Source organism: Streptomyces justiciae (assembly GCF_015163075.1).
In the GTDB taxonomy this organism is placed as follows: domain Bacteria; phylum Actinomycetota; class Actinomycetes; order Streptomycetales; family Streptomycetaceae; genus Streptomyces; species Streptomyces justiciae.
In genome coordinates this window covers 1-56,698 of sequence record NZ_JADDXU010000023.1, presented here as the reverse complement: position 1 = coordinate 56,698, position 56,698 = coordinate 1, and the positions used below count along the sequence as shown (strand labels likewise).

55 protein-coding genes (1 of these 55 cut by a window edge) are annotated in these 56,698 nt (G+C 69.3%); 23 read left to right on the top strand and 32 right to left on the bottom strand.

Features of this window, described 5'->3' with window-relative positions:
- Window positions 1–74 carry the 3' end of a metallophosphoesterase gene (locus IQ210_RS41090; protein ID WP_019068833.1) on the top strand. Its footprint begins 1,192 nt before the window's first position, so the window shows 74 of its 1,266 coding nt (coding positions 1,193–1,266); the start codon falls outside the window, past its left edge; its stop codon occupies window positions 72–74.
- Between the two features lie 34 nt (window positions 75–108).
- On the opposite strand, the gene IQ210_RS41085 is transcribed toward IQ210_RS41090, so the two are convergent.
- The 6 genes from IQ210_RS41085 to IQ210_RS41060 form a co-directional block, all read right to left on the bottom strand.
- Window positions 109–720: a hypothetical protein gene (locus IQ210_RS41085; protein WP_194084392.1), complete on the bottom strand. Its 612-nt coding sequence runs from the start codon at window positions 718–720 to the stop codon at window positions 109–111.
- Between the two features lie 63 nt (window positions 721–783).
- Entirely contained in the window at window positions 784–2,916 is a 2,133-nt protein-coding gene (locus tag IQ210_RS41080; RefSeq protein WP_194084391.1) for a xanthine dehydrogenase family protein molybdopterin-binding subunit, read from the bottom strand.
- Window positions 2,913–3,905 (bottom strand): FAD binding domain-containing protein, encoded by a 993-nt coding sequence (locus IQ210_RS41075; protein WP_019068830.1) that lies wholly within the window; start codon window positions 3,903–3,905, stop codon window positions 2,913–2,915. Before IQ210_RS41075 ends, IQ210_RS41080 begins: the two co-directional genes overlap by 4 nt.
- Window positions 3,902–4,468, bottom strand: coding sequence for a 2Fe-2S iron-sulfur cluster-binding protein (locus IQ210_RS41070; RefSeq protein ID WP_019068829.1), 567 nt, complete (start codon window positions 4,466–4,468; stop codon window positions 3,902–3,904). The genes IQ210_RS41075 and IQ210_RS41070 overlap by 4 nt, the downstream gene beginning before the upstream one ends.
- 128 nt (window positions 4,469–4,596) lie before the next feature.
- Window positions 4,597–5,082, bottom strand: a complete 486-nt coding sequence (locus tag IQ210_RS41065; RefSeq protein WP_194084390.1) for an FMN-binding protein — start codon at window positions 5,080–5,082, stop codon at window positions 4,597–4,599.
- Between the two features lie 7 nt (window positions 5,083–5,089).
- Window positions 5,090–6,442, bottom strand: coding sequence for a ferredoxin reductase family protein (locus IQ210_RS41060; protein ID WP_194084389.1), 1,353 nt, complete (start codon window positions 6,440–6,442; stop codon window positions 5,090–5,092).
- A gap of 194 nt (window positions 6,443–6,636) precedes the next feature.
- On the opposite strand from IQ210_RS41060, the gene IQ210_RS41055 reads away from it, so the two are divergent.
- The gene (locus IQ210_RS41055) at window positions 6,637–7,149 is read left to right on the top strand and encodes a MarR family winged helix-turn-helix transcriptional regulator (protein ID WP_228049389.1); all 513 of its coding nucleotides are present in this window, start codon (window positions 6,637–6,639) and stop codon (window positions 7,147–7,149) included.
- Window positions 7,150–7,298: 149 nt separating this feature from the next.
- A complete protein-coding gene (locus IQ210_RS41050) occupies window positions 7,299–8,057 on the top strand; it encodes a dienelactone hydrolase family protein (RefSeq protein ID WP_019068825.1) in 759 nt (252 codons plus the stop codon).
- Window positions 8,058–8,140: 83 nt separating this feature from the next.
- Here IQ210_RS41050 and IQ210_RS41045 read toward each other — a convergent pair whose 3' ends face one another.
- Together IQ210_RS41045 and IQ210_RS41040 are read right to left on the bottom strand one after the other, a co-directional pair.
- Window positions 8,141–8,968 carry an SDR family NAD(P)-dependent oxidoreductase gene (locus IQ210_RS41045; protein ID WP_322658021.1) on the bottom strand — a complete coding sequence of 276 codons (828 nt, stop codon included), beginning with the start codon at window positions 8,966–8,968 and terminating at the stop codon, window positions 8,141–8,143.
- 103 nt (window positions 8,969–9,071) lie between these two features.
- Window positions 9,072–10,346, bottom strand: a complete 1,275-nt coding sequence (locus tag IQ210_RS41040; RefSeq protein WP_019068823.1) for an amidohydrolase family protein — start codon at window positions 10,344–10,346, stop codon at window positions 9,072–9,074.
- Window positions 10,347–10,829: 483 nt separating this feature from the next.
- Here IQ210_RS41040 and IQ210_RS41035 point away from each other — a divergent pair, with 483 nt between their 5' ends.
- The 3 genes from IQ210_RS41035 (at window position 10,830) to IQ210_RS41025 (ending at window position 13,850) form a co-directional block, all read left to right on the top strand.
- The gene (locus tag IQ210_RS41035; protein ID WP_194084388.1) at window positions 10,830–11,456 is read left to right on the top strand and encodes an NAD(P)-dependent oxidoreductase; all 627 of its coding nucleotides are present in this window, start codon (window positions 10,830–10,832) and stop codon (window positions 11,454–11,456) included.
- Between the two features lie 75 nt (window positions 11,457–11,531).
- Window positions 11,532–12,395: an aldo/keto reductase gene (locus tag IQ210_RS41030; protein WP_019068821.1), complete on the top strand. Its 864-nt coding sequence runs from the start codon at window positions 11,532–11,534 to the stop codon at window positions 12,393–12,395.
- Between the two features lie 27 nt (window positions 12,396–12,422).
- Entirely contained in the window at window positions 12,423–13,850 is a 1,428-nt protein-coding gene (locus tag IQ210_RS41025; protein ID WP_245607894.1) for an FAD-binding oxidoreductase, read from the top strand.
- Between the two features lie 22 nt (window positions 13,851–13,872).
- Here the strand turns inward: IQ210_RS41025 and IQ210_RS41020 are convergent, their stop codons facing one another.
- Together IQ210_RS41020 and IQ210_RS41015 are read right to left on the bottom strand one after the other, a co-directional pair.
- On the bottom strand, window positions 13,873–14,499 hold the full coding sequence (locus tag IQ210_RS41020) for an NAD(P)-dependent oxidoreductase (RefSeq protein WP_019068819.1): 627 nt from the start codon (window positions 14,497–14,499) through the stop codon (window positions 13,873–13,875).
- 116 nt (window positions 14,500–14,615) lie between these two features.
- On the bottom strand, window positions 14,616–15,197 hold the full coding sequence (locus IQ210_RS41015; protein ID WP_194084387.1) for a TetR/AcrR family transcriptional regulator: 582 nt from the start codon (window positions 15,195–15,197) through the stop codon (window positions 14,616–14,618).
- A gap of 241 nt (window positions 15,198–15,438) precedes the next feature.
- On the opposite strand from IQ210_RS41015, the gene IQ210_RS41010 reads away from it, so the two are divergent.
- Both IQ210_RS41010 and IQ210_RS41005 read left to right on the top strand, forming a co-directional pair.
- Window positions 15,439–16,584, top strand: coding sequence for an XdhC family protein (locus IQ210_RS41010; RefSeq protein WP_194084386.1), 1,146 nt, complete (start codon window positions 15,439–15,441; stop codon window positions 16,582–16,584).
- A 45-nt stretch (window positions 16,585–16,629) separates the two neighbouring features.
- On the top strand, window positions 16,630–17,163 hold the full coding sequence (locus IQ210_RS41005) for a nuclear transport factor 2 family protein (RefSeq protein WP_019068816.1): 534 nt from the start codon (window positions 16,630–16,632) through the stop codon (window positions 17,161–17,163).
- A gap of 57 nt (window positions 17,164–17,220) precedes the next feature.
- Here IQ210_RS41005 and IQ210_RS41000 read toward each other — a convergent pair whose 3' ends face one another.
- From IQ210_RS41000 to IQ210_RS40970, 7 genes are all read right to left on the bottom strand, one after another.
- Window positions 17,221–17,889, bottom strand: coding sequence for a response regulator (locus IQ210_RS41000; protein ID WP_019068815.1), 669 nt, complete (start codon window positions 17,887–17,889; stop codon window positions 17,221–17,223).
- Window positions 17,886–19,175 carry a sensor histidine kinase gene (locus tag IQ210_RS40995; protein WP_194084385.1) on the bottom strand — a complete coding sequence of 430 codons (1,290 nt, stop codon included), beginning with the start codon at window positions 19,173–19,175 and terminating at the stop codon, window positions 17,886–17,888. The genes IQ210_RS41000 and IQ210_RS40995 overlap by 4 nt, the downstream gene beginning before the upstream one ends.
- 19 nt (window positions 19,176–19,194) lie before the next feature.
- Window positions 19,195–20,028, bottom strand: coding sequence for an ABC transporter permease (locus IQ210_RS40990; RefSeq protein ID WP_026178562.1), 834 nt, complete (start codon window positions 20,026–20,028; stop codon window positions 19,195–19,197).
- The gene (locus IQ210_RS40985) at window positions 20,025–20,963 is read right to left on the bottom strand and encodes an ABC transporter ATP-binding protein (protein WP_194084384.1); all 939 of its coding nucleotides are present in this window, start codon (window positions 20,961–20,963) and stop codon (window positions 20,025–20,027) included. Before IQ210_RS40985 ends, IQ210_RS40990 begins: the two co-directional genes overlap by 4 nt.
- Window positions 20,964–21,146: 183 nt before the next feature.
- Window positions 21,147–23,366 carry a xanthine dehydrogenase family protein molybdopterin-binding subunit gene (locus IQ210_RS40980; RefSeq protein WP_194084383.1) on the bottom strand — a complete coding sequence of 740 codons (2,220 nt, stop codon included), beginning with the start codon at window positions 23,364–23,366 and terminating at the stop codon, window positions 21,147–21,149.
- Window positions 23,363–24,358 carry an FAD binding domain-containing protein gene (locus IQ210_RS40975; protein WP_194084382.1) on the bottom strand — a complete coding sequence of 332 codons (996 nt, stop codon included), beginning with the start codon at window positions 24,356–24,358 and terminating at the stop codon, window positions 23,363–23,365. Before IQ210_RS40975 ends, IQ210_RS40980 begins: the two co-directional genes overlap by 4 nt.
- Window positions 24,358–24,867, bottom strand: a complete 510-nt coding sequence (locus IQ210_RS40970; RefSeq protein ID WP_194084381.1) for a 2Fe-2S iron-sulfur cluster-binding protein — start codon at window positions 24,865–24,867, stop codon at window positions 24,358–24,360. The genes IQ210_RS40975 and IQ210_RS40970 overlap by 1 nt, the downstream gene beginning before the upstream one ends.
- Before the next feature lie 165 nt (window positions 24,868–25,032).
- Here IQ210_RS40970 and IQ210_RS40965 point away from each other — a divergent pair, with 165 nt between their 5' ends.
- Entirely contained in the window at window positions 25,033–25,614 is a 582-nt protein-coding gene (locus IQ210_RS40965) for a TetR/AcrR family transcriptional regulator (protein WP_194084380.1), read from the top strand.
- A 371-nt stretch (window positions 25,615–25,985) separates the two neighbouring features.
- Here IQ210_RS40965 and IQ210_RS47635 read toward each other — a convergent pair whose 3' ends face one another.
- A complete protein-coding gene (locus IQ210_RS47635) occupies window positions 25,986–26,531 on the bottom strand; it encodes a hypothetical protein (protein ID WP_228049387.1) in 546 nt (181 codons plus the stop codon).
- Between the two features lie 632 nt (window positions 26,532–27,163).
- Here IQ210_RS47635 and IQ210_RS40955 point away from each other — a divergent pair.
- From IQ210_RS40955 to IQ210_RS40945, 4 genes are all read left to right on the top strand, one after another.
- A complete protein-coding gene (locus IQ210_RS40955; RefSeq protein ID WP_019068803.1) occupies window positions 27,164–27,427 on the top strand; it encodes a helix-turn-helix transcriptional regulator in 264 nt (87 codons plus the stop codon).
- 168 nt (window positions 27,428–27,595) lie between these two features.
- Complete coding sequence (locus IQ210_RS47630) at window positions 27,596–28,519, top strand: DUF6083 domain-containing protein (RefSeq protein ID WP_228049386.1); 924 nt, start codon at window positions 27,596–27,598, stop codon at window positions 28,517–28,519.
- On the top strand, window positions 28,516–29,985 hold the full coding sequence (locus IQ210_RS40950; RefSeq protein ID WP_194084378.1) for a UvrD-helicase domain-containing protein: 1,470 nt from the start codon (window positions 28,516–28,518) through the stop codon (window positions 29,983–29,985). Before IQ210_RS47630 ends, IQ210_RS40950 begins: the two co-directional genes overlap by 4 nt.
- Window positions 29,986–30,127: 142 nt before the next feature.
- Window positions 30,128–32,071: a TniQ family protein gene (locus IQ210_RS40945; RefSeq protein ID WP_102133353.1), complete on the top strand. Its 1,944-nt coding sequence runs from the start codon at window positions 30,128–30,130 to the stop codon at window positions 32,069–32,071.
- A 259-nt stretch (window positions 32,072–32,330) separates the two neighbouring features.
- Here the strand turns inward: IQ210_RS40945 and IQ210_RS40940 are convergent, their stop codons facing one another.
- The 3 genes from IQ210_RS40940 to IQ210_RS40930 all read right to left on the bottom strand — a co-directional run bounded on the left by IQ210_RS40940 (window position 32,331) and on the right by IQ210_RS40930 (window position 35,441).
- Complete coding sequence (locus IQ210_RS40940) at window positions 32,331–33,521, bottom strand: polyamine ABC transporter substrate-binding protein (protein WP_194084377.1); 1,191 nt, start codon at window positions 33,519–33,521, stop codon at window positions 32,331–32,333.
- An 82-nt stretch (window positions 33,522–33,603) separates the two neighbouring features.
- The gene (locus IQ210_RS40935; RefSeq protein WP_256781650.1) at window positions 33,604–34,770 is read right to left on the bottom strand and encodes a sensor histidine kinase; all 1,167 of its coding nucleotides are present in this window, start codon (window positions 34,768–34,770) and stop codon (window positions 33,604–33,606) included.
- A 14-nt stretch (window positions 34,771–34,784) separates the two neighbouring features.
- Window positions 34,785–35,441 (bottom strand): response regulator transcription factor, encoded by a 657-nt coding sequence (locus tag IQ210_RS40930; RefSeq protein WP_194084375.1) that lies wholly within the window; start codon window positions 35,439–35,441, stop codon window positions 34,785–34,787.
- Window positions 35,442–35,560: 119 nt separating this feature from the next.
- On the opposite strand from IQ210_RS40930, the gene IQ210_RS40925 reads away from it, so the two are divergent.
- Window positions 35,561–36,058: a hypothetical protein gene (locus tag IQ210_RS40925; protein ID WP_194084374.1), complete on the top strand. Its 498-nt coding sequence runs from the start codon at window positions 35,561–35,563 to the stop codon at window positions 36,056–36,058.
- A gap of 76 nt (window positions 36,059–36,134) precedes the next feature.
- Here the strand turns inward: IQ210_RS40925 and IQ210_RS40920 are convergent, their stop codons facing one another.
- A complete protein-coding gene (locus IQ210_RS40920; RefSeq protein WP_194084373.1) occupies window positions 36,135–37,574 on the bottom strand; it encodes a gamma-aminobutyraldehyde dehydrogenase in 1,440 nt (479 codons plus the stop codon).
- Window positions 37,575–37,744: 170 nt separating this feature from the next.
- Between IQ210_RS40920 and IQ210_RS40915 the strand changes: the two genes are divergently transcribed.
- From IQ210_RS40915 to IQ210_RS40885, 7 genes are all read left to right on the top strand, one after another.
- Window positions 37,745–38,260: an Lrp/AsnC family transcriptional regulator gene (locus IQ210_RS40915; RefSeq protein ID WP_194084372.1), complete on the top strand. Its 516-nt coding sequence runs from the start codon at window positions 37,745–37,747 to the stop codon at window positions 38,258–38,260.
- A gap of 20 nt (window positions 38,261–38,280) precedes the next feature.
- Window positions 38,281–39,645: an aspartate aminotransferase family protein gene (locus IQ210_RS40910; protein ID WP_194084371.1), complete on the top strand. Its 1,365-nt coding sequence runs from the start codon at window positions 38,281–38,283 to the stop codon at window positions 39,643–39,645.
- A 183-nt stretch (window positions 39,646–39,828) separates the two neighbouring features.
- Window positions 39,829–40,578 carry an ABC transporter ATP-binding protein gene (locus IQ210_RS40905; RefSeq protein WP_194084370.1) on the top strand — a complete coding sequence of 250 codons (750 nt, stop codon included), beginning with the start codon at window positions 39,829–39,831 and terminating at the stop codon, window positions 40,576–40,578.
- Window positions 40,560–41,948: a hypothetical protein gene (locus tag IQ210_RS40900; RefSeq protein ID WP_194084369.1), complete on the top strand. Its 1,389-nt coding sequence runs from the start codon at window positions 40,560–40,562 to the stop codon at window positions 41,946–41,948. The genes IQ210_RS40905 and IQ210_RS40900 overlap by 19 nt, the downstream gene beginning before the upstream one ends.
- 93 nt (window positions 41,949–42,041) lie before the next feature.
- Window positions 42,042–42,461: a VOC family protein gene (locus IQ210_RS40895; RefSeq protein ID WP_194084368.1), complete on the top strand. Its 420-nt coding sequence runs from the start codon at window positions 42,042–42,044 to the stop codon at window positions 42,459–42,461.
- A 36-nt stretch (window positions 42,462–42,497) separates the two neighbouring features.
- Complete coding sequence (locus tag IQ210_RS40890) at window positions 42,498–43,619, top strand: LOG family protein (RefSeq protein ID WP_194084367.1); 1,122 nt, start codon at window positions 42,498–42,500, stop codon at window positions 43,617–43,619.
- 162 nt (window positions 43,620–43,781) lie between these two features.
- Window positions 43,782–44,480 (top strand): LAETG motif-containing sortase-dependent surface protein, encoded by a 699-nt coding sequence (locus tag IQ210_RS40885; RefSeq protein WP_194084366.1) that lies wholly within the window; start codon window positions 43,782–43,784, stop codon window positions 44,478–44,480.
- A gap of 259 nt (window positions 44,481–44,739) precedes the next feature.
- On the opposite strand, the gene IQ210_RS40880 is transcribed toward IQ210_RS40885, so the two are convergent.
- The 4 genes from IQ210_RS40880 to rlmN all read right to left on the bottom strand — a co-directional run bounded on the left by IQ210_RS40880 (window position 44,740) and on the right by rlmN (window position 49,751).
- Entirely contained in the window at window positions 44,740–45,756 is a 1,017-nt protein-coding gene (locus IQ210_RS40880; protein ID WP_194084365.1) for an ABC transporter ATP-binding protein, read from the bottom strand.
- Window positions 45,756–47,357: an ABC transporter permease gene (locus tag IQ210_RS40875; RefSeq protein WP_228049383.1), complete on the bottom strand. Its 1,602-nt coding sequence runs from the start codon at window positions 47,355–47,357 to the stop codon at window positions 45,756–45,758. The genes IQ210_RS40880 and IQ210_RS40875 overlap by 1 nt, the downstream gene beginning before the upstream one ends.
- Window positions 47,358–47,404: 47 nt before the next feature.
- A complete protein-coding gene (locus IQ210_RS40870) occupies window positions 47,405–48,511 on the bottom strand; it encodes a thiamine ABC transporter substrate-binding protein (RefSeq protein ID WP_194084363.1) in 1,107 nt (368 codons plus the stop codon).
- Window positions 48,512–48,644: 133 nt separating this feature from the next.
- The gene (rlmN, locus tag IQ210_RS40865) at window positions 48,645–49,751 is read right to left on the bottom strand and encodes a 23S rRNA (adenine(2503)-C(2))-methyltransferase RlmN (RefSeq protein ID WP_079309720.1); all 1,107 of its coding nucleotides are present in this window, start codon (window positions 49,749–49,751) and stop codon (window positions 48,645–48,647) included.
- A gap of 129 nt (window positions 49,752–49,880) precedes the next feature.
- Between rlmN and IQ210_RS40860 the strand changes: the two genes are divergently transcribed.
- The gene (locus IQ210_RS40860; RefSeq protein WP_194084362.1) at window positions 49,881–50,651 is read left to right on the top strand and encodes an alpha/beta fold hydrolase; all 771 of its coding nucleotides are present in this window, start codon (window positions 49,881–49,883) and stop codon (window positions 50,649–50,651) included.
- Between the two features lie 18 nt (window positions 50,652–50,669).
- Here the strand turns inward: IQ210_RS40860 and IQ210_RS40855 are convergent, their stop codons facing one another.
- From IQ210_RS40855 to rpsB, 6 genes are all read right to left on the bottom strand, one after another.
- Entirely contained in the window at window positions 50,670–51,119 is a 450-nt protein-coding gene (locus IQ210_RS40855; RefSeq protein ID WP_194084361.1) for an SRPBCC family protein, read from the bottom strand.
- Window positions 51,120–51,242: 123 nt separating this feature from the next.
- Window positions 51,243–52,415 (bottom strand): phosphatidate cytidylyltransferase, encoded by a 1,173-nt coding sequence (locus IQ210_RS40850; RefSeq protein WP_194084360.1) that lies wholly within the window; start codon window positions 52,413–52,415, stop codon window positions 51,243–51,245.
- Complete coding sequence (gene frr / locus IQ210_RS40845; protein WP_046261972.1) at window positions 52,415–52,972, bottom strand: ribosome recycling factor; 558 nt, start codon at window positions 52,970–52,972, stop codon at window positions 52,415–52,417. Before frr ends, IQ210_RS40850 begins: the two co-directional genes overlap by 1 nt.
- Before the next feature lie 143 nt (window positions 52,973–53,115).
- Window positions 53,116–53,874, bottom strand: a complete 759-nt coding sequence (gene pyrH, locus IQ210_RS40840) for a UMP kinase (RefSeq protein ID WP_079309724.1) — start codon at window positions 53,872–53,874, stop codon at window positions 53,116–53,118.
- A 189-nt stretch (window positions 53,875–54,063) separates the two neighbouring features.
- Complete coding sequence (gene tsf / locus IQ210_RS40835) at window positions 54,064–54,900, bottom strand: translation elongation factor Ts (protein WP_194084359.1); 837 nt, start codon at window positions 54,898–54,900, stop codon at window positions 54,064–54,066.
- A gap of 94 nt (window positions 54,901–54,994) precedes the next feature.
- Window positions 54,995–55,891 carry a 30S ribosomal protein S2 gene (rpsB, locus tag IQ210_RS40830; RefSeq protein ID WP_194084358.1) on the bottom strand — a complete coding sequence of 299 codons (897 nt, stop codon included), beginning with the start codon at window positions 55,889–55,891 and terminating at the stop codon, window positions 54,995–54,997.
- A 265-nt stretch (window positions 55,892–56,156) separates the two neighbouring features.
- Here rpsB and IQ210_RS40825 point away from each other — a divergent pair.
- Window positions 56,157–56,698 (top strand): murein hydrolase activator EnvC family protein (locus IQ210_RS40825; RefSeq protein ID WP_194084357.1); only part of this gene is annotated, 542 nt, incomplete at its 3' end.

Genomic DNA, 56,698 nt, shown 5'->3' with positions numbered 1-56,698 from the left:
CCTGGGGCCCGCCGACCCGGGTCGGGGCGCCCTCAGACGTGACGGTGGTGGAACTGGCGTCGCTCCAGGCCTAAGACGGGTCCGGTCGGCGGGTTCGGTGCGACGACGCTATCTGCGCCATTCGGAAGCCAGGTGCGTCCCGGCCAACGCAACGACCAGTCCCCCACCCAGCGCCACCGCCAGCAGCGCCCCTCGCCCGGCACGCCACGGGATCACCTCCCCGTCGCGTCCGGGGCGGCGGCGCACTTCCGCGCCGATGAGGCGCGGAATGCGCCACACGTAAGCGAGGACATGCACCGTCATCACGGCGAGCCACGAAACGAAGCCAACTCTGTGCAGCATGAGCACGACATCCGAACCACTGCCGGGACCGAGCAGAGCCAACGCCACCCCGGTGCCCAGGACTACGACGCTCGTAATCACGACCAGCGGGCCCACGACCCGCAACAGCAGCGTCGGCGGCCCCTTGCGACGGTATGGGGACGATCCCGTGTAGTAGCGATAGAACCGGTAGCTGGTCGAACCGATCTTGAGGCAGACCGGGCCGATCAGCAGCAGCCCGACGAAGAAGTGCAGGGTGAGAAGTCGCCCAAGCAGGGGGATGGTGACGCCCTCGACGGCGAACAGCACCAGCAGCATCGCCCCGGTCGCGGCGGTCAGCCGCTCGTTCCCCTCCGGGCCGCCGGGCATCGCCCCCTGCCGATCGGCTCTGTCGTCCACCTGTATGTGGCGTCCGAGGGCGCGAGGTCTCATGGTTCTCTCCAACCCAACTCTCCCGAAGTATCAAGCACTTGGTGCTGCCAGGAGAACGCGGTCCGGTCGGATCGGCAGATGGCGGTGACGTACGCCGGTCGCGTGCCAGACCGCGTTGGCGATCGCCGCGGCGGCGCCCACGTTGCCGATCTCGCCGATGCCCTTGATCCCGACCGGGTCGCCCGGGTCCGGGTCGTCCACCCAGTCCGCCTCGACGGCCGGAACATCGGCGTGCGCGGAGATGTGATAGCCCGCGAAGTCCGCACCCACCAGGCTGCCCGTGGCCTCGTCCAGGGCCGCCTCCTCGTGCAGGGCCATGGAGATGCCCCAGGTCATGCCTCCGATGAGCTGGCTGCGGGCGGTGAGCGGGTTGATGATCTGGCCCGCCGCGAACATGCCGAGCATGCGCCGCACACGCACCTCGCCGGTGGCGGGGTCGACTGCCACCTCGGCGAACTGCGCACCGTACGTGTGCCGTTCCTTGTCGTCGTGGTGGAGAGCACCGGCCTCCGCGAAGGTGTTGGCCATCACCGTGACGCCTTCCGGTGGAACGGCGGCGCCCTGGGACAACTGCTCCCGGAGTTGGGCGACCGCCTTCCTGATGGCAAACACCCAGGAACGGGTGCCTGCCGAGGCGGCCGCGACCATCGCGAACCCGAAGGCGGTGTCCCCGATCTCGACACGGACACGCTCGGGCGCCACCTCGAGCGCGTCGGCGGCCGCGAGGGTGAGCGCGGTGCGTGCTCCGGTCCCGAGGTCCGACGCCGCGATCCGCACCGTGAAGGTTGCGTCCGCGTTCGCGGTCACGGAGGCCGAGGACGGCATGACGTGCATGGGGTACGTGGCCGCGGCCGTGCCGGTCCCCAGCAGCCAGCGGCCTTCGCGGCGTACGCCGGGACGCGGATCACGTTCGGCCCAGCCGAACCTGCGGGCGCCTTCACGGAAGCAGGCAACCACGTTGCGGGCGCTGTACTCCCTCCCGGAGATCGGCCCACGCTCGGGCTCGTTGCGCAAGCGCAGTTCGATCGGGTCGATGCCGCACTTCTCGGCGAGTTCGTCCATCGCGCACTCCAGCGCGAACGAGCCCGGCGCCTCTCCCGGCGCCCGCATGAACCCGGGCGTCGGCACGTCCAGCCGCACCGCCAGGTTGGCCGTGTGGTGCGCGTCGGCGTCGTACATCATCCGGGTCATCATCGTGCTCGCCTCGACGTACTCGTACGTGGTCGAGGTCTGGCACAGGGAGCGGTGCTCCACCGCCCGCAGCTTCCCCTCGGGATTCGCACCGAGCCGGATCCGCTGGATCGTGGCGCTGCGATAACCGGTGAGGGAGAACATCTGGCGCCGGGTCAGCACCACACGGACCGGCCGGTCCAGGATGCGCGCGGCCATCGCGGCGGCCACATGGTGCGTCCGGGCCTGCGACTTGCTGCCGAACGCGCCGCCCACGTGCTCGGTCCGCACCCGGACAGCGGTCGGTTCGAGCGAGAAGACCTGCGCGAGAGCACCGGCCACGAACGGGCTGCCCTGGTTCGAGTCGAGGACTTCGAGCCGCTCCCCCTCCCAACGGGCCGTCACCGCGTGGGGCTCCATGGGATTGTGGTGCCCCTGCCCAGTGGTGTACTCGGCCTCGACGACGACGTCGGACGCGGCCAGCTCGGCGGCCAGGTCCCCCTTCTCCTCCGTCGCCGGCCTCAGCGGGCCGACCAGCGGGTAGACGCCAGGGTGGTCGTAGGAGAGGTCTACGTCATGCGACTCCTGGTCGTAGTCGACCTTGAGTGCCTCGGCGGCCTCCCTGGCCTGCTCGGACGTCTCAGCGACGACCAGTGCCACCGGCCATCCCGCGTAGGGCACCCGGTCGTGCTGGAAGACACCGAGCGTCGCGTCCGGGGGGCCCAGCTGCGGATCGACCCAGCTGATGTCGACCGGAAGGGCGTTGCCGTGATGCAGGACGGCGAGCACACCCGGCATGTCTAGGACGGGAGCCGTGTCGAGGGAGCGGACGCGGCCCCGGGCGATGGTGGACAGCACCAGCCAGCCGTGGGCGAGGCCTGGGAAGGGAACCTCCCCGGCGTAGCGGGCGGCCCCGGTGACCTTGTCCCGGCCCTCCACCCGGACATACGGGAGTCCGATGACTTTGCCGTGCGCCCCTGTTGTCGTGCTCATCGGGCGACCTCCTGGACCATCTCAGTCAGCACAGCCGCCACGAGGTTGTGCATCAGCCTCACCTTGTAGGCGTTGTGCGCAAGCGGCCTGGCCGCCGCGAGTTCGGCGTCGGCGGCCGCAGCGAAACTCACCGCCTCGGCCGGCGCCCCGGTCAGCATCTGCTCGGCGACGCGGGCCCGCCACGGCCGGGACGCCACCGCCCCGAAGGCCAGACGCACATCCCGTACGACGCCGTCCTGGATGTCGAGCGCGGCGGCGATCGAGCCGATCGCGAAGGCGTACGAGGCCCGCTCACGCACCTTGCGGTAGCGGGAGTTGGCCGCGACTGGGGTGGGCGGCAGGGTGACGCCGGTGATCAGCGCACCCGGCGGCAGTGCGGTCTCCCGGTGTGGGGTGTCGCTTACCGGCAGATAGAAGTCGGCGAGCGGCAGCTCTCCCGGCCCGTCGACCGTTTCGTACGAGACGACGGCGTCGAAGGCGGTCAGCGCCACGCCCATGTCGGAGGGGTGGGTGGCCACGCAGTGCTGGGAGGTACCCAGGATCGCGTGGTTGTGGTGCTCACCCTCGATGGCGGGACAACCGCTCCCGGGGACACGCTTGTTGCAGGCTTTGGTCACGTCGGTGAAGTAGCCACAGCGGGTGCGCTGGAGGAGGTTGCCGCCGACGGTGGCCATGTTGCGCAGCTGTCCTGAGGCGCCGGCCAGCACAGCCTGGGCCAACGCCGGGTAGCGGCGCCGGACTTCGGGGTGGACGGCGAGGTCCGTGTTGGTGACGGTGGCGCCGATGCGCAGGCCGCCGTCCTCGGTCGTCTCGATCCGGTTCAGGGGCAGTTCGCGTACGTCGACGAGCCGCGCCGGCCGCTCGACACCCGTCTTCATCAGGTCGACAAGGTTGGTGCCGCCGCCGAGGAACCGCGCCTCAGGATCGGCGTCGAGCAGTGCCACTGCGACGGAGACATCTGCCGCCTTCTGGTAGCCGAACTCCCTCATGCCGCTGTCGCCTCCTCGGTCCCGGCCTGCTCCGCGACGGTCGCCGCGGCCTGGGCGACGGCTTCGACGATGGCCACGTAGGCACCGCAGCGGCACAGGTTGCCGCTCATCCGCTCCCGGATCTCCTCCGCGCTCAGCGGCGCCGGCTGGGCCTCGGGTCGCACGTCATCCGTGACCGCGCTGGGCCAGCCGGCCGCGTGTTCCTCAATCACCGCGACGGCCGAGCAGATCTGCCCGGGGGTGCAGTAGCCGCACTGGTAACCGTCCAGGTCGAGGAACGCCTGCTGCACGGGGTGCAGTCGGCCGTCCTCGGACAGACCTTCGATCGTGGTGATCTCGCGGCCCTCGGCGGCCACCGCGAGTTGGAGGCAGGACACCGCCCGACGGCCGTCAAGCAGCACGGTGCACGCACCGCACTGCCCCTGGTCACAGCCCTTCTTGCTGCCGGTCAGATCGAGTCGCTCGCGCAGTGCGTCCAGCAGGGTCGTGCGATGGTCCACGGACAGCGTGTGTTTCTCGCCGTTGATGTTCAGGGTGACGGAACTGGACGTCGCTGGGGCCATGATCAGCCTTCCTGTAGCGCGCTCACGCGCCTTCGTTCATCCGTCGTCAAGCTATCTGAACACCGTACTCTTAACAAGAGGACAGTGTTCACTTAACTCCGCACGGGCGAAGCCCGGCCCCCCCCGGGTCACTTCTTCGCGGCATCCAGCGCCGACTGGAGGGACTGCTGGTACCCCTGGCTCGTGTACGTGGCCCCGGACACCACGTCGATGTCCGCGCTCTGCGCGGAGAGCGCCTCCTGCTCCAGCTGCGCGACGGCGTAGTCGTTGAGCTGCTCCTCCAGCGGGTCGGCCTTGGGATACTCGACGGCCGCGACCTTGGTGATCTTGCCGTTCCGCAGCGTGACGCGGACCTGGACCGGACCGAACACTGTCTGAACCGAGTCACCGGTGACGGTCTTGGTCGCACGGGTGCCCATACCCGGGGACGCACTCGACCCGCCCGAATCGCCCGCCGCGCTGTCACTGCTGGACGGAGCGGGCGCGGGCGCGGCCACGGTGATCTCCGGGGACGAATGCGGCTTCAGCGACAGCAGCAGCACCATCCCGGACACGGTGACGGCACTCGCCAGCACGATCCGGCGCAGCGGGCTCTTCCTCTTCAACGGGTGCATGACGACCTCACAGCTCGAACGACTCGTGATGGATCCGACGGGCCGGAACCCCTGCCGCACACAGCACTTCGTACATGTCCTCGGCGAACCCGGACGGCCCGCACAGGTACACGTCGTGGTCGACAAGCTCGGGCACCATGTTGTGCAGCGCGCCGGGCGTGAGGCGGGGCCGTTTGCCGTCCGCGCCGTTGAGTGCGTAGAGCACCTTGGCGCCGCGCCACCGGGCTATGGACTCCAACTCCTGCGCAAGGGCCAGGTCCTCGGCCGAGTGCGCCCGGTACAGCAGCGTCACCTCACCCGGCAGCGTCTCGAACAGGGCGCGCAGCGGGGTGATGCCCACCCCGGCCCCGATCAGCAGCGTCATGCCGGAGGTCTGCCGGTCGGCGGTCAGCGCGCCGTATGGGCCCGCCGCCCATACCCGGGTGCCCGGTCGCAGACGTGACACGGACGCGCTGTGGTTTCCGAGCGCCTTGACCGTGATGCGCAGCCGGTCGTGGCGGGGTGGCGCGGACAGCGAATACGGCGTCGACGTCCACCACATGCCGCTCGCGAGGAACCGCCACCGGAAGAACTGCCCGGGCTCGACACCGAGCTTCTCCAGGCGCCGGCCCCGGACGACGACGGACCACACATCCGGCGTTTCCCGTTGCACCGACTCCACCCGCAGCGTGTGGCGCAGGTTGAGCCACACCGGGGTGAGGACCCGGAACCACACCACCAGCGCCAGGACACTCAGGTACAGAGCGAACCAGGCGGCCTTGGCGACCGGGCTCCCGATGAACTCAGCGCCGAGCTCGATCTGATGGCCGAAGGAGAGGAAGACCGACCCGTACGTCAGCAGATGCAGGTAGTACCAGAACTCGTAACTGACCCTGCGACGGACGGCGCGCGCCGAGACGACGCCGACGGCGAACAGGACGATCGTGCCGAGGGTGGCCGGGAGGACCCTAGGAAAGTGGAAGACGATGGTGGTCGTCTCACGCAGGAACGACGTCTGAGTGCGGGCCGCGTACCCGGCGATGATCAGCACGGCGTGCGCGACCAGCAGACAGATCGTGTACCGCCCGGCCATCGCGTGCCAACGGGCCACCCGGTCCGAACCGATCCGCCGCTCGAGCAGCGGCACCCGGGCCATCAAGCCGACGAGCACCGCGCAGGAGTAGCCGCACAGCAGCCCCGCGATCCGCCCAGCCTCGGTCAGCCAGCCCGCGGCACCCACCACCGAGGTGGCGCTCTGCCACCACAGGGCGACCACGGCAGCCGCGCCGGCCCACAGCACAACCAGCAGCGGGATCGCCGGGGAACGACGTCCGGCGACCGGCGAGAAAGGAGGCGCCTGCTCCTCGTACACCGTGGTCATGATCTTTTCCTTTCGGGCGCGTCGACGCCGGAACGCGCAGGCGCAACTTCCGAGGCGGATGAGTGGGGCTCTGCCGGCCGCGGCATCGATCGCGACCCGACGGTGACGGCTCACTGCCGGTTGCCGGCACGGCGCCACCCTTGAGATCATTGTGAACGTAACCTCGGAGATAGTATCAATTGGTAAGGAAACAGTTGTCAAGATCTACTCATGAGTCAGGAACGCCCGGCAGATCCGGCTCGTCCGCGACCGGCCACCAACTGCTCGCCGGATTCGCGGGCCTACGCAAGGGCCTGCGGCAGTGGATGCAGATGAACATGCCCGCGGCCACCGGCACGATGACGGTGCCCCGCGCCACCCTGCTCCTCGGCCTGACCCTCAAGAGCGAACCGGCCGGCATGAGCGAACTCGGCGAACCCCTGGGCTTGTCCCCCAGAAACATGACCGTCCTGGTCGACGGGCTGGAGAAGGAAGGGCTCGTCCGCCGGGTCGCCCACCCCGACGACCGCCGGATCAAGTTGGTCGAACTGACCCCGGCCGGAAAAGACGTGGTCGAGCAGGAACTCGCCCCCTCACAGGCGGCCGCCGCGGCTCTCTTCGACGACTTCACCCCCGAAGAGCGAGGTGAACTACTCAGACTGCTGACAAAGGTGGGCGACTCCCTGCGCGCACGCGGCATCGACATGCCCTCCCGCGACCAGGGCTGACGCCACCTTGCCAAGCGGACTGCTGTCCACTACGGTCGAATACTAGTGGACAGCTGTCCGCTTAGCCTGTATTGCCGCATCCCAGTTGTTCACCGTTCAGAGGTGACGGCGCCACGGCCAGGCTCCACTCCCTCTGAATGGAGATCCCCATGACTGGAGTCCACGCGACGACCCTGAATCTGCCCACCCAGGGCGGAGTCGCCGACGCGTACCTCGCGCGCCCCGACGACGACGCCCCGCACCCGGCCGTCCTCTTCTACACGGACATCATGGGCGTGCGCCCGAGCATGAAGGGGATGGCGGACCGCCTGGCGGCGGCCGGCTACACGGTCCTGGTACCCAACGTCTTCCACCGCAGCAGCCCGGCACCTGTCGTGGAGATGCCCGAGGCCGTCACCGAAGACATCCTCTGGGACGTCGTCGGCAAGGCCGTGCCGGTGGCACAGGCGCTGACCCCGAGCGATGCGATGCGCGACGCCCAGATCTGGCTCGACTGCCTCCAGGCCAGCGAGTTCACCACCGACGGCCCAGTGGGCATCACGGGGTACTGCAATGGGGGCATGCTGTCCCTGCGCACGGCAGGCTCCTACCCGGACCGGGTCGCCGCCGCGGCCATCATCCACGGCTCCCACCTGATCACCGACGCGCCGGACAGCCCCCACCTGGCTGCCGAGCACATCAAGGGCGAGGTCTTCTTCGCCAACGGCGACAAAGACACGATCAACCCACCCGAGGAGGTCGAGCGCTTCAACGCGATCCTCTCCGCCGCCGGCGTCCGCCACCGCAGCGAGATGTACGCCGATGCCCAGCACGGCTTCTCCGCGCCCGACCTCCTGCCCCTCTACGACAGGGCGGCGGACGAGCGTCACTGGGCGGGCCTGCTCGACCTGTTCGGCCGCACCCTCTGACAGGCACAGACACCGCATCGACAGCGACGCCGCGTCCCGCACAGTGCGGGACGCGGCGTCGACTGGTACTTGCCGTACGAATGTCAGCGACGGGTGAGTCCCCCGTCTACGGCGATGATCTGGCTCGTGATGAACGCCGCCTCGTCGGAGGCGAGGAACGCCACCGTGTTGGCCACGTCCTCGGGCGTCTCCTGCCGCTTCAGGGCTTGCAACTGCATGTGATGCTCGAACACCTGCTCAGGAAGCCTGGAGAGCGTGAAGGGGGTCCGGACCACACTGGGAGCCACCGCGTTGACCGTGATGTTGTACTGCGCGAGGTCCGCCGCCATCGAGTAGGTGAGCCCGTTGATGGCGCCCTTGGAGGAGAGGTACGAGATAAAGCGCGGAGTGTTCTCCCAGTAGGCCGTGGTCGTCATATTGATCACCCGGCCGGCGCTGGATTCCTTGAGCTGGTCGAGGAACGCCTTGCACGTCAGGAAAATGCCTCCGGCGTTCACCGTCATGATCTTGAGCCAGCTGTCGAAGGTCGCGTTGTCGAAGTCGACCAGTTCCACGAGGGCCGCGTTGTTCGAGACGATGTCGACCGAGCCCAGAGCGTCCCGCACCCGCCCGGCGAAGGCGTTCATCTGCGCTTCGTCGGTGATGTCGACCTGCGCGCTGAAGAACTTCTGCCCCGTTGCTTCGACGAGTTCCCTGGTCTCGTCCGCCGGGTTGATGTCGGCGACCGCGATGTCGGCGCCTTCGGACGCCAGCTTCTTCGCGATCGCCTGACCGATTCCACTGGCGCCGCCGGTCACCACGGCGATCCTGCCTGCCAACTTTCCAGCCATGATGCAACTCCTCGGATTGAGATGAATCAGAAAATGACCCTCCACTGCCTGTCGAGCGAGCAGCGCGATACCCGCGCGCACCAGGTCGGGTATGACAGCTGTCTTGGAGCGGAGGGCCAGTTGGCCCGGCTGGACCGGTCGGCATCGCCGACCGGTCGTCGGGTCGTTCTTGGACGGGCCGCGGTCAGCTGCCGTTGACGACGGCCGCCGCGGCCCGCAGGGCCCGGGCCGCCCGGGGGAGGTCACCGTTGACCAGCCGACCCTCGGACTTCACCACCTGTCCGGCGACGAGGACCGTGTCCACGTTCTGGGGGTGGGCGGCGGTGACCACGGCCGCGATCGGATCACGGTCGGCGGTGAGGAGGCTGAGGTCGTCCAGTCGGAGCAGGATGACGTCGGCCTGCTTGCCGGGACGCAGCGAGCCGATCCGGTCGGCCAGCCCGAGCGCGGTGGCACCGTCCAGTGTGGCCATCCGCAGCACGTCCTTGACGCTCAGCCGCTGGTCGGCGTCGTCGGCGAGCTGGCTGGCGATCAGCGCGGCCCGCATGACGGAGAACATGTCGCCGGGCGCGGAGGTCACAGCGTCGGCGCCGAGCCCGGTGGTGACGCCGGCGCGGCGGTAGCGGCCCGTGACAGGCCGGCCGATGCTCAGCATCGCCTCCGTGCTCGGCGTGACCGAGGCGGTACCACCGGAGTCGGCAATCAGCTTCAGCTCGTCGTCGTCGAGCGAGTTGCCGTGCACGTAGAGGGCCTTGACGTCCAGCAGACCCTGCTCGCGCAGAACGGAGACCGGTTGCGTGGCGACGGGACCGGCGCTGACGTGGAACGTGACCGGCAGACCCAGCTCGGCCGCCAGACGCCAGTCCTCGGCCACCACCTCGGCCGGCGTGTACGACGGCCCGAGCGGGGCGAGCGCCATGGTGACGAGCGCGTCGTCGTCACCCAGCCGCTCTGCACGGATCCGGCGGGCATCGGCGTAGTTCCCGGCTCCGGTGAGAGGGAAGCCATAGCCGAAGACGGCGCGCAGCCCTGCCGCCCGCAAGCTGTCGACAGCCGCGTCGGCATGCTCGGGGGTGTGCAGCGCGTGCGAGAAGTCCATCAGGGTGGTGATGCCGGAGTCGAGGCTCTCCAGCGCGCCGACCAGGGTCGCGGCGTGGATGTCCTGCGGCCCCAGTCGCGCACCGAGCTGCCCCATGACACCGAGGTAACCCATGAGGTCCATGTCCACGGCCGCGCTGCGGAGCGCCGACTGCCACACGTGCCGGTGGGTGTCGACGAACCCGGGGAGAACGATCCGGTCGGTGGCGTCGATGACGGTGGCGCCTTCCGCGGGCAGGTCAGGGCCTACGGCGGTGATCCGGCCGTTCTCGATCAGGACGTCCGTGTGGGAGTGGACGACCGGTTCGGGCTCCGTGTCGATGACGTGGCCGTTGCGGAGCACGATGCGGGGGTCGGTCATGGTGTTGCCAATCTCTTCGACTCGAGAACGGGGCTGAAAGGCAGCGGTGAGCCGCGCGCCTCGACTCGATGGACGGGGGGTGCCGGCGTCGGCGAGCGATCACCCGCCACACCGGGCCGGAGTGTCCGCCGTGGTGGCCGGGACGGCCTCACAAGGTGCTCGCCGGGGCCGAGGCCGCTGATGCGGCCAACCTAAGCGGACTATTGTCCGCTAGGGAGCAACGTAGCGGACAGGTGTCCGGTTGGCAAGCGGTCCGAACCTCATCGTTCGCCATGAAGCCATGCACAGCGCTTCGCGCTGGACCGTTGGAGTGACAGCAGAGCGGACGCGCGCCCCACCACTGAACCCCTGGAGCACACCCCGCGACAGCCGCCTCGACGCAGCGTGCGGTTGCTAACCGGATAGCTGTCCGGTACGTTTAGAAGGCGCAACGGACAGTTGTCCGCTTAGGCTCCGCACACACCTCACGAAAGGTTCCACGCCATGAATCTGCTCATCCTCGGAGCGACCGGGCCCACTGGCCGCCACGTCGTCGATCTGGCCCTCGCGGGTGGCGACACCGTCACCGTCCTCGCGCGCAGGCCGGAGGCGTTGGAGGACCTGGCGGGCCAGGTCACCGTCGTCGCCGGAGACGCCACCTCGCAGCGCGATGTCGCCAAGGCCATGGCCGGGCAGGATGTCGTCGTCTCGGCTCTCGGCCGGAGCACGTCCGTGCGCGCCGACGACCTGTTCACGCGTGCCGCGACGGCCGTGACAGGCGCGGCCAGGGAAATGGGCATTTCCCGCCTGGTGTGGCTGTCCTCGTTCGGCGTAGGTGACACCTACCGGTCGGCGAGCCCCATGCAGAAGGTCATGTACAGCACGTTCCTGCGGAACATCTACGCCAACAAGGAGCTCTCCGAGAAGGAGATCCGCTCCAGCGGCCTGGACTGGACACTGGTCTACCCGACCATGCTGACCAAGAACCCCGCCAAGGGCACCTACCTCGTCGGCGACCGTCTCCCCATGAAGGGCAACCCGACGATCAGCCGCGCGGACGTCGCCGACTTCATGTACCAGGCGGCCCACAGCCCCGAGTGGATCCACCGCGACGCCGTCATCACCGACTGACGACGGGTCAAGCATCACCACGCACGCACGACTTCCGCCGCCACATTCCGTGGCGGCGTTCCGAACGGACCGACGATGAACCCTGTTTCCCCCACCTTCCTGCTCGGCGGTGACCTGCCGATCAACCGCATCGGCTTCGGAGCCATGCGACTGTCCACCAACGGCTTCACCGGTCCGGCCCGCGACCCCGAAGCCGGCCGCGCGGTCCTGCGCCGCGCCGTCGAGCTCGGCGTCAACCACATCGACACCGCCTCCTTCTACCGCAGTGACGACGGCACCGTCAGTGCCAACGCCCTGATCCACGAGGCGCTGCAGCCCTACCCGGCCGATCTGGTCCTGGCCACCAAGGTCGGCCCGTCGGACACCCCCGAGGGCGGACTGCACCAGACCACCGACCCCGCCGCCCTGCGCCCGATGATCGAGGCGAACCTCAAGACCCTCGGCGTCGACCGCCTCGACCTCGTCTACCTGCGCATCGGCACGATGGAACCGCCCCACGGCGAGTCCCTCGCCGCACGCTTCGAGACACTCGCCGCGATGCGCGAGGAGGGCCTTATCCGCCATCTCGGCCTCAGCAACGTCGACACGGAGCACCTCGCCGAGGCCCGCGCGATCGCGCCGGTCGCCGCCGTGCAGAACCACTTCCACGCCGGCAAGCGCGACGACGCCGAGCTCCTGGCGGCCTGCGAAGAGGCGAACATCGCCTTCGTGCCGTTCTTCCCGCTCGGCGGTGGCACGAGCGACGTCGACGCCGACCGTCTGGCACGGGTCGCCGAGCGCCATGGCGCCACGGTCCGCCAGATCGCCTTGGCCTGGCTGCTCGCCTCCTCCCCCGTCACCCTCGCCATCCCCGGCACGGGGTCTCCCGTCCACCTGGCGGAGAACATAGCCGCCGGGTCGATCGCCCTCACGCCGGAGGACCTCTCCGACCTCGAGTGACGCGGGAACCACTTCAGAAAGGCACACGTGAGCCCGACCAGCTCCATCCCCACATTGCCTGCCTACGACGACTTCGCGGACGGCTTCCGAGGCTCTGTCCTGCGCAGCAGGGACGACGGTTTCGAGGATGCCAGGGTCGTCTTCAACGGCCGTACCGCCGACACGACCCCCGCGCTGATCGCCCGCTGCACCGACAAGGACGACGTCGCCGCAGCCCTGCGGTACGCCTCAGCGCGCGACCTTCCTGTCGCGGTGCGCGGCGGCGGCCACGGCGCCGACGGCCACGCCATGCCGGGCGGCGCACTCGTCCTGGACCTGTCCGGCATGCGGGAGACCAGCGTTGATCCGCAAACCCGTACCGTGCGGGCCCAGGCCGGTGTCGTACTCGGCGAACTCGACGCAGCCACCCAGGAACACGGCCTGGTGGTGCCGTCCGGCACGGTCACCACGACCGGCATCGCGGGACTCACCCTCGGCGGCGGTATCGGCCACCTGATGCGCCGCTTCGGGGCCACCGTCGACAGCCTGCTGGCCTGCGAGATGATCACCGTCGACGGCCGGAAGGTCCGCGCGGACGAGAAGGAGAACCCGGACCTGTTCTGGGCCCTGCGCGGAGGCGGCGGCAACTTCGGCGTCGTCACCGCCTTCGAGTACCGCGCGCACCCCCTGGGCCCCGGCGTCGTCTCCGGCCAGATCGTCTTCCCCGGCGAACAGGCCGCCGCCGTACTGTCGAAGCTGCACGCCTTGATGGCCGACGCACCCCGCGAACTCGGCCTCGGGACCACGCTCACCGTCGCGCCCCCGTTGCCGGAGCTGACCGAGGCGACGCACGGCAAACCGGTCCTGATCCTCATCCCCTGTTACACCGGGCCGCTCCAGAACGCGGAGGAAGTCATCGAGCGGCTTTCCATGCTCGGCACGCCCGTCCTCAACACCGTGGGGCCCACCACCTGGCTCGCAACGAACAGCATGCTGGACGCAATCGTCCCGTACGGCCGGCGCACGACGATCCGGGGCGGCTACCTCGCCACACTCGACCAACCTGTGGTCGACGCACTGCTCGAGCGGCTGGCCGACGTGCCGGACACACCGGGCACGATGAGCACGATCAACGTCTGGTCGCTGGGCGGCGCGATCTCCGAGGACGTCGGCGAGGACGCCACCGCCTTCTCTCGTACCGGGGCCTCCTGGCTGTGGGAGTGCGCCCCGGTGTGGACGGAGCGGGACCACGACGCGCAGTTCGACAAGTGGGCCGACGCGACTGTGTCAGCGCTGCGCCCGTACACGCTTCCCAACGCCTACACCAACCTCACCCAGGACATGGGCGAGGCCTGGCGACGGGGGGTGTTCGGCAGTGAGGCCAAGTACCGGCGACTCGCCGAGATCAAGGCCGTATGGGATCCGCGGAACCTGCTTCGCCACAACAAGAACATCGCTCCTGCCACCGTCGAGTAGGTCCGGGAGCCCTCGACCGCCGTCAGTCGGTGATCACCGCGTCACGCCGGATCCACTCACTGCCGTGCACCGCCTGGTACATGAAGGCAGCGACGTCGGCACGGCTGATCATCCGGGCGCCCTTCATCTTGATCCGGTCGTCGACGCGGTAAGTGCCCTTGGCGGGGCGGTTGTTCAGCCCGGTCGGGAAGACCAGCGTCCAGTCCAGGCCGCTGGCTCGGATGCGGTCGTCGGCGATCTTCTTGTTCGCGTAGACCCGGCGCAGCAGTGTGCGGTACATGGTCTTCTGCACAGGGGTCGCCCAGTCGAAAGTCTCCCCCACGCCGAAGGACGACATCCACACCAGGCGGGAGACCCCCTGCTCCTTGGCCGCGCCGACGACAGCTGCGGACGCGCGGTCGAAGAGGCCGTCAGGGTTCAGTGATTTGCCCTGGCCCAGTGCGGAGATGATGGCGTCCTGTCCCAGGGCGGCTGCCGCGACATCGCGTTGCGAGGTGGCGTCTCCCATGACGACGGTGATCCGGTCCGCCAGATCGCCGAGGGCCGCTGGGTTGCGTACGAGGGCCGTGACCGAGTCACCAGATCGCAGGGCGAGGTCGACGAGTTGGCGACCGGTGGGACCGGTCGCGCCGAGGATGAGCAAGTTCATGGTGGGGGAATCCTCCACGCGCGACAGAGATAAGCGGACAGGTGTCCGATACGAAACCGTATCGGACACCTGTCCGCTTCGCAAGCCCGGTCACACAGGAGCCGACCTTCGGGCCATCAGCCAGGCCCGGGCGCCCCCGCACACAGCCCGTCCATGACGAGATCCAGAAGCCGCGCACTCTGGGCCTGCCAGTCCCCGCTGGAGTCGATCTGCCAGATGCCGGCGATGGCCAGGATGAAGTCGTCGGCCGTCAGCCCCGGACGGAGGGTGCCCACCTCGCGATTGGCGGCGAGCAGCGCCTCGATCGCCTCGACCACGAGCGCGTAGCCCGGCTGGGCCGGGCCGGCCGACGTTCCGACGATCTGCCGCATCGCGTCCGACAGGCCGACCTTGGCGACGGCGAAGCGGGCGAGCTGCTCCATCCACTCACGCAGCGCTTCGTCCGGAGCCCGGGTCTTGAGCAGTTCCGCCGCCGCGTCGGTGAGCACCATCACCTCGTGACGGTAGACCTCCAGGACGAGCGCTTCACGGTTGGGGAAGTTGCGATAGAACGTGCCCTGCCCGACCCCCGCCTTCTTGGCGATCAGGCTCAGCGGGACGTCCTCGGCGCGCGACAGCTCGGCAAGCGCCACCTCCAGGATTCGCTCCCGATTGCGCTGCGCGTCCGAGCGCTGAGGCCCGTCGTTCCTGGAGTCCACTTCCCCTCCTCCGGGGCTCATGCCCACAACCCTTGCTAACCGGATAACTGTCCGCTACGTTCTGACTTAGCGGACACCAGTCCGCTTATATCCACCATAACGCCCTCCACGTGCGCATCAGTGGGCGAGACCCCCGCAGGTCCGCATTGTCCTCCACTCTCCTCGCTGGCGCGGTCTGGCGTGCCCTGACGCATCCAGGCGCCCTCCCGTACTGATCGGGCCCTGTCCACGGAGTAACCAAGTGCTTGATATTTCCCGAGAATTGGGTCGCTGGCTCGAAGAGGGCCGGGAGTTCGCGGTGGCGACCGTCGTCGGCGTCAGCGGCAGCGCGCCGCGCGGGCTCGGGGCGGCCCTCGCCGTGGACAGCGACGGCACGGCCGTCGGATCGGTGTCCGGCGGGTGCGTCGAGGCGGCGGTGTACGACCTGTGCAGACAGGCGCTCCAGGACGGCAGGAGCCGCATCGAGCGGTTCGGGTACAGCGACGAGGACGCCTTCGCCATCGGATTGACCTGCGGCGGCACCATCGACATCCTCGTCACACCCGTCACCACCGACGCGCCGACCAGGGCTGTGCTCGGCTCCGCCGTGAGCGCCATCAGCCGCGGCGAACCCGTGGCCCTCGCCCGGATCGTCCGCGGCCCGGCCGACCTCCTCGGCGCAAGCCTGCTCGTCCACGCCGACGGCACCCACGAGAGCTCGCACACAGACGACCGCCCCGAGTTGGCACGCGCAGCCGCCACCCAAGCGCAGGGGCTGCTGCGGGCTGGGCGCACCGGCACGGTCGAACTCTCCGAAGACGGATCCCTCTGTCCCGGCGGCCTGACCCTGCTCGTCGAGACACACGCCCCGCCACCCCGCATGATCGTGTTCGGCGCCATCGACTTCGCCGCCGCACTCGTCCGCGCCGGCAAGTTCCTCGGCTACCACGTCACCGTCTGCGACGCCCGCCCCGTCTTCGCCACCCGCGCCCGCTTCCCCGAGGCCGACGAGATCGTCGTCGACTGGCCCCACCGCTACCTGCGCAACACCCAGACCGACACCCGCACCGCCCTGTGCGTCCTCACCCACGACGCCAAATTCGACATCCCCCTCCTCCAGCAGGCCCTGCGCATGCCGGTCGCCTACATCGGCGCCATGGGCTCCCGCCGCACCCACACCGACCGCGAGCGCAGGCTGCGTGAAGCCGGCCTGACCGAGCGCGAGTTGGCCCGGCTCCGCTCACCCATCGGCCTCGACCTCGGCGCCCGCACGCCCGAGGAGACCGCCCTCTCCATCGCCGCCGAGATCATCGCCGCGCGACACGGCGGCACCGGTGTCCCCCTCACCGGCACCCAGACCCCCATCCACCGCACCCCGGCACCGCCCGCGGCCGTGGATGCAGCCTGAATCCCCGAAATCACCGCACTTCACCACACCCCACTGGAGACAGTCATGAAGTCCCGCAGACTCAGCCGCCGCGTCACTCTCGTCGGTGTCGGTGTCCTCACCACGGCCGCACTGACCGTAGGCACCACCGCGTTCGCCAACGCGGACACCGACACCGCACCCAGGTCGTCCACCACGGTCGCCACGCCGTCCGGTCACACCGCCAAGGAGACCCGCAACAAGCGGATCGTGCTCGGCTTCGTGGACCTCGGTATCAACCAGAAGCAGCCTCAGGAGGCCGCCGACCGCTACCTGGGCGACCTCGTCCAGCACAACCCCAACGTCGCCGACGGCAAGGAGGGGTGGGTCACCTGGGCGACGGGGTTCGTCAAGGCGGTGCCGAACGTGAACGTGGACTTCAAGCGGGTCCTCGTCGACGGTGACTTCGTGACGCTGCACACGCACATCACGGTCTCCCCGACCGACCGCGGCACCGCGGCGATCGACATCTTCCGGGTGCAGAACGGCAAGATCGTCGAGCACTGGGACGCCTCGACGCAGGTGCCCGAGACCTCGGCCAACGACAACGGCATGTTCTGACACACGCCACGTCCACCGCGTCCCGCCGGCCGCTCGGTCGGCGGGACGCGGTGCCGCTCAGCCGGACTTGGGGCGGGCGAGTCCCAGGTCGTAGGCGAAGATCACCGCCTGGATGCGGTCGCGGGCGCCGATCTTGGACAGGATGCTGCGGACGTGGCTCTTGACCGTTGACTCGGCCACGACGAAGTGGGCGGCGATCTCGCCGTTGGTCCAGCCCTTGCCGATGGCGACGAGGATCTCGCGCTCCCGGTCGGTGAGACCGTTCAACCTCGCTTCCTGGGCCGGGCCGTCGACCGGTTCCGGGACGTGCTGGGCGTACTCGTCCAGGAGACGGCGGGTGAGCGCGGGCGCGATCACAGCATCCCCGGCGGCTACGGCCCGGATACCGGCCAGAAGTTCCTCGGGGCGCACGTCCTTCAGCAGGAACCCGCTGGCGCCCGCGCGCAGAGCGGCGTGGACGTACTCGTCGAGGTCGAAGGTGGTCAGGACGAGGATGCGGGAGCGGTCCCCGGCGGCGACGATACGGCGGGTCGCCTCGATGCCATCCATGCCGGGCATGCGGATGTCCATGAGGACGACGTCGGGGCGCAGTTCGGCCGTGAGGCGGACCGCTTCGGTGCCGTGCGCGGCCTCGCCCAGCACGGTGGTCTCGGGGGCGGATTCCAGCAGCAGGCGGAAGGCGTAGCGCTGGAGCGGCTGGTCGTCGACGATGAGCACCGTGGTCACCGGTCACCTCCCTGGGGCGTGAGGTCGAGGGTGACCTCCACACTCCAGCCTCCCTCCCCCGACGGTCCCGCGCTCACGATCCCGCCGTAGAGTGCCGCTCTCTCCCGCATGCCCACCAGGCCGTGTCCTTCCTCGTTGCGCGGTGTCGCCGGGCCGCCCGGCGCGCCGGTGTCCTGGACGCGGATCTCCAGTCGCGTGTCCTCGACGGCGATCGACAGATTCACCCGGGTCTCGGCGCCGGCGTGCTTGAGCGCGTTGGTGAGGGCTTCCTGGACGATGCGATACGCCGTCAGCTGCACCCCTTGGTCCAGGGCGTCCAGGTCACCGCTGGTCCGATAGACGACCCTGGGGCCCGCGGCCCGAACGCCGGCACACAGCATCTCGATGTCCGTCATGCCGGGCTGCGGGCTGAGCGGAGGCCCGGACGACGGGCTGTTCGCAGCCTCGCGCAGCACGCCGAGCGTCCTGCGCAGCTCGCCGAGGGCCTGGCGGCCGGTGTCGCCGATCAGGTGCAGCGCTTCCTTGCCGCGTTCCGGAGCGGTGTTCGCGGCGTACGCGCCCGCGTCGGCGAGGTTGATGATGACGGCCAGGTTGTGGCCGACGATGTCGTGCATCTCCCGGGCCACCCGGGCTCGTTCGGTGGCGGTCGCCAGCCTGCTGCGCTGGTCGCGCTCGATCTCCAGCCGGGCCGCCCGCTCCCGCAACCCGGCGAGCTGGGCCCGGCGGAACCGGATCACGAGGCCGAGCGCGAGGGCCGCAGTCGCCGTGCTGAACAGGAAGAACAGCGCGTCCCAGACGGGCACGGACGCCGACACCCGGACCGCGGCCAGCGTCATCGCCCCCGCCGTGACGGCGCCGGCCCACGGCAGCTGCGAAAGTCCGCCGTGCAGGGCCAGGCTGTACAGGGCGACGAAGAGGGCGATGTCCGCGCGCAGTCCGGCACCGAGCGCCCACTGGAGCACGAACACGGCCGCGATGACCCCGAAGGCAGTCAGCGGTCTCCGTCGCCGCCACAGCAGGGGCAGTACCAGCCCGGCCTGCAGCGCCAGCGTCGCCGCCAGGGGCAGCTCGGTGAGCGTGAGACGAATCTTGCGCGGACCGTCGTCCCCGCTCCCCGCGGGCAGTACGTCCGGCAGACAGAACATCACGACGGCCACGACGACCACGGCGGTGTCCAGCACCCAGGGACGGGCACGGTCCGCGTTCCGCAACCGCTGGGCGCCGCGGTTCAGCCGGGCGACCAGGGGTCCCATACCGCCGGTGTCGTCGATGCTCACGAAGGTCACCTGTCTGCTGTCCAGGCGGTCAGACGTCGTTGCGCTTGAGCCGGTAGGCCGCGCCCGCCAGCGTGAGCGCCGTCCAGCCGAGGAAGACCACCAGTCCCGCCCCGGGGGACAGGGTGGTGGAGTCGTGTGTCAGGGCGAACATGGACTCGCCGGCGTTGCTCGGCAGGTAGGGGCTGATGTTGTCCTCCCAGGAGCTGGGCAGCAGCGAGGTCAGCCCGGGAAGCAGGACGAACACTCCGACCAGCACCGAGATGCCGCCCGCCACCGACCGCAGCAGCGCGCCGAGGCCCACACTGATCACCCCGATCAGACCGAGGTAGAGGCCCGCGCCCAGCAGCGACCGCAGGACGCCCGCGTCCGACAGGCTCTGCGCCGCCTCGGTGCCGGAGACGATCTGGCTGCCGACGAGGAAGGCCACGAACGCGCCGGCCGAGGCGACCACCGCCGCCACCAGCCCGTACAGCGCCGCCTTGGACCACAGCACCGGCAGCCGGCGCGGCACCGCCGCCAGCGTGGACCGGATCATTCCGGTCGAGTACTCCCCTGCCATCACGAGCACTCCGAGGACTCCGAGGGCCAGTTGCGCGAAGGGGACACCGAACAGGGACAAGTCCACGGCCTTGGACGTGTCGAAGTCGCTGTCCAGGTTTCCGGCGTTGAACTGCCAGGAAATGATCAGTCCGAACACGAGCAGGAACATCAGGCCGAGCGTCAGCGTGATCCATGTCGAGCGCAGGGACCAGAGCTTGGCCCACTCCGAGCGCAGCACGCGCCATCCGGTCACCCTGTAGGCGGGGCGGGGCGATTCGGCCGGGCTGAGCCGGGGCTCGGGGGTAGCGGTAAGGGAACTCATGCCACCCTCCCAAGGGTGTCGATGCCGGTCGTGGTGCCGTGGTACTCCACCGCATCCCTGGTCAGGTCCATGAACGCCTCTTCCAACGAGACCGTTCGCTGGCTCAGTTCGAACAGCGCGATGCCGTGCTCCGCCGCCTTCAGCCCGATCTCGCGCGCGCTGATCCCGGTGACGTGCAGTTCCTCGGTGCCGACCTGGCCGGTGATGTCGACGCCGGGTCCCGCCAGCACGTCCCGCAATCGCGCGGGGTCCTGGGTCGCCACCCGCACGGTGTCGCCGCCCGCCTCGCGGACGAGGTCCCGCACGGTCGTGTCGGCCAGCAGCCGCCCGCGCCCCACGATGATCAGGTGGTCCGCCACCAGTGCCATCTCACTCATCAGATGCGAGGAGACGAACACCGTCCGCCCCTCCTGCGCGAGCCCGGTCAGCAGATTGCGGATCCACAACACGCCCTCCGGATCGAGGCCGTTGACCGGCTCGTCCAGCATCACGATCTGCGGATCACCGAGCAGCGCCGCCGCGATGCCCAGCCGCTGGCCCATGCCTAGGGAGAAGGCCCCGGCCCGCTTCTTCGCCACGCTGCCGAGCCCGGCGAGGTCGATGACCTCGTCGACACGGCTGCGCGGGATGCCGTGGGTCAGCGCGAGCGCGTTGAGGTGGTTGTAGGCCGAGCGGCCCGGGTGGATCGACTTCGCCTCCAACAGCGCGCCGACCTCCTGGAGCGGGGCCCGGTGCTGGGCGTAGCGACGGCCGTTCACCGTCACGGAACCGCTCGTCGGGGCGTCCAGTCCGACGATCATGCGCATCGTGGTCGACTTCCCCGCGCCGTTGGGTCCCAGGAAGCCGGTCACGGTGCCCGGCTTCACGGTGAAGTCCAGCCGGTCCACCGCGGTCTTCTCCCCATACCTTTTGGTCAGTACCTGTGCCTCGATCATCAGCGTGCCTTCCCTCGGCCACGGACGCCTGTCGGGCGCCTCACCAGCAACGCTAGGAGCGGGTGGGCCCCAATTCGGTCCCCCCGCGGGCGGGACCGCGGGGTGGGCGTCGTACCCCGGTACGAGACGGGTGTGCGACTCAGGTCCGGTGGTGCCGCTGTGGCGGCTCCCCAGCACGGGCGATCACAGCAGCTTGTCCAGGGTGAGGGGCAGGTCGCGGATCCGCTTGCCGGTGGCGTGGTGAACGGCGTTCGCGATCGCGGCGGCGACCCCGGTGGGACCGACCTCTCCGATGCCGGTCAGGCCCAGGGGCATGGTCGGGTCGGGCTCGTCGAGGCACATGACCTCGATCTGCGGGATGTCGGCCTGGACGGGGAGGTGGTACTCCGCGAGGCTCGGGTTCATGATCCGCCCGTTGCGGGGGTCCACGAGGGTCTCCTCGCCCAAGGCCATGCCGATCCCCGCGATGATGCCGCCGCGGAGCTGACTGGTGGCCGTCTTCGTGTTGATCACCCGGCCGAAGTCGAACACGCCGGTCCAGCGCGCGACGCGCACCTCGCCGGTGTCCTGGTCGACCCGGACCTCGCAGAAGTGGGCTCCGTAGGCGGCCTTCATCCAGCGCCGCTGTTCGCGCAGGAACCTCGTGAAGAACTTCACCTGACCGGTCACCTTCCCGACCCGGGTGTCCGAACCGATCGCCACCTCAAGGGACGGCAGGCCCGCCCTGGCCAGCGTCTCCGTGTGGCTCTGGCCGGTGGTGCCGTGTCTGCGGGCCAGGCTGCGCAGCCGCTTCTTGAGCTTCTCGCACCCCTCCAGGAGGCTGTTGGCGACGGTGGCGGTCTGGACCGAGCCGATCGCTGCGGCGCTGCTCGGCAGATCCGAGTCGCCGTATTCGACTCGTACGTTCTCGAACGGGACGCCGAGCGCGTCGGCGGCGATCTGCGCCTGTACCGTCGCGGCGCCCACGCCGATCTCCTGGAAAGCGCAGCGGACCACCACAGTGCCGTCGACGGACAGCCGGACCGTGACGTTGGCCGCCATCTGCTGGGCCGGGTGGAACGCGGTGGCCACCCCCATGCCGACCAGCCAACGGCCGTCCCGCATCGACCCCGGCTCCGGGGTGCGCTCGCTCCAGCCGAACCTCTCGGCGCCCAGCGCGTAGGCCTCGGGCAGCCAGCGGCGGGAGAAGGCCTTGCCGTCGACGGGATTGGTCTCGGGCTCGTTGAGCATGCGGAATCTGATCGGGTCCATGCCGACCTGGTAGGCCAGTTCGTCGATCGCCGACTCCAGCGCGAAGCTCCCGATCCCCTCGCTCGGTGTGCGCATCGGCGACGGCGGGATGAGGTCCATCTCGACCAGGTGCTGCTGGAGCAGCATGGTCGGGGTGGCGTAGAGGTGCCGTGACGGGCTGGTCAGTGTCTCCGGGAGACCGCCGACTCGTCCGGTGCGGGCGACGGTGGTGTGGATGAGGGAGGTCAGCCTGCCGTCCTCGCCGGCGCCGAGCGCGACCCGCTGGGTGGCGGCTCCCCGGGCGCCGACGGTGTGGTAGACCGCTTCCCTGGTGAGCATCATGCGCACGGGGCGGTCGATGGCCCGCGCGGCCAGAGCGGTGAGGATCGTGCCGGCCCAGACCACGCTCTTGCCGCCGAATCCGCCGCCCACGAACGTCGAGACGACCCGTACGTTCGCCGGCAGGACGTCGAACCGCAGTGCGAGGTGGGTGCGCAGCCAGTCGATGCTCTGTGTGCTGTCGTGCACGGTGAGCCGGTCGCCGTCCCACACCGCCGTCGTGGCGTGCGGTTCGATCGCGTTGTGGTTGTGGGGCGGGGTGGTGAACCGCAGGTCGACCTTGACCGGCGAGGCCGCGAACGCCGCCTCCGCGTCCCCCTTCTTCGCACCGCTAGGCAGCACCATGTTGGCCTTCTGCGGCTGGGCGTTGCCTTCTTCGGCGGCGAAGTCCACGGCGGACGGACGTTCGTCGTACGTGACCCGGACCAGGGCGGCGGCCTCGCGTGCCGCCTCCAGGGTCTCAGCCACGACCAGGGCCACCGGCTGACCGTCCCAGAAGATCTCGTCGGTCCTGAGGTAGTTGACCTGGGTTCCGGCCGCGAACGTGGCGAAGTTGAACGGGTTGAACGGCTGCGGCGGCTTCAGCTCGGGCGCGTTCTCGTGGGTGAGCACGGTGATCACGCCGCGTACGGCGGTCGCGGCGGCGGTGTCGATGGCGGTGATCCGGCCACGGCTGATCGTCGCGGGGACGAGCGTGGCGTAGGCGAGATCCGGATAGGCGACCTCGGCGGAGAAGACGGCGGCCCCGGTGGTCTTGGCGGGTCCGTCGACACGGTCCACGGGCTTGCCGACGACGGAGCCGCCCGTCTCGGCGTGGGGCAGGGTCTCGGTCATGCGGCGCTCCCGTCCGTGAGCAGTCGGCGCAGGGTCGCCACGAGAGTGCGTCGCGCCAGTTCGATCTTGAAGTCGTTGTCGCCCCGGCCGACCGCCGAGGCGAGTGCGGCGTCCGCGGCCCGCGCGAAGGACTCCTCGGTGGCCGGAGCCCCGAGCAGTACCTCCTCGGCCTCGTGCGCACGCCAGGGCTTGGGGGCGACGCCGCCGAGCGCCAGCCGTACGGCACTGACGTGCCCGTCCCGGATCTCCATCGCCGCGGCCACCGAGACCAGGGCGAAAGCGTAGGAGGCCCGGTCACGCACCTTGCGGTAGCGCGATGTCGCCGCGACCGGCAGGCCGGGCACCTCGACGGCGGTGATCAGTTCGTCCGGGGCGAGTTCTGTCTCGATGTGCGGGGTGCTGCCGGGCAGGCGGTGGAAGTCGGCCAGCGGAATCCGCCGGGCCCCGTGCTCGCTGCGCACCTCGACGACCGCGTCCAGGGCGACCAGCGCCACAGCCATGTCCGACGGGTGGGTGGCGATGCACTGCTCGCTCGCCCCGAGGATCGCGTGACCACGGGTGAAGCCGCCGATCGCGGCGCAGCCACTGCCCTGTTCACGCTTGTTGCACGGTGAGGCGCCGTCGTAGAAGTAGAGGCAGCGCGTGCGCTGCATCAGGTTTCCGCCGACGGTCGCCATGTTCCGCAGCTGTGCCGAGGCGCCGTGCAGGATCGCCTGGGACAGCATCGGATACCGGGTCCTGATCACCGGATGCGCGGCGAGTTCGCTGTTGCGCACGAGCGCGCCGATCCGGATGCCGCCGTCGGGCAGTTCCTCGATCCCATTCAGCGGAAGGCGCGTGATGTCCACGATCGTGTCCGGACGCTCGACGTTCTCCCGCATGAGATCGACGAGGTTGGTGCCGCCGCCGAGGAACTTGGCGTTGGGTTCGGCCGCGATGGCCCGGACCGCGTCCTCGACGTCGGAGACGGTCAGATAGGAGAAGGACTTCATCAGGCCACTTCTCCGATCGCGGCGACGATGCCGTTGTAGGCGCCGCACCGGCACAGGTTCCCGCTCATCCGCTCCCGGATCTCCGCCTCGGACAGCTCACCGCCGCTCTCGGCCAGGTGCTCGGTCGCGGCGCTGGGCGCCCCGCCCTTGTGCTCGGCCAGCATCCCGATCGCGGAACAGATCTGACCGGGCGTGCAGTAGCCGCACTGGAATCCGTCATGGCGGATGAACGCCTCCTGCAGCGGATGATCAACCCCCTCGATGGTGGTGATCTCGCGATCGTCGTACTGCACGGCCAGCGCGAGGCAGGAGTTGATCCGCACCCCGTCCACCAGCACGGTGCAGGCGCCGCACGCCCCCTGGTCACACCCCTTCTTCGTGCCGGTCAAGCCGGCATTCTCACGCAGGGCGTCGAGCAGGGAGGTGCGGTTGTCGACGAACAGCTGGTGCTTCTCGCCGTTGATGGTCAAAGAGATGACGCTGGATGCCGTCGAAGGGGCCAGACCCATGATCATCCTCCTTTCTCGCCGGTCACCCACGCCACCGGCCATTCACACCGGCGCCGTCGGCCGGTTATGGTGAACTTAAGCGGACAACAGTCCGGTACCGGGGAAAGTAGCGGACTGCTGTCCGGTTATCAAGTGCAGGGACGGGTACGCCCGGGAGGAGGACGAGTGGAACCGAAGAGTGGGACGCCTCAGCGCTCGGACGCACAACGCAATCGCGAGCGCATCCTCGCGGCGGCGTTGACCGAGCTGTCCTTGTTCGCGGACGCACCACTCAGCCTGATCGCCAAAAGAGCGGGAGTCGGGCAGGGGACGCTGTACAGACACTTCCCCAGCCGCGAAGCGCTCGTTCTCGAAGTCCACCAGCGCGAGGTGCAGCACCTCGCCGAAAGCGCGCCCCAGCTTCTGCTCAACGGAAGCCCCGATGAGGCCCTGCGCGAGTGGATGAGCCGTCTCGCATACTTCGCCACGGCCAGGGCCGGCCTGGCCGACGCGCTGCGCCAGGCCATCAGCGCGACGGGAGGCCCGGCGAAACCCGGATACTCCCTGGTCGTCGACGCGATCGAACTCCTCATCAAGGCCAACCACGAGGCCGGCACCATCCGCCCGAACATGACCACCGACGACTTCATCCTCGCCATTGCTGGCGTCTGGCAGATCGACGGCCGCGGGGACTGGCGGACCCGGTCCGGCCGCCTTCTGGACCTCGTGATGGACGGTCTGCGCGTGGGGGCGCCTGGGCCGCGATGAGGGTCCGCGGGCCTGGGCGCGTCGAGGCCCAGGCCGATGCGCCCCGGAAGCGTCGTTGAACCGTTCCGACTCCTCTGCCGCTCCGTTGCGAGCCAACAGACAGGATGGGACACGTACCCAAGAAGATTGACGCAGCCCTTCGCGGCCAGGCCGTGCAACTGGCGGCAGAGCACCGCTTCAAGCAATCTCCGAGGCCACAGAGGGGCGGACTTGGGCGCTGCCGCCGTGGAGAGGGGCCGAGACGCAAGCGCAACATCACCCTGGATCCCTCGACCCCCTTCTGGAAGCAACTGTACTCGTGCCGGCGACGGCCCGAGACGTTCACCCGCCGCCGACACCGCGAGCTCCTGATCGACGGGACTCCAGGCAGGTCAGCACGGCCTGGAGGTCCAGCGCACTTCATCGGTTGCTGGATCAAGCTGCCAGCGATCAAGTGCGCCCACCCGAGCGAGTTGGTCAAGCAGGGTGGCCGCCGCAACGGAGGAGATGCCTGCGGTCCGGGTGAGGTGAATGGTTTCGATGCTGCCCCGGCCGTGATCATCGGTGCATGCGGCGATTTGCAGAGCCACCAGGCGGGCGACGGCCCTCTGTCGCCGTACGGCCGGACGGCATGTCTGACGCAGCGCCCAGTCGGCGGCTTGAGCGCGGGCGCGCCGGCCGGGGACCTGGGTGAGCACCGAGGGGTCGAGCAGGTCGAAGCGGCGGAACCGCTGCGCCGAAGGATCGGAACGCAGCCAGGCGGCTTGTTCCAACTCGTGCCAGATGACGTGCAGATGCCCCAAGCGCATGCTGCGCGTGATCCCGTCCGCGAGCGTGACGCTCCCCTCGCCGTCGACACGAAGCGCGCACTGTAGCGCGACCAAGCGAGCGGCAGCACTGGTACAAGCCGGGAGGGCGGCCGCGAGGTAAGCGAGCATTTCCCGGACTCGGGTGGCCGACGGCAGTCCCGGACTCGTCGCGGCTCGCTGTGGCCGGACGCAGCCATCGCCTTCCCCGGGTACAGCCATGTCCGTGGCGGTGTCGGGGACCACTGCCGCGTAGGGAATTGCCCGGGCGCACGCGGTACAAGCGTCGGCCAGGCGCCAGTTGCGTCCGGCCCGGTCGCGGGCGAGCACAAGCCGGATGGGGCCGGCGCAACCTCGATGCCGGGGATGCCAGCGGCATTCCCGCTGCCGACACTGGCACGTACGAAGATGTCCGGCGAGCGCGTCACCTCGCGCATGGGCCGCGAGATGCCGTAGGGCGTCGGACTTCGCCGCGGACGCCTGCAGCGAGACGGCCCTGGGCGCACAGCGCGGACACACGAGCAGCGGGCCGCCCGCCCGCGGCCGAAGCTCCACGGTCCACACCCGGGGGACCACTGTGTGCAGGGAGAGCCTCATCGCTCTCGCTCTCCTCCTGTCCAAGGACTTGACATTGCGGGGCACGCGAAGGCCAGGCGCACCACTGCATCGCAGCGGCTCGCCCCCGGCAAACATCACCCCTTCCCTAGCAAATAGTGCAGAAGTCTGCACTGACGGGGCAGGGGTCTGCACCGTCGGATGGTGGGGTGACGATCTTCCCGCCCGACCCGAACCTCGACGCCTTGCGTGTCCAGCTCGCGCGGTTGAGGAGCGAGCGCGGGTGGACCTTCGACGAACTCGCCGACCGCAGCGGCCTCGCCCGGCGCACCCTCATCGACCTTGAGCACGGCCGTACCACCGGAAAGATCACCACATGGCACGCCTTGGCTCACGCCTTCGGCCTGCCCATCGATCAGTTGCTGGAACCGCTCTGCGAGGGCCACGAACCACCCAGCACCGTGGGCTCCTGACCGGCCGCTTCGCGAGAGAAGACCCGCCCGGTGATTCACCCGAACGGAAACCTGATATCGAACATGCGCGCCACTAGTCGCACGCCTGCCGTATCCGGTGAGCCATTCGCATGACCTGAGGCGGCCGCAGTGCCATGGTGCGGCGTGCAGCCTGGCACGTTGCTCGCCATGCAACCGCACGACTTCGCCCACCGCTGGGACAGCGCCGCCCCCGCAGTCCCTCGTCGCCGCCTGCGCGTCGCCACCTCCAGCCCCAGCCGTCTCCTGCGCCAGGGACAGAGCCGTAGGTGCCGAGAGTGCGGCAATCGCGTCGACTGGTATCCGCGCGCTGATCACCGGCCGATCGGACTGCATCCCTACGAGCTGCCCACCTGCCCGGTCCCCATCGCCTGTCACTGGCATCTGAGCGGCGGCATCGCCTACCGTGGCGCCGACTCCGCGTGGTGCCGCATCCCGCACGCCGCCGTCTGCCCACGGCGCGCTCCGGACAGCAACCTCACTCCCACCCTTACGGAACTACGGCGCCGCCTGGCCGTGCTCACCCGCCGCCGGATCGACGCGGGACTCTTCACCCCGCCACCCCCTGTCACATGCCCGACCACGGCGCAGCCGGATGAGCGGCCGGTGTTGCCGATCGTGGAGATCCTGCGCATCCGCTACCTCGCCGAGCAGCCCCTTGAGGAGCTGCGGTGCGTGTCCCAAACTCGCCGTGGCCACCGCTGCCCCCACCCGGTCCTGGACCCAGCCGCCCCGGGCGGCGTCTGGAGCTCGGCCGCCATCTCTTCGGGAACAGGTCAACTCGCTCTGCCGACGGACCATTTGGTCCTATACGACCTGAATGGCGTGCCGTATGCGGAGCAGCTGCGGTGGCGAACACAGCGCTGCCCCGCCCACATGGCGGCGAATACCGCCCCCGACCTCGCACTGGCCGGATGGCAGGTCTTCGACCCGCTCACCCACCACACCCACATCCGCACCAGTCTCCCCGACTCGCCCCCGTCTCTCCGGGGCCCTGAGGCCGACTCGACTGGGCCGCTCCCGTCTCCCACCCGCCGACGCACAACGTGCCGTGGACGAGGACGAAACCGTTGAACCCCACTGACGAGCAAACTGCCGCCGCGGACGCCTTCCACGCCGGCGACCACGTGGCACTGCAGGCCGGCGCGGGCACCGGCAAGACCAGCACGCTCGCGCTGCTCGCCCGCTCCACCCAGCGCCGCGGCCGCTACCTCGCCTACAACCGCGCCATCGCCCACGACGCCCGCGCCCGCTTTCCCTCCACCGTCACTTGCAAGACGGCCCACGCCCTCGCTTATGCCGCCGTCGGCCACCGCTACACGCGCCGCCTGAACGCTCCACGGCGCCCCGCCTGGCAGACCGGTCACGCCCTCGGCCTCTCCGAACCCCTCCAGATCGGCCACCGCAAGGTGTCCCAACGGACCCTCTCCAACGCCGCGTTGCGCACCATCTCCCGCTTCTGTCACACCTCTGACCTCACGATCAGCCACCGGCACGTCCCGCGGCTCCGGGGACTCGATGAAGACGATCTGCACTCCGAACTCGCCGAGCACCTCCTGCCGTTCGCCCGAAGGGCATGGATGGACCTGCAGCACTTCGACGACGGAGCCGTCCGTTTCGACCATGACCACTACCTCAAGATCTGGGCGCTCACCCGACCCCGGATCGAAACCGACTTCCTTCTCCTGGACGAGGCCCAGGACACCAACCCCGTCGTCGAACAGGTCTTCCTGGCTCAGCGCGACCACGCCCAGCTCGTCATGGTCGGCGACTCCGCCCAAGCCATCTATCACTGGCGCGGCGCCAAGGACGTCATGGCCGGATTCGAGGGCACTCAGCTCACCCTCACGCAGTCCTTCCGGTTCGGTCCCCGTCTCGCCGCCGAGGCGAACCGCTGGCTCGCCTTCGCCAACGCCCCACTACGCCTGACGGGAACCGACACCGTCCCCACCGAACTCGGACCCGTCCTCCGACCTGATGCCGTGCTGTGCCGCACTAACGTCGGGGCCATGGCCCACGTCATGCGACTCATGGCGTCGGGCGGCAGGGTTGCCCTCGCCGGAGGCGGCCAGAGCCTGCAGTCCCTGGCGCAGGCAGCACGCGACCTCAAGGAGGGCCGCCGCACGCACCACCCCGAACTCCTGCTCTTCACTACTTGGGGCGAGCTCCAGGACTACGCCGCGTACGACCCCAGCGGCCGAGACCTGCAGCCTTTCGTCGACCTCGTCGACACCCACGGTCCCGATGCCATCCTGGCGGCGGTGGCCCGCCTCGCCCCGGAGGAGACCGCGGAGGTGACGGTGTCCACCGCGCACAAGGCCAAAGGCCGGGAATGGGGGTCGGTGACGATCGCCGACGACTTCGAACCCCCAGCTCCCGACGATCCTGGCGACGAGCAGTCGGACACACGTCAGATCGACGAGAGCGAGGCACGCCTGGCCTATGTCGCCGTGACCCGAACATGCCAGCGCCTCGACCTCGGAGGGCTGTCCTGGGTCACCAATCAGACGGCCGTGACAACTCGACAGGAAACTGGCTGACGTCCACCATCCGGACCCCGACGAACATCCGACGCCCTGAAACACTCCGGACCGAGTGAATTGAGAGCATTGCGATCACGCTCGCCCCCGCCCTGCACTACGCTCCGCGAGGATCCACACCCACAGCGATGAGGTTGCCATCGTGACCGACATACGCGACGGGCATCGCCGACTCGCCCGAAGCCTCGCCCCGTTACCGGAGGAGTCCCTGCCTGGCTTCCTCCTACGCCTGTCCCACCGGTTGGGTTGCTCGCCCACCCGCATCGCAGAGTTGGGCGGGTTGAGCAGTTATAGGCGGCACGTTCCTGCTCGCTACCTCTTGGACCTGCCGGAAGATCTGACACTGCAATTCGCCTGGGTGGCTCGGCTCAGCACCCATGAGGTCAAGTCGCTCACGCTGCAGCACTTCGCGGCGGCTCATCCCGTATTGCGCTCCCATCCGCATTCGGCGTCTCGTGCCAACGCGTTGACCTCCGTGGACTGGGGCATGAACGCGGCGAGCCGGTATTGCCCCGCATGTCTGCGCGGTGACGGCAGTTCCATTCAGCGGGAATTCGGCGGAGCTTGGAAACTGAGATGGCACCTGCCGTTCTCCTTCGCCTGCACCAGGCACGATCGCCTGCTCTCCGATACATGCCCCGACTGCCGTCAGCCGCTCAATGGCCTTGCCGACCGGCGTTTGAGCTTGGTCCAACGACCTCGAGTCCCTGGCGCACATCCAGCCGCGTGCCGCCATGCGGCCGTCGCTGGGGGCAACATCTACCGCGGCCGCTTCCCCACCTTCTGCGGAACTCGCCTGGACGCCAGCACCGAACCCGCCCTACCAAGCCTCACCTCGACCGAACGAGCGCTCTTAATCGATCTACAGCAACGGCTGGACGCCGACCTCCACTCCGACGGCAGCGCAGCCATCCCGGACCTGGTGCTCGTCACCCACCTCATCAAGTTGAGCTGGCCGCTCGGCACCTCACTACTTCCGACCGCCCCTCTCACCGAACTGCTGGACAGGCACCTCTCGCCCATCACTCAACTGCTCCACGAACAACCCGGCCCCGCCCCTGCCGGTTCCAAGAAGCTCACGGGAGTACGAACACCACCCACCGACCCCGGCGAATGCGCCGCACTCCTGCTGGCGGCCGACGCAGCCCTTGCCAACCGCGATCTGTCCTCGCTACGCGAGCGCCTCCGCCCACTGGCACAGGAGGCGCGCCAGCGCGCTCCGGGCTACATCGGCAATGTCGTCCGGGCCAGCGAGCACGTCTCGCCGGACCTGCTGCGGGCCATCGCGTGGCGCGCACACGGATATCAGCGACACTCAAGGCTGCGGCAACAAAAAGCGAGCCACCGCTACACGATCGAAGAGATCCCCTCGTTTTTGCCCAAGGAATGGTTCGACACCAACTTCGCGGAGTTGATGCATCGAATGAACACCCCCGATGCCCGGCTCGCCTATTCCTTGAGACGGGCTTCATCCCTACAGCTCGCCCAGTTCATCACCGGAGAAACGTGGCCATGTTGTGCACCGCAGATCGGAATTCCACCCGGCTACGCCGCAAAACTCCTCGCTTCCACTGGAAAACGACTCGACAGAGCAGGCCTCTGGCTGGAGTTCGAAAACCGCGTCAGAGCCGTCGCCTGTCAACTGGATGCCAGCGGAACTCGAGTCAACTATGCCCGCAGGCGGCAGAGGATGGCCGACTGGCATCTCCCCGATCAACACTGGGATGCCATCTGCCGCGGCGTTCCGCGCTTCCGGTCCGCGCACTACGGACATAACCCAGGTGTTGGAGAAGTCCTCGTGTGGTGCAATGTCACCCAGGGTGAACGCGCCCTCAGCCCTTTGGTACGGGCGCTCCGCGAGGACAACAAGTCCATGGCCGAGAACGTCGTCGCCCGAGCAGGGGTCTTCCACGGTCAGCTACACACACCTCGTCGACTCTTGCGCCTCCGTCTCGACCGTTACGCCTCCTTGCTGTCCCAGGCTTGCGACCTGCAGAAACCCTTGGACATCGACATCGACGAGATCGCCGCTACTCCTGCCATATCGATGCCTCAGGTATCCCAGGGTCCGACGCCGCTCCCCTGAACTCTCTACGCGACGCATGCGAGATAAACCTGCGACCATCGCACGGCGCTTCCGCTCGACATAGCCGTCGCAGCCGCGGAAGGAACGGCCATCCGCGCCTCAAACTCTGCAGCCTCGCCCCGACATAACAGCAGTTCAAAGCCCAGTCAGCAGCATCACTGAGAGATCTGCAGCGCCGCCGACGAACGTTGACCTCAGTGCCAACTATCCCTCTTTTGTGCCAACTAAAAATCCTCGTCACAAGTCGCCGGGCGTACGGCTACAGTCCCACGATCGCGTTCCATCTCTTCGAGAACTCCACCCGTTCCGTCGACGTGATGTCGCGGGCGATCACCAGCCGCTCGCGCATCTCGGCGTCGGGGAAGATCAGCGTGTTCTCGGCCAGCGCGGCCGTCTCCTCGTCCTTGGCGGAGGCGAGGACGTCCTGCGCGGCCGGTACCGGGCAGACGTAGTTGACCCAGGCGGCGAGTTCCGCGGCGACCTCGGGGTCGTAGTAGTAGTCGATCAGCCGCTCGGCGTTGGCCTTGTGGCTCGCGCGGTCGGGGATCATCAGGGAGTCCGACCAGAGTTCGGCGCCCTCCTCGGGGACGACGAAGCGGATGTCGGGGTTGTCGGCCTGGAGCTGGATGACGTCGCCGGAGTACGCCTGGCAGGCGAGGACGTCACCGCTGACGAGGTCCTTCGTGTAGTCGTTGCCGGTGAAGCGGCGGATCTGGCCGCTGTGCACGTACTTCTCGACCTGGTCGCAGACCGTGTGGAAGTCGTCGGCGGTCCACTTCCTGATGTCCACGCCGTTGCCCTGCATCAGCAGCGCGAACGCCTCGTCGAGGCCGGACAGCAGGGTCACCCTGCCCTTGAGGTCGCTGTCCCACAGTTCGGAGACGTGCCGTATCTCGCGTCCGAGGCGGCGATGGTCGTACGCGATGCCGGTGATGCCCGACTGCCAGGGCACGGTGTGCTTGCGGCCCGGGTCGAAGGCGGGTGAACGGAGCAGTGGGTCGAGGTACTTGGTGACGTTCGGCTGGTCGGCCCGGTCCATCTCCTGGACCCAGCCGAGGCGGACGAAGCGCGCGCACATCCAGTCGCTCATGACGATGAGGTCGCGGTCGGTCGACTGGTGGTTCATCAGCGCGGGGCTGATCTTGCCGAAAAACTCGTCGTTGTCGTTGATCTCCTCGACGTAGTCGACGGAGATGCCGGTCTCCTTCCCGAACGCCTCCAGCGTCGGCCGCTTCGTCGTGTCGTCGTCGTCCGTGTCGATGTACAGGGGCCAGTTCGCCCAGCTCAGCTGCTTGTCGGTGGCGGACCGGTCGGGGACCGCGCGGTCGCCGGCGGACACGTACGCGGCGGGCACACCGCACCCGGCGAGGGCGCCCAGCGCCGCGGTGCCGGCGCATGCGCGCAGCAGGGAACGGCGGGAGAGGCGGGGCGTCTGCTGTGGGAGGGGCATTCCGGCAGCATGTCGCGCCCGGCTGTGGACGGACAATCGACGCTGCGTCGAGCCGTGGCACAGGCAACGGACACCTTGTCGATCAGCCGACGACGGCCGCTGTCCCCGGCCCTCCCGGCGAAAGGCTGACCTCCACCGTCAGTCCCCCCTGCGGCCGCGTGGTCGCCCGTACCCGCCCGTCGTGCGCGGCGACGACGGCCGCCACGATCGACATCCCGAGCCCCAGCCCGTCCCTCTTGCGCACCCGTTCCGGGCCGCCCAGCCGCCGGAACGGCTGGAACAGCCCCTCCGCCTGCTCCGCCGCGATCAACGGCCCGCTGTTCTCGATCCGCAGCCCTGGCCGCCCGGCCGCGTCCACCCCTGTCCACACGCTGACCCAACTCCCCTCCCCCTCGGGGAGGTTGTGCCGTACGGCGTTGTCGGTGAGGTTCACCACCAGCCGCTCGATGAGCTGCGGATCACCGAGCACGGGCGCGGATTCGAGCCGTGTCTCGACCCGCGCGACCCCCGACTCCGGCAGCCGCTCCCGCACGACCTTCGCCAGGTCCACGAACTCCCGCCGCTCAAGCCCGCGTTGACTCCGAGCCAGTGTCAACAGCGCGTCGATCAACCGCTCCTGCTCCTGCCCGGCCGCCCGCACCCGCAACAGCGCCGCCCGCAGGGAGTCGACGGACGCCTCGGGGTCGGCGAGCGTCACGTCGACGATCGCCTGCTGGAGGGTGAGCGGGGTCCGCAACTCGTGGGAGGCGTTGGCGACGAAGGCCTTCTGCGCCTCGAACGCGCCCTCCAGCCGGGCGAGTACGGCGTCGAAGGTGTCCGCCATGGCCTTCAACTCGTCGTCCGGCCCGGCCACATCGAGCCGCTCGTGCAGATTGTCGGCGGAGATACGACGGGCGGACGCGGTCATCGTCCGCAGCGGCGCCAGCACCCGCCCCGCCACCAGCCACCCCAACGCGACCGACAGCAGAGCCATCACGGCGAGGGCGACGCCCCCTTTGACCAGCAGCTCGTGCAGCTGATCCGACCGAACAGCCTCGACCACGGCGTTCACGGCCGGCGGATCAAGCCCCACCGGACCACCACCCACCCCCTGCCCCTCACCCCGCGTGGACGTGAAGGCCTTGCCCGACCGGGAACTCGCGGCGAGGAAATAGGTGAACCCCAGCAACATGGCCCCGGCCACCACGAACAGGGCGCTGTAGAGCAGGGTCAGCCGCCACCGGACACTCCGCGGCCACCACGTCGGCACCCTCCCGCCCCCGTTCATCGAATGCGGTACCCGGCCCGGTCGACCGTCTCGATCAACGGCGGCTCCCCCAGCTTGCGCCGCAGCCTGCTGACGGTGACCTTCACGGTCTGGCTGAAGGGATCGGCGGCCTCGTCCCACGCCCGCTCCAGCAGCTCCTCACTGGAGACGACCGCACCCTGCGCGCCGAGCAGCAGCTCCAGCACGGCGAACTCCTTGGGGCTGAGCGGCAGTCGGGACCCCGCCCGGGTCGCCTCCCGCCGCGCCGGATCGACCCGCAACTCCCCGCGCACCAGCACGGGCGGCAACGCGGGCTGCGCGCGCCGCGCCAACGCCCGTATGCGCGCGACGAGTTCGGCGAAGGCGAACGGCTTCGCCAGATAGTCGTCGGCCCCGAGCCCAAGGCCGGCGACCCGATCGGCCACGGCCCCCGACGCGGTGAGCATCAGCACCCGCGCCCGGCTGCCCCCGCGCGCCAGCGTCCGGCACACCTGGTCGCCGTGCACGCCGGGCAGATCTCGGTCCAGTACGACGACGTCGTAGCCGTTGACCTCGGCGCGCTCCAGCGCCGTCGCCCCGTCGAGGGCCAGGTCGACCGCCATGCCCTCCCGGCGCAGCCCGGACGCCACGGTCTCGGCGAGCTCTTCGTGATCCTCGACCACCAGCACACGCATGCGGTCAGTGTGTCCGCGCCGGGGTTACACGGCGATAAGGACGGCCGTTCCCGTGCCGTAACCGCCCGGGCGCTTGGGTTGGCCCCGTCAGCACCACCGCCAGCCACGAGGAGGACCCCATGCGTGCTCTGCCGACCCGGCCCCAGCGACTCGCCCTCGGCATAGCCGTCCTGACGGCCGCCGCACTCGGCACGGTCAGCGCGTCGGCCGCCCAGTCGTCCGGTACGACGTCCACCGACGTCGAGCCTCCGAGCAGCGGGGCCGCCTTCGCGGTCGCCTACCACCCCACCGGGAACGCCCCCGACGACGTCAACGAGGCGAACGACGACTTCGCCGCGTGCATGCGCGACCAGGGCGAGACGACATTCCCCGACTTCCACGCGACGACGGACGAGGAGGGCAGGGTGCGCCTGGAGGTGAAGTCGACGGCCGGGAAGGACTTCGACCCGACGTCGAAGTCGTACGAGAAGGCCCTCAAATCCTGCGCCCCGATCCTGAAGAAGGCGGGCATCACCTTCCCGAACCCGGCGGACCTGCCCAAGCTCCCGACCCCGGCCAAGCCGGGAGAGCCGGGCGACGAACTCCCGTCCCTGCACGAGCACATAGAGAAGGCATAAGGCCACGGAGGAGGGGGAACGGGGCGGCCCCGGACGGTACTTGATCCGTCCGGGGCCGCCTGTGTCGTCGTACGGACTACGCGTCCAGGGACGTCATCACGTGCTTGATCCGCGTGTAGTCCTCGAACCCGTACCCCGACAGATCCTTGCCGTACCCGGACTTCTTGAACCCACCGTGCGGCATCTCGGCGACCAGCGGGATGTGCGTGTTGATCCACACGCACCCGAAGTCCAGCTTCTTGGACATCCGCATCGCACGCCCGTGGTCCTTGGTCCACACCGACGAAGCCAGCGCGTACTCCACACCGTTGGCCCACTCGACGGCCTGGTCCTCGTCGGAGAAGGACTGGACGGTGATGACCGGCCCGAACACCTCGTTCTGGATGATCTCGTCGTCCTGCTTCAGCCCGGACACGACGGTCGGCGCGTAGAAGTACCCCTTCTCACCGACCTGGTGGCCACCGGCCTCGACCTTGGCGTGGGCCGGCAGCCGCTCGATGAACCCGGAGACCTGCTTGAGCTGGTTCGGGTTGTTGAGGGGACCGAAGAGCACGTCCTCGTCGTCCGGCTGCCCGGTCTTGGTGTCGGCCGCGGCCTTCGCCAGCGCCGCCACGAACTCGTCGTGGATGGACGCCTGCACCAGCACGCGCGTGGCCGCCGTACAGTCCTGGCCGGCGTTGAAGAAGCCCGCCACGGAGATGTCCTCGACGGCCTTGGCGATGTCGGTGTCCTCGAAGACCACGACCGGCGCCTTGCCGCCCAGCTCCAGGTGGACCCGCTTGAGGTCCTTGGACGCGGACTCGGCGACGGACATGCCGGCGCGCACGGACCCCGTGATGGAGGCCATGGCGGGGGTCGGGTGCTCGACCATGAGGCGACCGGTGTCACGGTCACCGGTCACGACGTTGAAAACGCCCTTGGGCAGGATCGACCCGATGATCTCGGCGATGAGGACGGTCGAGGCCGGGGTGGTGTCGGACGGCTTCAGCACGACCGTGTTGCCCGCGGCGAGAGCCGGCGCGAACTTCCACACGGCCATCATCATCGGGTAGTTCCACGGCGCGACCTGGGCGCACACACCCACCGGCTCGCGGCGGATGATGGAGGTCATCCCCTCCATGTACTCGCCGGCCGAGCGGCCCTCCAGCATCCGCGCGGCGCCCGCGAAGAACCGGATCTGGTCCACCATCGGCGGGATCTCCTCGGACCGCGTGAGCCCGATCGGCTTGCCGGTGTTCTCCACCTCGGCGGCGATGAGGTCCTCGGCCCGCTCCTCGAACGCGTCCGCGATCTTCAGGAGGGCCTTCTGCCGCTCGGCGGGGGTCGTGTCGCGCCACGCGGGGAAGGCGCGGGCGGCGGCCTCCATCGCGGCGTCGACGTCGGCCTGCCCGGACAGCGGCGCGGTCGCGTACGCCTCGCCCGTCGCGGGGTTGACCACGTCCGTGGTCCGTCCGTCGGCGGCGTCCCGGAACTCACCGTCGATGTAGTTGCGCAGACGACGCAGCTCGGTGCTCACTGCCGGCCTCCTGTGTCGGGTCGAACTGTCCATTGGTTGAGACACCCACCCTAATCGGCTCGCCCACGTTTTCAACACCCCCACTCCCGCCGATGCTGCGAAATCCGCAGGTCTCAGTCGCGTAAACAACGAATTTCATCGATACGGCCTTGCGGAAGTGTCGAGACGTCGTGCACAGTGAGGTCGTGGCCAGTCGAAGCGCAGACCCCAGGGACTCCCGAGAGTCCAGGAACGGCACCCCGCACCTGGATGCCGTCTCCCTCGCCATCATCGAACAGCTCCAGGAGGACGGCCGCCGGCCGTACGCCGCGATCGGCAAGGCCGTCGGCCTCTCCGAGGCGGCCGTGCGCCAGCGCGTCCAGAAGCTGCTCGACCAGGGCGTGATGCAGATCGTCGCCGTCACGGACCCGCTCACCGTGGGCTTCCGGCGGCAGGCGATGGTCGGCATCCATGTCGAGGGCGACGTCGAGTCCGTGGCCGACGCGCTGACCTCCATGGCCGAGTGCGAGTACGTGGTGATGACCGCGGGCTCCTTCGACCTGATGGTGGAGATCGTCTGCGAGGACGACGACCACCTGCTGGAGGTCATCAACCGACGCATCCGCGCCATCCCCGGCGTGCGCTCCACCGAGAGCTTCGTTTACCTGAAGCTCAAGAAGCAGACCTACATGTGGGGAACCCGATAACCCGTGAGGACCCGATAACCGTGAGCACCAAGGACCTCAGCCAGACCGCGTACGACCACCTGTGGATGCACTTCACCCGCATGTCGTCGTACGAGAAGTCGCCCGTCCCCACCATCGTCCGGGGCGAGGGCACCCACATCTACGACGACAAGGGCAAGCGCTACCTGGACGGCCTCGCGGGCCTGTTCGTGGTCCAGGCGGGACACGGCCGGACCGAGCTCGCCGAGACCGCCTTCAAGCAGGCGCAGGAGCTGGCGTTCTTCCCGGTGTGGTCCTACGCCCACCCGAAGGCCGTCGAGCTGGCCGAGCGCCTCGCGCACCACGCGCCCGGCGACCTCAACAAGGTCTTCTTCACCACCGGTGGCGGCGAGGCGGTCGAGACCGCCTGGAAGCTGGCCAAGCAGTACTTCAAGCTGGTCGGCAAGCCCACCAAGTACAAGGTCATCTCCCGCGCGGTCGCCTACCACGGCACCCCGCAGGGCGCCCTGTCCATCACCGGCCTGCCCGGCCTGAAGGCCCCCTTCGAGCCGCTGGTCCCCGGCGCGCACAAGGTGCCGAACACCAACATCTACCGCGCCCCGATCCACGGCGACGACCCCGAGGCCTACGGCCGCTGGGCCGCCGACCAGATCGAGCAGCAGATCCTCTTCGAGGGCCCCGACACCGTCGCCGCGGTCTTCCTGGAGCCGGTCCAGAACGCGGGCGGCTGCTTCCCGCCCCCGCCCGGCTACTTCCAGCGCGTGCGCGAGATCTGCGACAAGTACGACGTGCTGCTGGTGTCGGACGAGGTCATCTGCGCCTTCGGCCGCCTCGGCACGATGTTCGCCTGCGACAAGTTCGACTACGTCCCGGACATGATCACCTGCGCCAAGGGCATGACCTCGGGATACTCCCCGATCGGCGCCTGCATCATCTCCGACCGCCTGGCCGAGCCGTTCTACAAGGGCGACAACACCTTCCTGCACGGCTACACCTTCGGCGGCCACCCGGTCTCCGCGGCCGTCGGCCTCGCCAACCTCGACCTGTTCGAGCGCGAGAACCTCAACCAGCACGTCCTCGACAACGAGGGCGCGTTCCGCTCGACCCTGGAGAAGCTGCACGACCTGCCGATCGTCGGCGACGTCCGCGGCAACGGCTTCTTCTACGGCATCGAGCTGGTGAAGGACAAGGCCACGAAGGAGTCCTTCAACGACGAGGAGACCGAGCGCGTGCTCTACGGCTTCTTGTCGAAGGCGTTGTTCGACAACGGCCTGTACTGCCGCGCCGACGACCGTGGTGACCCGGTCGTCCAGCTCGCCCCGCCGCTGATCTCCAACCAGGAGACCTTCGACGAGATCGAGCAGATCCTGCGCGCCACGCTCACGGAGGCGTGGACGAAGCTGTAAAGCTGTTCGGCCGTAGCCCGGGGTGCACCCGTCCGAGTGACAGGGGTGCACCCCGGGCCGCGTGCTGTCCGGGGTTACGGCCCTGGCTCCCTAGCGTGCCTGGTAACCGATCGGCCCTGTCTTCGTTCCCCCGCACGGGGGATCAACGGCAGGGAAAACGGATCAGATACGAGGTGTACGCCCATGGAGGCCCCGCCCGACAACGACGTGCTCTGGGCCCGCGCCCTGCACTTCACGCACCCCGACGGCTCGCCCGCGCTCGGCGGCGTCTCGCTCGGCGTCCGCGAGGGCGAGATCCTCGCCGTGAGCGGCCCGCGCGGCAGCGGCAAGACGACGCTGCTCAGCTGCCTGTCGGGGCTGGTCCCGGCGCAACGCGGCGAGGTCTGGTTCAACAGCGTGCCCGTGCACACGATGGGTCCGATGACCCGTGAGCGACTGCGCCGCGACCGCTTCGGCTGGATCGACCCGGCCCCGGTCCTCGTCCCCGAGCTGAACGTCTGGGAGAACGCCGCCCTGCCCCTGATGCTGCGCGGCACCAGCCGCCGCCGGGCCAAGGTGGCCGCGCTGGAGTGGCTGGAGCGCCTCGACATCGGCGACAGATCCCGCAACCGCCCCCACGAACTGACCCAGCCGGAACGCCAACGAGCCTGCATCGCCCGTGCGCTCGCCCCCTCCCCGACGGTCCTGTTCGCGGACGAGCCGACGGCCCCCCTGCACCGGGCGGACCGCGCCCACGTACTCCGCACCCTCACCACGGCGGCCCGTTCCCACGGCATCACGGTGGTCCTGGCGACCCACGACGCGGAGACGGCCGCGTTGGCCGACCGCACGGTGTCCCTGCTGGACGGCCGCCGGGTGAACACGGTCCACCTTCCCCCGGTCCAGGAAACGCAACCGGCAGGCCAGGGGGCCGCGTGCTCGCTCTCCGTCTGACCCGCGGCGCCCACCCGGCCGTCCACCTGCGCCGCCTGCTGGTCGCGACGGCCGCGGCGGGCACGGGCTTCCTCTTCCTCTGCACCCTCGGCTACGCGATGGCCCACCAGGACGATCCACGCGGCTCCCTCCTCCGCCTCGCCTGGTGCCTGACCCCGCTGGCCACCACGGTCTACTTCGCCCTGGCCGTCGCCCGCACCGACCCCGGCACCCGCCCCCGCCCCGGCCTGGCGGCGATCGGCCTGGGCCCGGCCCGCCTGATGGCCGTATCGGCAGCGACAACGGCCTTGTCCTGCCTACTGGGTTCGATGGTGGCGCTCCTGTTCTTCCTCCACCTGAGGGGCGACCTGACAGGCATGCCCTTCGACGGCGCAGGAGCGGATTTCCTGGCCCCGGAAAAGCCACTTCCGCTCCCGGCGGCCCTGACGTTGCTGGGCCTGGTCCCGGCGATCGCGTCGGTGACAGTCGCATGGGTGATGCGCCCGGAGGACGACAGACCGAAGGGGACGGGGAGGTCGTACGGGAGGTTCGGAGCACGAGGAACGACGGCGCCAAGGGAGACGTTCGGTTCCTATGGCCGTTTCCGGGCCCGCCCAGCTGCTGGTGTTCGATCCACCCAGCCTGCGGGCAGTCGTGCCGCTGGGGCGGCACGGGTGGGCGCAGGCGGCACCCCGCCAGCGCGGTCAAGCGAAACGCCCCCCACAGCAACCCCCACCCAGAGCACGCCACCCGACAGCCTGGACCCCACCACCTTCCCCCCAACCCCGCGAGAGTCTCCAAAGGGCCTCCCCTGGGGCATCGCAGTACTCGCCGCCGGGCTCGCGGTAGAGGCATACGCAGGCAAGCAAGACACCACCCCCCTCCCAGGCGGCCTCACCGGCGGAGCCCCAGGCACACTCATCGGCTGGCTCCTCACCGCAATCGGCCTGGCCCTGGCCGGCCCCGGCCTCACCCACCTCTGCGGCCGCCTCCTCCAGTCCGCCCACCCCGGCGCCCTCCGCCTCCTCGCCGGCCGCATCCTCATGGCGGAAGCCACCCGCATCGGCCGCCCCCTCGGCGTGGTCTGCGCGGTCGCGTCCGGGACGTACGCCATGACCACGCTCCACGACACGGCGACCACCCCGGACATCGGCCCCCTCACCACCCTCGGCCTGCTCCTGGTCACCGGCTGCACCCTCGCCACGCTCGCGACAGCGGCGGTAGAGGCGAAACACGCCCGCGCCGACACCACCGCGGCCCTCCTCCGCCTCGGCGCCCCCGCGACGATGCTCCGCAGCGCCGCGGCCCTGCGCGCGGGCGCGGTCCTGGCCCTGTTCGGCCCGCTCACCCTGATCGTGGCGGAACTGGCGGCGCTCCCCCTCACTCGCTGAACTCGTACGAAAAAATCTCCGGGCGCCGATGAGTTCCTGATCCGCCCCCGGTCTACCCACCGAACAGCACACACCCCGATGGGAGAGACCACGATGACCGCGCAGCCCTACCAGCAGATGATCTTCGTCAACCTGCCCGTGAACGACCTGGATGCGTCCAAGAAGTTCTTCACGTCGCTCGGCTACACCCTCAACGAGCAGTTCAGCGACGACAACGCGGCCTCCGTGGTGATCAGCGACACGATCGTCGCGATGATGCTGACGAAGCCCTTCTACTCCACGTTCACCGACAAGGAGATCGCGGACGCCACGAAGACCAGCGAGGTGGCGATCTGCCTGAGCGCCGAGAGCCGCGCGGCGGTGGACGAGATGATCGAGAAGGCCGTCGCCGCCGGCGGCACCGCCTCGGACAAGGTCCAGGACCTCGGCTTCATGTACGGCCGCGGATTCGACGACCTCGACGGCCACTCCTGGGAGATCGTGTGGATGGACCCGGCCGCGGTCCAGGGCTGAACCAGCCTCCAGCAACGCCGTGTCTAGCATGGGCGGGTGCAGACGATGCCCGCCCATGCGGCCCACCACGACGACCGTGAGATCGAGACACTCGACGACTTCGACGCGACGGTCTCGGCCCGCGGCACCCTCGCCGGCTTCCGTGTCCAGGCCGTCGATCTGACGGACCGCACCAGGGAGTTGCTCGCCACGGACACCGCGGGCGCGATCTTCCTCGGCTGCCCGATGCGGGACGACGCCGCCGCCAAGGTCCGCGCGGACGGCGCGATGGTCTTCCCGCCCGTCCCGAACCTCCCCTTCGACCCGTACCGGGGCCTGCTCTACTCGCCGGACGAGCTCTTCGCCGGCCTCGACAAGGGCTACGAGGAGACGCTGGACGCCCGCGCGTACGCCTGGTTCCAGCAGACCAAGGCCGACGGCGACATATTCGCCTCGATGCTCCGCTCGATCCACGACGACGCCGTCTCCGACGCCCTCGACGAACTCCTGCGCGGGACACGGGTGGTGGGCGTCATGGGCGGCCACGCCATGGCCCGTGGCACGGAGGCGTACGCCGGTGCCGCCCGGCTCGGCCGGGAGCTGACCCGGTCCGGCCTCACCGTCGCCACCGGCGGTGGCCCCGGCGCGATGGAGGCGGCGAACCTCGGCGCGTACGCCGCCCCGTACGACGACGAGATGCTCGCCGAGGCCCTCCAACTCCTCGCCAAGGCACCGAAGTTCACCCCGTCGATCACCGACTGGGCGGCCGCCGCCTTCGAGGTGCGGGCGCACTGGCCGAAGGGCGGCACGTCCGTCGGCATCCCGACCTGGTTCTACGGTCACGAGCCGCCGAACCCGTTCGCGTCGCACATCGCCAAGTACTTCGCCAACGCCACCCGCGAGGACGGCCTGTTGGCCCGCTCGAACGCGGGCATCGTGTTCCTGCCGGGCGCCGCCGGGACCGTACAGGAGATCTTCGACAACGCGACGCCCAACTACTACGAGTCGCGCGGCGAGCCGACGCCGATGGTGCTCGTCGACCGGGCGCACTGGACCGAGCGGCTGCCGACCTGGCCCCTGCTGACGGCACTTGCGCGGGAACGCTCGATGGAGTCGCGAATCGCCCTGGTTGACCGAATCGAGGAGGCTCCGGCGGCGTTGAAACGTCTCGGTGGTTAATAAGCAGGCAAAGCCAATGCCCGCGATGCGCTTACGCGTTGACACTACTTACGCCACACTTATAAACCTGTGAGCCTCTTGGGAATGGTGTTGTCGCATCCCGTGATGTTCCGTCACCACTCCGCCCACCCCCCGCAATTGCGCATCCCGTAAAGGACAAACGTGGCAGTTCTGTCCATATCCCGCCGCACCGTCGCCCGTTCCGTGCGCGTCCTCGGTGTCGCCACCGCATCCGCCGCGCTCGCGCTCGGTGCCGCCGGCAACGCGCTGGCGTGCAACATCAAGGAATTCTCCGCCGAAGCCAAGTGCGACGGCGACAAGGGTGTCATCACCGTCACCGACGTCGACAAGTCCGGCGTCGAGGCCACCGTCTCCGTGTACCTGGTGGAGAACAACGCCGACGTCCGCATGGTCGGCGAGCAGACGGTGAAGGGCTCCAAAGAAGGCACCACCATCACCTTCGACGAGGCCTGGCAGCCCAACGCGGAGTACCGCGTCCACGTGGTCGCCCTGCCCTACATCAAGGGTGAGGACATCAGCCCGAACCTGACGACCCCGGCCACGGCCTGCAAGACCGAGGACGAGACCCCGACCCCGACGGCCACCCCGTCGCCCTCGGAGTCCACCCCGGCCGACGAGGAGTCCGACAGCCCGACGCCGTCGGCCTCCGAGAGCAGCACCGCCCCCGCGGACACGTCGAGCAACGCCCCGACCCCCGCGGCCGGCGAGTCCAACCTCGCCGAGACCGGCGCCAACTCCAACACGGGCATGATCGCGGGCATCGCGGTAGCCCTGGTCGCCATCGGCGGCGGCGCAGTCTTCTTCGGCCTCCGCCGCCGGGGAGCAAGCAGCAGCCGATAAGCAACACCTGAACACAGATGTGGCCCGCCCTCCACCAGGAGGACGGGCCACACCCACGTCTCCGCATCACGCGCCCACTCAGCTGCGGGCAGTCGTGCCGCTCAGGCGGGTTCCCACCCACGCTGGCCGCTTAGCTGCGGGCAGTCGTGCCGCTGGGGCGGCACGGGTGGGCGCAGCGGCACCCCGCCAGCGCGGGCAAGCGAAACCCACCCCCGCCCAGCCCCAACCCACCCGCACCCCTCACCCCGCACCCGCCCCCTCACCCCAGCACAACAACCTCACCCGCATCGAACTCAACCCCCACCACATCCCCCACCCCCGGCGCCTCCCGCAACGCACAAGCCGCCTCCAACACCGGCCCCGCCCCCTCCGGCCGCAACCGCACAGCAACATGCGTCCCCTTGAACGTGCGCGCGACCACAGAACACCGCACCCCGGCCTCCACCAACCGCACCCCCGCCGGCCGCACCAACAAACTCCGCACCCCCTGCAACGCCCCCGCAGGCACCGGCACCTTCCCCCACGGAGTGTCCGCCGCCTCCCCACTCACCACGCCCTCGACCACGTTCTCGAACCCGAGGAACCGCGCCACGAACTCATCCGCAGGCCGCTGCCACACCTCAAGCGGCGTACCGGACTGAGCGATCCGCCCGTCCCGCATCACCACCACCCGGTCGGCCAGCGCGAACGCCTCCCCCTGGTCGTGCGTGACGGCCAGCACGGTCGTCCCCAACCGCCCGAACAGTTCCCGGAGTTCAACAACCAGCCGCTCCCGCAGCGAACGATCCAGCTGCCCGAGCGGCTCGTCCAGCATCAGCAACCGCGGCCGGGGCGCGAGCGCCCGCGCAAGCGCCACCCGCTGCTGCTCACCCCCGGACAGCCCCGCGACGGCCCGCCCGGCCGCCCCGGGCAGCCCCACGAGGTCGAGCAACTCCCCCACCCGCTCGCCCTGTTCCCCCTTCGAGACCCCGTGCATCCGCAGCCCGAACGCCACGTTCCCGCCCACGTCCCGCTGCGGAAACAGCTGATGGTCCTGGAACATCAGCCCGACCCCACGCCGGTGCGCGGCCACCCCCACCTGATCGCGCCCGTCCAGCAACACCCGCCCCCCGTCGAGGTGTTGCAGCCCGGCCACCACCCGCAGCAGCGTCGACTTCCCACTCCCGCTCGGCCCGAGCACACACACGATCTCGTGCTCGGCGACCGACAGCTCGACCCCGTCCAGCACGGCCCGCCCGCCGAAGCGAACCGTCGCGTCCTCCAACGCCAGCAGCATCAGAACTCACCCGTCCGATCGGTCCGCAGCCGCTCAAGGACCAGCAGCGCCACCGCGCACACCACCATCAGAATCGTCGAAAGGGCCATCGCCTGCCCGTAGTTGAGATCCCCGGCCCGCCCCAGCAGCCGCGCCACCGCGACCGGCAGCGTCGGATTGTCGGGCCGCGCGATAAACACGGTCGCCCCGAACTCCCCCAGCGACACGGCGAAGGCAAAGCCCGCCGCGATCAGCAACGCCCGCCGCACCAACGGCAGATCGACCTCCCGCCACACCCGCCACGGCGACGCCCCGAGCACGGCCGCCGCCTCCCGCAACCGCTGGTCCACCGCCCGCAGCACCGGCAGCATGGTCCGTACGACGAAGGGAACGCCGACCAACGCCTGCGCCAGCGGCACCAGAATCCAGGACGCCCGCAGATCCAGCGGCGGCTCATCAAGAGCGATCAGGAACCCGAACCCCACGGTCACCGCGGACACCCCCAGCGGCAGCATCAACAGCGCGTCGAAGCCCCGTACGAACCGCCCCGCGTCCCGCCGCGTGAGCGCCGCCGCGGCGAGCCCCCCGATCAGCACCGCGATGGCGGTGGCGGCGACGGCGTACTCCAGGGAGTTCCCGATCGCCTCGATCGGCGGCACCAGGAACACGCCCCCGTCCGCAGAGGTCAGAGCCCGGTAGTAGCCGAAGTCGGGTGCGTCGAGCGACCGTTGGACGAGCACCGCGAGCGGCAGCACCAGCAGCACGGCGATCGTGGCCAGCACCCCGCCCAGCAACGCCCACTGCCCGGCCCCGCGTGGCCGGCGGGCGGTCGTCTCGGGCGCGACGAGACGCAGCACGCTCTCCCGGCGCCGTACGGTCCACGCGTGCACGGCGAGGATCGCGCCCACCGCCACGAATTGCACCAGCGTCAGGACCGCGGCCGTACCGAGGTCGAAGATCTCGGACGTCTGCCGGTAGATCTCCACTTCGAGCGTCGAGAAGGTCGGCCCGCCGAGGATCTGCACCACGCCGAAGGAGGTGAAGGTGAAGAGGAAGACCATGAGTGCGGCGGCGGCCACGGCGGGCGCGAGCGCGGGCAGCGTCACCTTCCGCCAGGCCCGCCACGAGGACGCGCCCAGCATCCGCGCGGCCTCCTCCTGCCGGGGGTCGAGCTGCGCCCACAGCCCGCCCACCGTCCGTACGACGACGGCGTAGTTGAAGAAGACGTGCGCGAGCAGGATCGCCCACACGGTGGTGTCGAGCCGTACGCCCCACAGCTCGTCGAGCAGCCCACCGCGCCCGACCAGCGCCAGGAACGCCGTACCGACGACGACCGTAGGCAGCACGAACGGGACGGTGACGACGGCCCGCAGGATCTGCTTGCCGGGGAAGTCGTAGCGGGCGAACACATACGCGCCCGGAAGCGCGACCGCGAGCGTCAGCGCGGTCGAGGCGAGCGCCTGCCAGGTGGTGAACCACAGCACGTGCCGGATGTCGGACTGCGCGAGCACGTCCGCGATCCGCCCGAACTGCCAGGTCCCGTCCGCCTTCAGCCCCCGCGCGACGATCGCGGCGACGGGCCAGGCGAAGAAGAGCCCGAAGAACGCGACGGGCACGACCATGAGGCCGAGCCGCGCCGCGTTCCCCTTGAAACGCCTGAAACGCGGGGCTACTTCAGTACGAGCGAGGTCCACGACTTGACCCAGTCGTCACGGTTGTCGGCGATCTTCGCCGGGTCCATGGTCTCGGGGTCCTTGGCGGCGGGACCGTACTTCGTGAACTCGGCGGGCACGGCAGCGCCCTCGACCACCGGGTAGACGAACATGTTGAGCGGCATGTCCTCCTGGAACTTCTTGGTCAGGAGGAAGTCGATGAGGGCCTTGCCGCCCTCGCTGTTCTTCGCGTTGCTCAGCAGTCCCGCGTACTCGACCTGCCGGAAGCAGGTGCCGTCGACGACACCGGTCGGCGCGGTCGAGGGCTTCGGGTCGGCGTAGATGACCTCGGCGGGCGGCGAGGAGGCGTACGAGACGACGAGCGGCCGGTCGGCCTTCGCCTTCTTGCCCCCGGCGGACCCGGAGAACTCCTCGTTGTAGGCCTGCTCCCAGCCGTCGACGACCTTGACGCCGTTGGCCTTGAGCTTGGTCCAGTACGCCTCCCACCCTCCCCCACTCTCGGCTTCGCTCGAGCGGGAGGTGCCCCCATCGCCGTACTTGGCGGCGGTCCCGAGCAGGAAGCCGAGCCCCGGAGAGGAGGTGGAGGCGTTCTCGGTGACGAGGAGGTTCTTGTAGGCGGGCTTGATCAGATCGTCGTACGACGTCGGCGGCTGGAGCCTGTGCTCGCTGAACCAGGCCTTGTCGTAGTTGAGGCAGATGTCGCCGGTGTCGATGGGCGTGACCTTGTCGCCGTCGACCCGGTAGCCGGACTTGATCGTGCCGGCGCCCTTGGCCTCGTACGACTGGAACAGTCCGTTGTCGAGCGCCCGGGACAGCAGGGTGTTGTCGACGCCGAAGAAGACGTCGCCCTGAGGGTTGTCCTTGGTCAGGATCGCCTTGTTGACGGCCTGCCCGGCGTCGCCGTCCTCCAGGACCTTGACCTTGTAGCCGGACTGCTTCTCGAAGGCGGCGAGGACGCCCTTGGAGACGGCCCACGAGTTGTGGCTGACGAGCGTGACGGTCTTGGGCTCGCTCTTGGAACCGCCGTCGTCGGAGGACCCGCACGCGGACAGCGCGACCAAGCCGAGGCCGACGACGACAGCAAAGTACTTCTTGCTACTCACGGTGATGACCGAACTTCCTACCCAGAATGACCTGGGCGAGGTTCAGAGGGTCTGCGGCCCGACGGCCGCACTCTCAGCGCTGTGGCGCTCCCCTGTCGGATAGAAATATGAAGTTGTTCTTACGACGGTCAGACTACCGTTCGCCTGCCGCCAGCTGACCGCAGGCCCCGTCGATCTCCTGCCCACGGGTGTCCCGGACGGTCACCGGCACGCCGTGCGCGGCGATGGCCTCGACGAAGGCCTTCTCGTCCTCGGGCCGCGAGGCGGTCCACTTGGAGCCCGGGGTCGGGTTCAGCGGGATGAGGTTGACGTGCACGGGCTTGCCGCGCAGCAGCCGCCCGAGCCGGTCCCCACGCCAGGCCTGGTCGTTGATGTCGCGGATGAGCGCGTACTCGATCGACAGCCGGCGCCCGCTCTTCTCGACGTACTCGAACCCGGCGTCGAGGACCTCACGCACCTTCCACCGCGTGTTCACGGGGACGAGGGTGTCGCGCAGCTCGTCGTCGGGAGCGTGCAGCGAGATGGCGAGCCGGCACTTGAACCCTTCGTCGGCGAACCGATGAATGGCCGGCACCAGCCCGACGGTGGAGACGGTGATACCCCGCTGCGACAGCCCGAGCCCGTCCGGAGCGGGATCGGTGAGCGCACGGATCGACTGCACGACCCGCTTGTAGTTGGCGAGGGGCTCGCCCATGCCCATGAAGACGATGTTGGAGAGCCGAGCAGGCCCACCGGGCACTTCCCCGTCCCGGAGCGCCCGCATCCCGTCGACGATCTGATGGACGATCTCGGCGGTGGACAGATTCCGGTCAAGACCCGCCTGTCCGGTGGCGCAGAAGGGACAGTTCATCCCGCACCCGGCCTGCGAGCTGATGCACATGGTGACCCGGTCCGGGTACCGCATCAGCACCGACTCGACGAGCGTCCCGTCGAACAGCCGCCACAGCGTCTTGCGCGTGGTCCCCTGGTCGGTCGACAGATGCCGGACGACGGTCATCAGCTCAGGAAGCAGCGCCTCCTGCAACTTGCCGCGAGCGCCGGCCGGAATGTCCGTCCACTGCTCCGGATCGTGCGCGTACCGCGCGAAGTAGTGCTGCGAGAGCTGCTTGGCACGAAACGGCTTCTCACCGATCTCGGCCACGACATCCTTGCGCTCGGCAGGAGTGAGATCGGCAAGGTGCCGCGGCGGCTTCTTGGCTCCGCGCGGGGCGACGAAAGTGAGTTCTCCGGGCTTAGGCATGGCTGTACCAGTGTCGCAGATCGAATGGAGTGACCTGGGCCCCCGCCTGTCGCCGAGCGTGACCGATGACTTCCGGGTGCGGGACGGGTCTTCCTGCCATACGTTCCCGTCCACCCGCCACCGGAAGTGATGACAATGCCGTACGCCAAGGTCAACGGCCTGGAGATGTACTACGAGATCCACGGCGCCGCCCAGGACGACCGCCGCCCGCTGGTGCTGCTGCACGGCGGCGTCACCACCATCGGGCTGTCCTTCGGGGCCGTGCTGCCCGCCCTGGCCGCGGACCGCCAGGTCATCGCCCCTGAGCTCCAGGGGCACGGCCACACGGCCGACACCGACCGCGACCTGACCGTCCCGCACCTCGCCTCCGACGTCGTGGCCCTGCTCGACGAGCTCGGCATCCCGCAGGCCGACTTCCTCGGCTACAGCCTCGGCGCGCTGACCGCGCTGGAGATCGCGGTACGGCATCCCGAGCGCGTCGGCCGGCTCGTGTTCGTCTCCGCCCAGTACACCCAGGACGGCATGCGGGACGAGATCCGCACGCCCGACTACACCTCCCCGCTGCTGCCCACGCAGGCCGACTTCCAGGAGATGGCCGACGCGTACGCCGCCGTCGCCCCGTATCCCGAGCACTTCCAGGACTTCCTCGGCAAGGTCACGGCGGCGGCCCATGCCCCGCTGCCCTGGACCGCGGACGACCTGCGCGGCCTGGCGGCGCCCACGCTGCTGCTGCTCGGCGACCGCGACTTCGTGCACGTCGAACACGCGGCCGAGATGCAGCGCCTGATCCCCGACGCCCAGCTGGCCGTCCTGCCCGGCACCACGCACATGACGGTCCTGCGGCGGACGTCGTCGGTCCTGCCGCTGCTGGACGATTTCCTGGGCGGGTTCCCGGAGTAGCCGCGCTGTCGGTACGGCCTAGGTGCTCGGCCGCTCCAGGCACTCCTTGAGCAACTGCTCGTCCCGCGGAAGCTCCTTGCGGATCTGCGGGCGGACGACGAGGGGGACCAGCGCCCTGCCGAGCCCGTGCCCCTCGAAGTCGATCTCGATCGTCACGCGGGACCTCCGCCCGTCGTCGAGCGGCTCGATCTCACCGTGCGTACGGGGCCGGACGGGCCCGGAGACCCCGTGCAGGTCCCAGCTGTGCGGAGGGTCCAGCTCGTCGAACTCGACGGTCATCGGGATCTCGCGGTTCCCGATCCGCCGGGTGACCCGCACCCGGGAGCCGGCGTGGATCGGCCCCTCGTCGAGCGGTTCCGCCTTGACGGCGCTCAGCTGCCATTCCGGCAGATGGGAGGGGTCGGTGATGTACGCGTAGACGTCTTCGGGACTGCGGTCGACGTCGATCACTTCACGGATGGCGGGCATGACGCCCTCCTTCCAGGGCGATCCCCTTCGAGGGCTTACAGGGAAATCGTCCCACCGGACCGCCCCCGAGAACAGCAGAAGCCCCCGCCGCAGCGGGGGCTTCCCCAGACGTCCGTACGACGATCAGCCCGAACCGACGAACAGCACCAGCAACAGCCAGACCACAGGAGCGGTCGGCAGCAACGAGTCCAGCCGGTCCATGATGCCGCCGTGTCCCGGCAGCAGCGTGCCCATGTCCTTGATGCCGAGGTCGCGCTTGATCATCGACTCGCCGAGGTCACCGAGCGTCGCGCTCGCCGCCACCGCGAGGCCCAGCAGCAGCCCCTGCCACCAGGTGCCGTCGTCGATCAGGAACTGCATGCACAGCGCGCCCGCCACCATCGCGAAGGACACCGCGCCCAGCAGGCCCTCACGGGTCTTGCCGGGGCTGATGCGCGGCGCGAGCTTGTGCTTGCCGAAGCGCCAGCCGACGGCGTACGCCCCGGTGTCGCTGACGACGGTGAGGAGCAGGAACGTCAGCACGCGCTGCGGCCCGTCGTCGGCGGTGAGCATCATCGCGACGAACGTGGCCAGGAAGGGGACGTAGAAGGCCGCGAAGACGCCCGCGGTGACGTCCTTGAGGTAGCCCTCCGGCGGTTCCGTCATCCGCCAGACCAGCACCGCGAGCGCGGTGAGCGCCATCGCCACCCACGCGCCCTCGGCCTCGCGGACGTACCCGGCGACGACCATGGCCGCACCGCCGACCGCCAGCGGCACGAGGGGCGCCTTGATGCCCTTGCGCTCCTCCAGCCGCGAGGTCAGCTCCCAGAGTCCGACGACCACGGCGACCGCTATGACGCCGACGAAGACGGCCTTGACGACGAAGAGCGAGGCGACGATCACCACACCGAGCCCGACGCCGACCCCTATGGCCGCGCTCAGGTCACGCCCCGCGCTCTTCTTCTGCGGCGCGGAAGCCGGCTGGGGGGCGTCGGGCATGGGCTCCGGATTCTGCGTCTGCGGCGCAGCCGCTCGGGGCTGCGCCGACGTGGTCTCGTCGCGGAACGTCGCGTCCCGGAACGTGTCGTCCCGGTACAAGGGGCCACTCAGCCGAGCGGCCCCCCGGTCGTCATCCTGGTCTCCGCCATACGCGGGTACGTCGGGCACGATGGGCATGGGGCGAGTCTGCTGCGCCTCAGGCGCATCGTACGCGGGACCCGCCGGGGCAGCCCCCTGGACAGGCCCCTGGTCGGTGGGCCCCCAGTACCCGGCGTGCGGCCCGGCCCCAGGCGGAGAGCCCCAGGAAGAGTCGTTCATCAGACTTCGAGGAGCTCCGCTTCCTTGTGCTTCAGCAGCTCGTCCACCTGAGCGACGTACTTGTGCGTCGCGTCGTCGAGCTCCTTCTCCGCACGGCGGCCCTCGTCCTCGCCGACCTCGCCGTCCTTGACGAGCTTGTCGATCGCGTCCTTGGCCTTGCGGCGGACCGAGCGGATGGACACGCGCGAGTCCTCCGCCTTGCCCTTGGCGACCTTGATGTAGTCGCGGCGGCGCTCCTCGGTGAGCTCGGGGAACACCACCCGGATGATGTTGCCGTCGTTGCTCGGGTTGACGCCCAGGTCCGAGTCACGGATGGCCTGCTCGATGTTGCGCAGCGCCGTCTTGTCGAACGGGGTCACGACCGCCATGCGCGGCTCCGGCACGGAGAACGAAGCCAGCTGGTTGATCGGCGTCGGCGCGCCGTAGTAGTCGGCCACGATCTTGTTGAACATCGCCGGGTGCGCACGGCCGGTGCGGATCGCGGCGAAGTCCTCCTTGGCGACCACGACGGCCTTCTCCATCTTCTCCTCGGCCTCGAGGAGGGTCTCTTCGATCACCACTTGCTCCTGCGTGTCTTGAGTAGGCCCGGCTGCGGTTCCTTGATGGGGCGGCGGCCGGCTGCGTCGCGTCTTCTTCCTGCACGGTTCCCGACCGGCAGGACATTGTCCATCCCCCGGTCAGGGACGGTGTCCAACTGGGGTCAGTCCCGGCTGCCCTGGTCACCCACAAGCGTGCCGATCTTCTCACCCTTGACGGCGCGCGCGATATTGCCCTCCGTCAGAAGCTCGAAGACGAGGATCGGGAGCTTGTTGTCGCGGCACAGCGTGATGGCGGTGGCGTCGGCGACCTTGAGGTCGCGGGTGATGACCTCGCCGTAGCCGAGGGAGTCGAACTTGACCGCGTCGGGGTTTTTCTTCGGGTCGGAGTCGTAGACCCCGTCCACGCCGTTCTTGCCCATGAGGAGCGCCTCGGCGTCGATCTCCAGGGCGCGCTGGGCGGCGGTGGTGTCGGTGGAGAAGTACGGCATGCCCATACCGGCACCGAAGATGACCACGCGGCCCTTCTCCAGGTGACGCACGGCGCGCAGCGGGATGTACGGCTCGGCGACCTGGCCCATGGTGATGGCGGTCTGCACGCGGGAGTCGATGCCCTCCTTCTCCAGGAAGTCCTGGAGGGCGAGGCAGTTCATCACGGTGCCGAGCATGCCCATGTAGTCGGAGCGGGCACGGTCCATGCCGCGCTGCTGGAGTTCGGCGCCGCGGAAGAAGTTGCCGCCGCCGATGACGACCGCGATCTCCGCTCCGTCGCGCACGACGGCCGCGATCTCGCGGGCGATCTTGTGCACCACGTCCGGGTCCACGCCCAGGCCCCCGCCACCGGAGAAGGCCTCTCCGGACAGCTTCAGCAGAAACCGGCCGCTCACTTTGCCGTCGTCGCTCTTCTGGGCCTTGGTGGTCATCGGAATCTCGCCTCTTTCAAGGGGTCGCACATACGAAGAAGGCCATTGCCGATGGGAACTGGTTCGCATCCCATGCGCGGCAATGGCCTCCTCGTCAGATCTGCTGTCGTCCGCCACGCGCGTGCGTGGCGGCGTACCGGACGACTGCCTACGACCCTATCGGGGTCGGGCGTCGAACGCGGTACGGACTCAGATGCCGACCTTGATGCGCGTGAAGCGCTTCAGGGTGACACCGGCCTCGTCCAGAACCTTCTGGACGGACTTCTTGTTGTCGAGCGCGTACGGCTGGCCGAGCAGCGTGGCGTCCTTGAAGAAGCCGTTGAGGCGACCCTCGACGATCTTCGGCAGGGCGGCCTCGGGCTTGCCCTCGGCGCGGGTGGTCTCCTCGGCGACGCGGCGCTCGGACTCGACGACCTCGGCCGGGACGTCCTCCTTGGAGAGGTACTTCGGCGCGAAGGCGGCGATGTGCTGGGCGACACCCTTCGCCAGGTCGGCGTCGGCCTTGTCCAGCTCGACCAGGACACCGATCTGCGGGGGCAGGTCGGGCATGGTGCGGTGCATGTAGGCGAAGACGAAGCCGTCGGCGAACTGCGCGAAGCGGTCCAGGACGATCTTCTCGCCGAGGTTGGCGTTGGCCTCGTCCACGAACGCCTGGACGGTCTTGCCGGCCTCGATCTCGGAGGCGAGCAGAGCGTCGAGGTCGGCCGGGGAGGTGGCGGCGACGTGCTGCGCGATCTGGTTGGCGACGGCCTGGAACTTCTCGCCCTTGGCGACGAAGTCCGTCTCGCACTTCAGCTCGACCAGGACACCGGAGGTGTTGTCGTCGGCGATGAGGGAGACCACGGCGCCGTTCTCGGCGGAGCGGCCCTCGCGCTTGGCGACGCCCTTCTGGCCCTTGATGCGGAGCGCCTCGACGGCCTTGTCGACGTTGCCCTCGGCCTCGTCCAGCGCCTTCTTGCAGTCCATCATGCCGGCGCCGGTGAGCTCACGGAGCTTCTTGACGTCGGCGGCGGTGTAGTTCGCCATGATTCCTGGAATCTCTCTCGAAGTCTGAAGATCTACGGGCCGACGGCGGGGGCTGGTGGGCCCCCGCCGTCAGAAGACCCGAAGGGGTGAGGGGTCAGGCCTGCTCGGCCTCGGCGGCCGGAGCCTCGGCCTCGGCGGCGGGGGCCTCAGCGGCGGGCGCCTCGGCCTCAGCGGCGGCGGGAGCCTCAGCCTCGGCGGCCGGGGCCTCCTCGGCCTTCTTCTCGCCCTCGAGCAGGTCGCGCTCCCACGCGGCGAGCGGCTCGCCCGCGCCCTTGTCACCCTTGTCGCCGGTGGCGACGCCGGAGCGGGCGATGAGGCCCTCGGCGACGGCGTCGGCGATCACGCGGGTGAGCAGGGTGACGGAGCGGATCGCGTCGTCGTTGCCCGGGATCTTGTAGTCGACCTCGTCGGGGTCGCAGTTGGTGTCGAGGATGGCGACGACCGGGATGTTGAGCTTCCGGGCCTCACCGACCGCGATGTGCTCCTTCTTGGTGTCCACGATCCAGACGGCGCTGGGAACCTTGGACATCTCGCGGATACCACCGAGGGTCTTCTCCAGCTTGGCCTTCTCGCGCGAGAGCACGAGAAGCTCCTTCTTGGTCAGACCGGACGCGGCGACGTCCTCGAAGTCGATCTGCTCGAGCTCCTTGAGGCGCTGCAGACGCTTGTAGACGGTGGAGAAGTTGGTGAGCATGCCGCCCAGCCAGCGCTGGTTGACGAAGGGCATGCCGACGCGGGTGGCCTGCTCGGCGATGGCCTCCTGCGCCTGCTTCTTCGTGCCGACGAACATGACCGTGCCGCCGTGGGCGACGGTCTCCTTGACGAACTCGTAGGCACGGTCGATGTACGACAGCGACTGGAGCAGGTCGATGATGTAGATGCCGTTGCGCTCGGTGAAGATGAAGCGCTTCATCTTCGGGTTCCAGCGACGGGTCTGGTGACCGAAGTGGACGCCGCTTTCCAGCAGCTCCCGCATCGTGACGACGGCCATGGCCGTTCTCCTTGTGTTTTCTCGGTTGTGTCCTGACGCCCGGCACGCGCCGTGCCACGTACGCAGGTGCGTACGGGACCGAAAGACGCTGACATCGATGGCTACGAGAGCCCGATGTCGGGGCGTGCGAAGTCGACCCGGTGACCCGGATCGCCAGAAGAAGTGTACGGGACCCGCGAGGCACCGGGTGACGCCGCTGTCCACAACCGGGCAGTAGTCCACAGCTCCCGGCCATGATCACCCCTGATCAGGCACGGTTCGAGCCATGCGACACCTGCACACCGCACTGCTGCCCCTACTCCTGGCCCTGCTCCTGACGCCCTTGCCCTCGGCCTCGGGCGACCCGGCCCCGCCGCCACCCCGGCCGCCCGCCGCGACGGTCCCCGCCATCGCCCGCACATGGCCGGTGGGACTGCGCCCGCCTGTCCTCCGCGCCTGGGAACCCCCACCCACGGCCTACGCCCGAGGCCACCGAGGCGTCGACCTGGCAGCGCCTCCAGGCACCCCCGTACGAGCGGTAGCCGCCGGCCGGGTCTCCTTCGCGGGCCGGGTGGCCGGAAAGGGCGTGCTCTCGATCGCCCTCACGGGCACGGATCTGCGAACGACGTATGAACCGGTACGGGCGACGGTGAAGAAGGGCGAGGAGGTGACACCGGGCGAGGTGGTGGCCACGGTGGAACCAACGGGCTCCCACTGCACGACGACGTGCGTGCACTGGGGCCTACGCAGAGGGGACACCTACCTGGACCCCCTGTCCCTGCTACCGCCGTGGCTGCTGCGCCGAGGGCCGTCCCGACTGTTGCCTGT

What these genes read in the sequence shown, in the direction of transcription:
- IQ210_RS40940 (WP_194084377.1), bottom strand. Translation starts at nt 33,521, where the DNA reads ATGCCCCTCCCACAGCAGACGCCCCGCCTCTCCCGCCGTTCCCTGCTG.
- IQ210_RS40850 (WP_194084360.1), bottom strand. Translation starts at nt 52,415, where the DNA reads ATGAACGACTCTTCCTGGGGCTCTCCGCCTGGGGCCGGGCCGCACGCC.
- IQ210_RS40930 (WP_194084375.1), bottom strand. Translation starts at nt 35,441, where the DNA reads ATGCGTGTGCTGGTGGTCGAGGATCACGAAGAGCTCGCCGAGACCGTG.
- IQ210_RS41005 (WP_019068816.1), top strand. Translation starts at nt 16,630, where the DNA reads ATGAAGTCCCGCAGACTCAGCCGCCGCGTCACTCTCGTCGGTGTCGGT.
- IQ210_RS41080 (WP_194084391.1), bottom strand. Translation starts at nt 2,916, where the DNA reads ATGAGCACGACAACAGGGGCGCACGGCAAAGTCATCGGACTCCCGTAT.
- rpsB (WP_194084358.1), bottom strand. Translation starts at nt 55,891, where the DNA reads ATGGCCGTCGTCACGATGCGGGAGCTGCTGGAAAGCGGCGTCCACTTC.
- IQ210_RS47635 (WP_228049387.1), bottom strand. Translation starts at nt 26,531, where the DNA reads ATGCTCGCTTACCTCGCGGCCGCCCTCCCGGCTTGTACCAGTGCTGCC.
- IQ210_RS40975 (WP_194084382.1), bottom strand. Translation starts at nt 24,358, where the DNA reads ATGAAGTCCTTCTCCTATCTGACCGTCTCCGACGTCGAGGACGCGGTC.
- IQ210_RS40855 (WP_194084361.1), bottom strand. Translation starts at nt 51,119, where the DNA reads ATGCCCGCCATCCGTGAAGTGATCGACGTCGACCGCAGTCCCGAAGAC.
- IQ210_RS40925 (WP_194084374.1), top strand. Translation starts at nt 35,561, where the DNA reads ATGCGTGCTCTGCCGACCCGGCCCCAGCGACTCGCCCTCGGCATAGCC.
- IQ210_RS41050 (WP_019068825.1), top strand. Translation starts at nt 7,299, where the DNA reads ATGACTGGAGTCCACGCGACGACCCTGAATCTGCCCACCCAGGGCGGA.
- IQ210_RS41060 (WP_194084389.1), bottom strand. Translation starts at nt 6,442, where the DNA reads ATGACCACGGTGTACGAGGAGCAGGCGCCTCCTTTCTCGCCGGTCGCC.
- IQ210_RS40990 (WP_026178562.1), bottom strand. Translation starts at nt 20,028, where the DNA reads ATGAGTTCCCTTACCGCTACCCCCGAGCCCCGGCTCAGCCCGGCCGAA.
- IQ210_RS41040 (WP_019068823.1), bottom strand. Translation starts at nt 10,346, where the DNA reads ATGACCGACCCCCGCATCGTGCTCCGCAACGGCCACGTCATCGACACG.
- IQ210_RS41070 (WP_019068829.1), bottom strand. Translation starts at nt 4,468, where the DNA reads ATGGCCCCAGCGACGTCCAGTTCCGTCACCCTGAACATCAACGGCGAG.
- IQ210_RS47630 (WP_228049386.1), top strand. Translation starts at nt 27,596, where the DNA reads ATGCAACCGCACGACTTCGCCCACCGCTGGGACAGCGCCGCCCCCGCA.
- IQ210_RS40875 (WP_228049383.1), bottom strand. Translation starts at nt 47,357, where the DNA reads ATGGTCGTGCCCGTCGCGTTCTTCGGGCTCTTCTTCGCCTGGCCCGTC.
- IQ210_RS40980 (WP_194084383.1), bottom strand. Translation starts at nt 23,366, where the DNA reads ATGACCGAGACCCTGCCCCACGCCGAGACGGGCGGCTCCGTCGTCGGC.
- IQ210_RS41065 (WP_194084390.1), bottom strand. Translation starts at nt 5,082, where the DNA reads ATGCACCCGTTGAAGAGGAAGAGCCCGCTGCGCCGGATCGTGCTGGCG.
- tsf (WP_194084359.1), bottom strand. Translation starts at nt 54,900, where the DNA reads ATGGCGAACTACACCGCCGCCGACGTCAAGAAGCTCCGTGAGCTCACC.
- IQ210_RS41030 (WP_019068821.1), top strand. Translation starts at nt 11,532, where the DNA reads ATGAACCCTGTTTCCCCCACCTTCCTGCTCGGCGGTGACCTGCCGATC.
- IQ210_RS41075 (WP_019068830.1), bottom strand. Translation starts at nt 3,905, where the DNA reads ATGAGGGAGTTCGGCTACCAGAAGGCGGCAGATGTCTCCGTCGCAGTG.
- IQ210_RS41035 (WP_194084388.1), top strand. Translation starts at nt 10,830, where the DNA reads ATGAATCTGCTCATCCTCGGAGCGACCGGGCCCACTGGCCGCCACGTC.
- IQ210_RS40985 (WP_194084384.1), bottom strand. Translation starts at nt 20,963, where the DNA reads ATGATCGAGGCACAGGTACTGACCAAAAGGTATGGGGAGAAGACCGCG.
- IQ210_RS40970 (WP_194084381.1), bottom strand. Translation starts at nt 24,867, where the DNA reads ATGGGTCTGGCCCCTTCGACGGCATCCAGCGTCATCTCTTTGACCATC.
- IQ210_RS41020 (WP_019068819.1), bottom strand. Translation starts at nt 14,499, where the DNA reads ATGAACTTGCTCATCCTCGGCGCGACCGGTCCCACCGGTCGCCAACTC.
- IQ210_RS40860 (WP_194084362.1), top strand. Translation starts at nt 49,881, where the DNA reads ATGACAATGCCGTACGCCAAGGTCAACGGCCTGGAGATGTACTACGAG.
- IQ210_RS40905 (WP_194084370.1), top strand. Translation starts at nt 39,829, where the DNA reads ATGGAGGCCCCGCCCGACAACGACGTGCTCTGGGCCCGCGCCCTGCAC.
- IQ210_RS40880 (WP_194084365.1), bottom strand. Translation starts at nt 45,756, where the DNA reads ATGCTGCTGGCGTTGGAGGACGCGACGGTTCGCTTCGGCGGGCGGGCC.
- IQ210_RS40895 (WP_194084368.1), top strand. Translation starts at nt 42,042, where the DNA reads ATGACCGCGCAGCCCTACCAGCAGATGATCTTCGTCAACCTGCCCGTG.
- rlmN (WP_079309720.1), bottom strand. Translation starts at nt 49,751, where the DNA reads ATGCCTAAGCCCGGAGAACTCACTTTCGTCGCCCCGCGCGGAGCCAAG.
- pyrH (WP_079309724.1), bottom strand. Translation starts at nt 53,874, where the DNA reads ATGACCACCAAGGCCCAGAAGAGCGACGACGGCAAAGTGAGCGGCCGG.